This window comes from Collinsella sp. TM06-3, assembly GCF_003436395.1.
Lineage (GTDB): Bacteria > Actinomycetota > Coriobacteriia > Coriobacteriales > Coriobacteriaceae > Collinsella.
Window position 1 is genome coordinate 1 of sequence record NZ_QSPG01000014.1, and the last position, 53,475, is coordinate 53,475.

General features: G+C 60.8%; 43 protein-coding genes and 1 tRNA gene. 33 read left to right on the forward strand and 11 right to left on the reverse strand.

The window, feature by feature from the left end; all coding sequences use genetic code 11:
* Positions 1 to 228: 228 nt before the first annotated feature.
* The 3 genes from DXD56_RS06705 (at position 229) to DXD56_RS06715 (ending at position 4,082) form a co-directional block, all read left to right on the forward strand.
* Positions 229 to 2,211 (forward strand): ATP-dependent DNA helicase RecQ, encoded by a 1,983-nt coding sequence (locus tag DXD56_RS06705; RefSeq protein WP_117640657.1) that lies wholly within the window; start codon positions 229 to 231, stop codon positions 2,209 to 2,211.
* Between the two features lie 2 nt (positions 2,212 to 2,213).
* Positions 2,214 to 2,969 carry a GntR family transcriptional regulator gene (locus tag DXD56_RS06710; RefSeq protein ID WP_117640658.1) on the forward strand — a complete coding sequence of 252 codons (756 nt, stop codon included), beginning with the start codon at positions 2,214 to 2,216 and terminating at the stop codon, positions 2,967 to 2,969.
* A gap of 144 nt (positions 2,970 to 3,113) precedes the next feature.
* Positions 3,114 to 4,082: an SIS domain-containing protein gene (locus tag DXD56_RS06715; RefSeq protein WP_117640659.1), complete on the forward strand. Its 969-nt coding sequence runs from the start codon at positions 3,114 to 3,116 to the stop codon at positions 4,080 to 4,082.
* Between the two features lie 133 nt (positions 4,083 to 4,215).
* Here the strand turns inward: DXD56_RS06715 and DXD56_RS06720 are convergent, their stop codons facing one another.
* Positions 4,216 to 5,193, reverse strand: a complete 978-nt coding sequence (locus DXD56_RS06720; protein WP_117563734.1) for an L-lactate dehydrogenase — start codon at positions 5,191 to 5,193, stop codon at positions 4,216 to 4,218.
* 211 nt (positions 5,194 to 5,404) lie between these two features.
* Here DXD56_RS06720 and metA point away from each other — a divergent pair, with 211 nt between their 5' ends.
* Positions 5,405 to 6,331 (forward strand): homoserine O-succinyltransferase, encoded by a 927-nt coding sequence (metA, locus tag DXD56_RS06725; protein ID WP_117640660.1) that lies wholly within the window; start codon positions 5,405 to 5,407, stop codon positions 6,329 to 6,331.
* A 23-nt stretch (positions 6,332 to 6,354) separates the two neighbouring features.
* On the opposite strand, the gene DXD56_RS06730 is transcribed toward metA, so the two are convergent.
* From DXD56_RS06730 to DXD56_RS06745, 4 genes are all read right to left on the reverse strand, one after another.
* Complete coding sequence (locus DXD56_RS06730; RefSeq protein ID WP_117640661.1) at positions 6,355 to 6,951, reverse strand: 5-formyltetrahydrofolate cyclo-ligase; 597 nt, start codon at positions 6,949 to 6,951, stop codon at positions 6,355 to 6,357.
* 121 nt (positions 6,952 to 7,072) lie between these two features.
* Positions 7,073 to 7,402 carry a type II toxin-antitoxin system HicB family antitoxin gene (locus DXD56_RS06735; RefSeq protein WP_022094981.1) on the reverse strand — a complete coding sequence of 110 codons (330 nt, stop codon included), beginning with the start codon at positions 7,400 to 7,402 and terminating at the stop codon, positions 7,073 to 7,075.
* A complete protein-coding gene (locus DXD56_RS10310; RefSeq protein WP_084591735.1) occupies positions 7,395 to 7,658 on the reverse strand; it encodes a type II toxin-antitoxin system HicA family toxin in 264 nt (87 codons plus the stop codon). Before DXD56_RS10310 ends, DXD56_RS06735 begins: the two co-directional genes overlap by 8 nt.
* Before the next feature lie 313 nt (positions 7,659 to 7,971).
* The gene (locus tag DXD56_RS06745) at positions 7,972 to 11,010 is read right to left on the reverse strand and encodes an insulinase family protein (protein ID WP_117640662.1); all 3,039 of its coding nucleotides are present in this window, start codon (positions 11,008 to 11,010) and stop codon (positions 7,972 to 7,974) included.
* 481 nt (positions 11,011 to 11,491) lie between these two features.
* On the opposite strand from DXD56_RS06745, the gene DXD56_RS06750 reads away from it, so the two are divergent.
* From DXD56_RS06750 to DXD56_RS06785, 8 genes are all read left to right on the forward strand, one after another.
* Positions 11,492 to 12,196, forward strand: a complete 705-nt coding sequence (locus DXD56_RS06750; RefSeq protein ID WP_117563729.1) for a GntR family transcriptional regulator — start codon at positions 11,492 to 11,494, stop codon at positions 12,194 to 12,196.
* A gap of 135 nt (positions 12,197 to 12,331) precedes the next feature.
* A complete protein-coding gene (locus DXD56_RS06755; protein WP_117629024.1) occupies positions 12,332 to 12,751 on the forward strand; it encodes a PTS sugar transporter subunit IIA in 420 nt (139 codons plus the stop codon).
* A gap of 71 nt (positions 12,752 to 12,822) precedes the next feature.
* Positions 12,823 to 13,296 (forward strand): PTS sugar transporter subunit IIB, encoded by a 474-nt coding sequence (locus DXD56_RS06760; protein WP_117634363.1) that lies wholly within the window; start codon positions 12,823 to 12,825, stop codon positions 13,294 to 13,296.
* A 195-nt stretch (positions 13,297 to 13,491) separates the two neighbouring features.
* Entirely contained in the window at positions 13,492 to 14,526 is a 1,035-nt protein-coding gene (locus DXD56_RS06765) for an SIS domain-containing protein (RefSeq protein ID WP_117640663.1), read from the forward strand.
* Positions 14,527 to 14,607: 81 nt separating this feature from the next.
* The gene (locus tag DXD56_RS06770; RefSeq protein WP_117563725.1) at positions 14,608 to 15,381 is read left to right on the forward strand and encodes a PTS sugar transporter subunit IIC; all 774 of its coding nucleotides are present in this window, start codon (positions 14,608 to 14,610) and stop codon (positions 15,379 to 15,381) included.
* Positions 15,381 to 16,229, forward strand: a complete 849-nt coding sequence (locus DXD56_RS06775; protein WP_199411563.1) for a PTS system mannose/fructose/sorbose family transporter subunit IID — start codon at positions 15,381 to 15,383, stop codon at positions 16,227 to 16,229. Before DXD56_RS06770 ends, DXD56_RS06775 begins: the two co-directional genes overlap by 1 nt.
* 579 nt (positions 16,230 to 16,808) lie before the next feature.
* The gene (locus tag DXD56_RS06780) at positions 16,809 to 17,474 is read left to right on the forward strand and encodes a PilZ domain-containing protein (RefSeq protein WP_158549369.1); all 666 of its coding nucleotides are present in this window, start codon (positions 16,809 to 16,811) and stop codon (positions 17,472 to 17,474) included.
* 5 nt (positions 17,475 to 17,479) lie between these two features.
* Complete coding sequence (locus DXD56_RS06785; protein ID WP_117640665.1) at positions 17,480 to 18,607, forward strand: hypothetical protein; 1,128 nt, start codon at positions 17,480 to 17,482, stop codon at positions 18,605 to 18,607.
* 47 nt (positions 18,608 to 18,654) lie between these two features.
* Here DXD56_RS06785 and DXD56_RS06790 read toward each other — a convergent pair whose 3' ends face one another.
* Positions 18,655 to 19,167 carry a hypothetical protein gene (locus DXD56_RS06790; RefSeq protein ID WP_117640666.1) on the reverse strand — a complete coding sequence of 171 codons (513 nt, stop codon included), beginning with the start codon at positions 19,165 to 19,167 and terminating at the stop codon, positions 18,655 to 18,657.
* Positions 19,168 to 19,567: 400 nt separating this feature from the next.
* Here DXD56_RS06790 and DXD56_RS06795 point away from each other — a divergent pair, with 400 nt between their 5' ends.
* From DXD56_RS06795 to DXD56_RS06805, 3 genes are all read left to right on the forward strand, one after another.
* Entirely contained in the window at positions 19,568 to 20,350 is a 783-nt protein-coding gene (locus DXD56_RS06795) for a hypothetical protein (protein WP_117640667.1), read from the forward strand.
* Positions 20,351 to 20,434: 84 nt separating this feature from the next.
* The gene (locus tag DXD56_RS06800) at positions 20,435 to 21,379 is read left to right on the forward strand and encodes a hypothetical protein (RefSeq protein WP_147325190.1); all 945 of its coding nucleotides are present in this window, start codon (positions 20,435 to 20,437) and stop codon (positions 21,377 to 21,379) included.
* A gap of 148 nt (positions 21,380 to 21,527) precedes the next feature.
* Positions 21,528 to 22,610, forward strand: coding sequence for an HNH endonuclease (locus DXD56_RS06805; protein WP_117640669.1), 1,083 nt, complete (start codon positions 21,528 to 21,530; stop codon positions 22,608 to 22,610).
* A 664-nt stretch (positions 22,611 to 23,274) separates the two neighbouring features.
* Here DXD56_RS06805 and DXD56_RS06815 read toward each other — a convergent pair.
* Positions 23,275 to 23,973 carry a DUF5710 domain-containing protein gene (locus DXD56_RS06815; RefSeq protein WP_117640671.1) on the reverse strand — a complete coding sequence of 233 codons (699 nt, stop codon included), beginning with the start codon at positions 23,971 to 23,973 and terminating at the stop codon, positions 23,275 to 23,277.
* A gap of 492 nt (positions 23,974 to 24,465) precedes the next feature.
* Between DXD56_RS06815 and DXD56_RS06820 the strand changes: the two genes are divergently transcribed.
* On the forward strand, positions 24,466 to 25,479 hold the full coding sequence (locus DXD56_RS06820; RefSeq protein ID WP_117640672.1) for a hypothetical protein: 1,014 nt from the start codon (positions 24,466 to 24,468) through the stop codon (positions 25,477 to 25,479).
* Positions 25,480 to 25,984: 505 nt separating this feature from the next.
* On the opposite strand, the gene DXD56_RS06825 is transcribed toward DXD56_RS06820, so the two are convergent.
* A tRNA-Val gene (locus DXD56_RS06825) sits at positions 25,985 to 26,059 on the reverse strand.
* 231 nt (positions 26,060 to 26,290) lie between these two features.
* Here DXD56_RS06825 and DXD56_RS06830 point away from each other — a divergent pair.
* From DXD56_RS06830 to glmM, 11 genes are all read left to right on the forward strand, one after another.
* Positions 26,291 to 27,175, forward strand: coding sequence for a hypothetical protein (locus DXD56_RS06830; protein ID WP_117640673.1), 885 nt, complete (start codon positions 26,291 to 26,293; stop codon positions 27,173 to 27,175).
* Positions 27,176 to 27,186: 11 nt separating this feature from the next.
* A complete protein-coding gene (locus DXD56_RS06835; protein WP_117640674.1) occupies positions 27,187 to 28,023 on the forward strand; it encodes a hypothetical protein in 837 nt (278 codons plus the stop codon).
* A 14-nt stretch (positions 28,024 to 28,037) separates the two neighbouring features.
* Positions 28,038 to 29,024, forward strand: a complete 987-nt coding sequence (locus tag DXD56_RS06840) for a hypothetical protein (RefSeq protein ID WP_117640675.1) — start codon at positions 28,038 to 28,040, stop codon at positions 29,022 to 29,024.
* 2 nt (positions 29,025 to 29,026) lie between these two features.
* On the forward strand, positions 29,027 to 29,833 hold the full coding sequence (locus DXD56_RS06845) for a hypothetical protein (RefSeq protein WP_117640676.1): 807 nt from the start codon (positions 29,027 to 29,029) through the stop codon (positions 29,831 to 29,833).
* 60 nt (positions 29,834 to 29,893) lie between these two features.
* Positions 29,894 to 30,643 (forward strand): signal peptidase I, encoded by a 750-nt coding sequence (locus DXD56_RS06850; protein ID WP_117640677.1) that lies wholly within the window; start codon positions 29,894 to 29,896, stop codon positions 30,641 to 30,643.
* Positions 30,636 to 32,339, forward strand: a complete 1,704-nt coding sequence (locus DXD56_RS06855; RefSeq protein ID WP_117640678.1) for a hypothetical protein — start codon at positions 30,636 to 30,638, stop codon at positions 32,337 to 32,339. The genes DXD56_RS06850 and DXD56_RS06855 overlap by 8 nt, the downstream gene beginning before the upstream one ends.
* Positions 32,340 to 32,438: 99 nt before the next feature.
* Positions 32,439 to 34,676 (forward strand): DUF2357 domain-containing protein, encoded by a 2,238-nt coding sequence (locus DXD56_RS06860; protein ID WP_117640679.1) that lies wholly within the window; start codon positions 32,439 to 32,441, stop codon positions 34,674 to 34,676.
* On the forward strand, positions 34,676 to 35,380 hold the full coding sequence (locus DXD56_RS06865) for a signal peptidase I (RefSeq protein WP_117640680.1): 705 nt from the start codon (positions 34,676 to 34,678) through the stop codon (positions 35,378 to 35,380). The genes DXD56_RS06860 and DXD56_RS06865 overlap by 1 nt, the downstream gene beginning before the upstream one ends.
* 124 nt (positions 35,381 to 35,504) lie before the next feature.
* Positions 35,505 to 36,527 (forward strand): DMT family transporter, encoded by a 1,023-nt coding sequence (locus DXD56_RS06870; protein WP_233524956.1) that lies wholly within the window; start codon positions 35,505 to 35,507, stop codon positions 36,525 to 36,527.
* A 149-nt stretch (positions 36,528 to 36,676) separates the two neighbouring features.
* Complete coding sequence (locus DXD56_RS06875; protein WP_117640682.1) at positions 36,677 to 38,989, forward strand: DUF4012 domain-containing protein; 2,313 nt, start codon at positions 36,677 to 36,679, stop codon at positions 38,987 to 38,989.
* Positions 38,990 to 39,072: 83 nt separating this feature from the next.
* Positions 39,073 to 40,404: a phosphoglucosamine mutase gene (glmM, locus tag DXD56_RS06880; protein ID WP_117640683.1), complete on the forward strand. Its 1,332-nt coding sequence runs from the start codon at positions 39,073 to 39,075 to the stop codon at positions 40,402 to 40,404.
* A gap of 205 nt (positions 40,405 to 40,609) precedes the next feature.
* Here the strand turns inward: glmM and DXD56_RS06885 are convergent, their stop codons facing one another.
* Positions 40,610 to 42,184, reverse strand: coding sequence for a carboxypeptidase M32 (locus DXD56_RS06885; RefSeq protein ID WP_117583829.1), 1,575 nt, complete (start codon positions 42,182 to 42,184; stop codon positions 40,610 to 40,612).
* Between the two features lie 504 nt (positions 42,185 to 42,688).
* Between DXD56_RS06885 and pheS the strand changes: the two genes are divergently transcribed.
* The 6 genes from pheS (at position 42,689) to DXD56_RS06915 (ending at position 50,350) form a co-directional block, all read left to right on the forward strand.
* Positions 42,689 to 43,765, forward strand: coding sequence for a phenylalanine--tRNA ligase subunit alpha (gene pheS / locus DXD56_RS06890; RefSeq protein WP_117640684.1), 1,077 nt, complete (start codon positions 42,689 to 42,691; stop codon positions 43,763 to 43,765).
* Positions 43,766 to 43,925: 160 nt separating this feature from the next.
* Complete coding sequence (pheT, locus tag DXD56_RS06895; protein WP_117640685.1) at positions 43,926 to 46,379, forward strand: phenylalanine--tRNA ligase subunit beta; 2,454 nt, start codon at positions 43,926 to 43,928, stop codon at positions 46,377 to 46,379.
* 327 nt (positions 46,380 to 46,706) lie between these two features.
* Positions 46,707 to 47,792, forward strand: coding sequence for a cobalt transporter CbiM (cbiM, locus tag DXD56_RS06900; RefSeq protein ID WP_117640686.1), 1,086 nt, complete (start codon positions 46,707 to 46,709; stop codon positions 47,790 to 47,792).
* On the forward strand, positions 47,770 to 48,606 hold the full coding sequence (locus tag DXD56_RS06905; protein ID WP_117640687.1) for an energy-coupling factor transporter transmembrane protein EcfT: 837 nt from the start codon (positions 47,770 to 47,772) through the stop codon (positions 48,604 to 48,606). The genes cbiM and DXD56_RS06905 overlap by 23 nt, the downstream gene beginning before the upstream one ends.
* A gap of 44 nt (positions 48,607 to 48,650) precedes the next feature.
* On the forward strand, positions 48,651 to 49,421 hold the full coding sequence (locus DXD56_RS06910; RefSeq protein WP_233524957.1) for an energy-coupling factor ABC transporter ATP-binding protein: 771 nt from the start codon (positions 48,651 to 48,653) through the stop codon (positions 49,419 to 49,421).
* 80 nt (positions 49,422 to 49,501) lie between these two features.
* Positions 49,502 to 50,350, forward strand: coding sequence for a hypothetical protein (locus tag DXD56_RS06915; protein WP_055250557.1), 849 nt, complete (start codon positions 49,502 to 49,504; stop codon positions 50,348 to 50,350).
* Here the strand turns inward: DXD56_RS06915 and DXD56_RS06920 are convergent.
* Both DXD56_RS06920 and pyk read right to left on the reverse strand, forming a co-directional pair.
* Complete coding sequence (locus DXD56_RS06920) at positions 50,347 to 51,420, reverse strand: hypothetical protein (protein ID WP_147325191.1); 1,074 nt, start codon at positions 51,418 to 51,420, stop codon at positions 50,347 to 50,349. The two genes, DXD56_RS06915 and DXD56_RS06920, sit on opposite strands and share 4 nt — an antisense overlap.
* A gap of 421 nt (positions 51,421 to 51,841) precedes the next feature.
* On the reverse strand, positions 51,842 to 53,302 hold the full coding sequence (gene pyk, locus DXD56_RS06925) for a pyruvate kinase (RefSeq protein ID WP_117634311.1): 1,461 nt from the start codon (positions 53,300 to 53,302) through the stop codon (positions 51,842 to 51,844).
* Between the last annotated feature and the right edge of the window lie 173 nt (positions 53,303 to 53,475).

Consider the following 53,475-nt stretch of genomic DNA (forward strand, 5'->3'; position numbering starts at 1 on the left):
CGTGCCCCTGGATTGGGTCATAGTGTCTGTCCGTCCTCTACCTGCGGCGGAGTAGTCATTGCACTCATTGGGGACAGACTTAAATGAGTAGTCGTTAGGGATATTCTTGTTTGACTAGTCGTTTAAGAACGTCCCCAATGACTACCCATGTCGTGGTCGGCAGCCGTGCGGCACCGGTCCGCGTGGCGGCGTATAATCGGCGGCAGATGACTTGGACGTTAGGAAACCATGACCGATAGCATGCAACAGACGGCGCTCGACACGCTCGGCGCCTATTTTGGCTACACCTCGTTTCGCCCGGGACAGGACCGCATGGTCGATGCGATCCTTGCCGGTCGCGATGCGCTGGGTGTTATGCCCACGGGCGCCGGCAAGTCCATTTGCTACCAGGTACCCGCGCTCATGCTGCCCGGCATCACCTTTGTGGTGAGTCCGCTGCTGTCGCTTATGGAGGACCAGACCCGCGCGCTGCTCGCGGCGGGTGCGCGCCCCAGTTATCTCAACTCCAGCCTTACTCCGGCCCAGCAAAACACCGTGCTCAAGCGGGCGCGCGAGGGCCGCTACCAGCTTATGTACGTGGCGCCCGAGCGCTTGCTCGAGCCACGCTTTTTGGCCTTTGCGCAGGAGGCCGCGGCGGACGGCGGCATTGGCGTGCCGCTCGTGGCCATTGACGAGGCCCACTGCGTGAGCCAATGGGGCCAGGATTTCCGTCCCGCCTACCTGCAGATTCGTGAGTTCATCGATTCCCTGCCGCAGCGCCCCATCGTGGCGGCCTTTACCGCTACGGCGACTGAGCGTGTGCGCGCGGACATTCAGCAGATGCTCGGCCTGCAAAATCCCGCGACGGTGGTGACGGGCTTCGATCGCAAGAACCTCTACTTTGGCTGCGAGGAGATGGGCGACAAGGCCAAGGCCGCGTGGGTGCGCGACTATGTGATCGCACATTCGAGCGAGAGCGGCATCGTGTATTGCTCGACCCGCAAGACCGTCGATGAGCTCGCCGGCGAGCTTGCCGAGGCGCTGGGCCCCAGCGGCATTCACGTTGGTCGCTACCATGCCGGCATGGGCAACGACGCCCGTCGCCAAAGCCAGCGCGCCTTTATCGACGACGATATCCAGGTGATGGTTGCCACCAACGCCTTTGGCATGGGCATCGACAAGCCCAACGTGCGCTACGTGATTCACAACAACGTGCCCGAGAGCATCGAGGCATACTACCAAGAGGCGGGTCGAGCCGGCCGCGATGGAGACCCGGCCAGCTGCCATCTGCTGTGGAACGGTAACGATTTTCGCATGCGTCGCTTTTTGATCGACCGCGGCGATGCTGCCGATGAGGCGCTCGACGACGAGCAGCGCGCGTGGGCGCTCCAGAATCGATATCGCCTGCTCAGCCAGATGGAGGGCTACTGCAATACCACCGGCTGCCTGCGCGAATACATGCTGCGCTACTTTGGCGACGAGGCCGCGGCCGAGCATGCTGCCGCGGCTGGTGCGGGCAGCACCGCCACGGACGACGCCGAGGGCTGCGGCAACTGCAGCAACTGCCTCACGAAGTTCGAGGTCGAGGACGTCACCGATATGGCCCGCGCCGCCGTGCGCTATGTGGCCACGCGACCCATGCGCTTTGGCAAGTCGCTGATCGCTGATGTGCTCCACGGCGGCAACACCGAGCGCATTCGCCAGATGCATCTGGACGAGGACCGCGGCTACGGTGAGCTGTCGAGCGAATCGGTCGGGCGCATCAAGGACATCATCGGCCAGCTGTGCGGCCGCGGTTATTTGGCAACCTCGCAGGGGCAGTACCCGGTCGTGGGACTGGGTCCGCGTGCCGGCGAGGTCGAGGATGAGGCGTTCGCCTTTACCGTTAAGCGTCGCGCGTCCAAGCGCAAGGCCTCGGCTCGCGCCCGCCGTGCGGTGGATCTGCTGCGCGAGGAGGCTGAGCTGGATCAGCGCCCGCGCGTGGGCGACGATGCCGAGCTGTTCGAGCGCCTGCGTGCCTTGCGCAAGGAGATCTCGACCGAGCTGGAGATGGCGCCGTACATGGTCTTCTCCGACAAGGCTCTGCGCGGTCTGTGCCGCCTGCGCCCGCAGACGCGCGACGAGCTTATCCAGGTCAACGGCATTGGCGAGAAAAAGGCCGACGCCTTTGGCGAGCAGTTTATGGCGGCGATTGAAGAGTTTGAATCCGAGCATGCACGGGATGGAGCGTAACGATGGCAACCGACGATAAAACCGGCCGCGCTGGCGCGTCCGCCGTGCCGCTGTACCAGCAGGTCATGGACGACCTAAAGGGCGAGATCGCGCGCGGCGTGTACCCTGCCGGTTCGCGCATTCCTGCCGAGATGGAGCTCGCGAAGTCCTACGGCGTGGGGCGCATCACCGTGCGCCGTGCCATCGAGGAGCTGTCGCGCGCGGGGTATCTCCACCGACAGCAGGGGAGGGGCACCTTTGTGTGCGCTCCCAAGCTCAAGCGCAAGATTGTCCAGAAAGGCGACGTCCAGAGCTTTTCCGAGGGTTGCGCCGCCAACGACATGGTGGCCGGAGCGCGCCTGGTGTCGCGCACGGTGGTTGCGGCGACGCACGAGGACGCGGCATTTTTTGGCATGGAACCCGGCTGCGAGCTCATCGTGGTCGAGCGCGTGCGCACGGCGGATGGCGTGCCCGTCATGCTCGAGAACAACGCCTTTGTGCTGGCCGACCATCCCTACCTGCAGACGCTGGCCGATAAGGACCTCACCGATAACTCGATCTTTGCGCTCGTTGCCGAGCATTCGGGCCGCGCGCCGCTCAAGTCCGACCCCTGCACCGTGGAGATTGCGCTGGCGGATGCCCAGACGGCCCCGCTGCTGGGGGTGCCGGTCGGCGAGCCGCTCTTCTATATGGAGGCGTACTTTACCGATGCAGACGAGCGCCCCCTGCTGCTCGGGCGTCAAAAGATCGTGGGCTCGCGCTACGTGTTCGACATCTAGCGGTCATAAATAGAACAACATAGAACAAATTTGGTGAAATGACTTCACCGGTGACAGCTTGCGTGCTATAAATAGAACAATATAGAACGACAGCAGGTACGAGCTGCTGTCGTTCAAAGCTGCCACATAAGGAGGAGCGTCACGGTGAACGCACACGATCTGATTCAGGAAATTATCGAGCGCAAGGGCAAGATTGAGAACGTGTTTTGGATCGCCTGCGGCGGTTCGATGATCGACCTGATGCCGGCTAACGAGCTGCTCAAGCGCGAGGCCACTACGTTTGCCTCGACGGTCTACACCGCGCGCGAGTTTTGCCTGATGGCCCCCAAGAGCCTGGGGCCGAAGTCGCTCGTCGTCGCCTGCAGCCACAGCGGTAACACGCAGGAGGTCGTTGACGGCTGCGAGATGGCGTTGGCTGCCGGCGCCGAGGTCATTGCCATGACCGACTGCGAGGGCTCCAAGATCGACAACGGCAAGTGGACCACCTGGGTCTATCCGTGGGGCGAAGGCGTGTCGCAGGCCGAGGTACCGCAGGGCATCGGCGCTCTGATCGCCGCCGAACTGCTCCACCAGCAGGAGGGTTATGAGGCGCTTGCCGACATGTACGCCGGCCTTAAGCAGATGGATGCGCTGTTGCCCGCTGCCCGCGAGAAGGTCAACGCCGAGCTGGGCGATCGCTTTGCCGAGCTCTGCCAGCAGCACAAGTTCTTCTACATCCTGGGCTCCGGCCCCAACTTTAGCCAGACCTACGCCATGGCGATTTGCTCGCTCATGGAGATGCAGTGGCAGCACTGCTGCTACATCCACTCCGGCGAGTATTTCCACGGTCCTTTCGAGGCTACCGAGCCCGGCGTGTTCTACTTTGTGCAGCTCGGATCGGGCGAGTGCCGCCCCATGGAGGAGCGCGCGCTGGCGTTCCTCAACACGCACACCGATACGGTCATGGTGCTCGATGCACTCGAGTACGGCGTGGGCGAGGTGCCCGCCAGCGTGCGTTCATACCTGGAGCCGATCTTCTTCTACAACATGAGCTGCGAGCTGCGCGCCGCCCGCGGCAAGGTGTTCGACCACAGCCCCGAGGTTCGTCGCTACATGGGCATCGAGCAGTACTAAGTAACGGGAAAACCATTCACCTTCGATTCGCAAGGGCGCAGCGCGAGTCAAAAAAGCGGGCCGCGCCGGGGATTTCCGGCGCGGCCCGCTTGGTATCGCGCTTAGATTCGCGAGGTGTCGCGGCAACCGACGCTTACTTGGCGTCGTAGGCCTCGGCATCCCACCAGTCGAGCTGGGCGATGTTGTCGCGGATGTGCTGGCAGCTCTTGTGGAAGCCCTCGAGCTCGTGCTCGGAAAGGTCGAGCGTGTAGACCTCCTCGACGCCCTCGGCGCCGATCACGCACGGCAGGGAGGTGAAGATGCCCTCCTCGCCATACTGGCCGGTCATAAGCGTAGAGGCCGAAAGCACGGCGTGCTCGTTGTGCAGCACGGCGGCACAGACGCGCGCGGCGGAGTTGGCGACGGCGTACTCGGTGCACTGCTTGCCCTGGTAGGTTACGTAGCCGCCCTTGCGTGCGAGCTCCTCGACCTCCATGTGGTCGAAGGCGTACTTGTCGGGATTCTCGGCCTGAAGCTCGTTAAGGCTCTTGCCGGCGATGGTCGCGGCCTTAAAGGCGGCAAGCTGGCTAAAGCCGTGCTCGCCGATCATGTAGGCGTCGATGGACTTGGGGCTCACGCCGACCTTCTTGGAGATCTCGGTGCGCAGGCGGGCCGAATCTAGGCCGCAGCCCGAGCCGATGATCTTCTTGGGATCGTAGCCGGTCAGGTGCCACAGCTCGGTGCACACGACGTCGCAGGGGTTGGAGATGCTCACGAAGATGCCGTCGAAGCCGGCGTCGACAATGCGCTTGGCAAAGGTGCGCGCGGCGTCGGTGGTAAAGAACAGCTCGCCGTCGCGGTTACCAGCGGCCAGCGCGACCTTGCCGGCGGCGTTGACGATGACGTCGCAGCAGGCCAGCTCCTCGTAGTGGTCGTAGCAGTTGACGATCTTGGTGTTGTACGGGACAAACGAAAGGGAGTCGCGCAGGTCCTGGACCTCGGATGTCACCTTGGCCTCATTGATATCGCACAGGTACAGCTCATCGGCAATGCCCTGCATGAGCAGGCTGTTGGCGACATGTGCTCCTACGTGGCCCTGGCCGACCACACCGATCTTACGCGTCTGGTACATATATGTATCCTTTCGGCCGAGTTTTTCGCGTCGAACCATTGTAGCGTCCTGCCGCCACTTTGCTAGGCTAAAGCGCCGTAGATTTTTGGGACATGCCTTAATCTCTACTTTTGGAGTGATTTGGGCCGCTGGCGGCATCACTGGGCGATGTGCTCGCGCGGATGGGGCCGCTCGTTGTACCATAGCTGCAACTGACTCGTAAGGAGCATCCATGCCCATTCGCATCCCCGACGCCCTCCCTGCCGCCGCGCAGCTCGAGAGCGAGAACATCTTTGTCATGACCGAGTACCGCGCGCTGCACCAGGACATCCGTCCGCTGCGCGTGCTCATCCTCAACCTCATGCCCACCAAAATCGCCACCGAGACGCAGATCATGCGCAAGCTCTCCAACACGCCGCTGCAGGTGGAGGTGGACCTGCTGCGCACCAAAACGCACGAGGCCACGCACGTGAGTGCCGGCCACCTGGAGACGTTCTACCGCACGTTCGACGACATCCGCGACATCCACTACGACGGCCTGATCATTACGGGCGCGCCGGTGGAACAGATGCCGTTCGAGGAGGTCGACTACTGGCCCGAGCTCTGCCAGATCATGGACTGGTCCACCACGCACGTGCACTCCACGCTGCACATTTGTTGGGGCGCGCAGGCGGGGCTCTACCATCATTACGGCATTCAGAAGTACGATCTACCGGCCAAGGCAAGTGGCGTGTTCGAGCATTATCTGGTGAAGCCGCAAAGCCCGCTGGTCCGCGGCTTCGACGACCGCTTCTATGCCGTGCATTCGCGCAACACCGATGTGCGCCGCGAGGACGTGGAGGCTGAGCAGCAGCTTGAGGTCGTGGCCGTGTCCGACGAGGTAGGCCTGTACATCGTCAAGTCGACCGACAGCCGCCGCTTTTTTGTCTTTGGTCATCCCGAGTACGATACCGACACGCTGCGCCTGGAGTACGAGCGCGACGTGAAGCGCGGGCTCAACCCTCAGGTGCCGGCGCATTACTTCCCGGGTGACGACCCCACCGCCGAGCCGCGCAACGTCTGGCGCAGCCAAGCTCAGTTGCTCTACACCAACTGGCTCAACTATTACGTCTACCAGACCACGCCCTACGACCTGGCCCGCGCCGGCGAAGAGCACTAGGCCGTCGGGAGGTGTGCCAGCCGTTAGGCGCTGATGATGTGGGGTAGCGGCTGGTCGTGGGTATCGGTGGGAACGTGGTCGACACGCTGTTCGTCAAAGGCGATGCCGATGATTTGACATGCGGGCGAGAGCATGGGCAGGTAGCGGTCGTAGCAGCCGCCGCCGTAGCCCAGGCGCGCGCCGGCGCGGTCGAAGGCTACGAGTGGCACGATGGCCATGTCGAGGGCCTCTGCAGACACGATAGGGAAGTGGTCGCTGTCGATGTCCATGGCCGCGAAGGCCCGCGTGGGGTGGGCGATAAACGGAGCCGAGGACGCATCGTCGACAGCAACTGCCCGCATGCACATGCGCTGGCCACAAGCTGCGGCATCAATTGCCGAGAGCATGCACGGATAGGCCACGCGCCAGCCGCGTTTGACGGCCGCAGCGGCAAACGCGGCTGGGTCGACCTCGGAACCCATCGCGGCATAGATGGCAACGGTGTGCGGCGCCGCGGCATCCAGGCGGCCCAGCAGCTCAATCAGCCGCGCACAGATAGCGGCAGACTTCGCCGCGCGCAAGTCCAAATCAAGAGCATCGCGCCGAGCAATCACCGCCCGTCGCAACTCAGCCTTATCCATCCCAGCTCCCTCTCCCAAACCTACCAAAAAGGGACAGGTTTATTTTGGCAGGTTTTATCTGGGCAAACGTCGAAGCCGCCGCAAAGGCGCCCTTTGTGGCGGCTTCGACTCGACGTTGGCTTCACAGCGCCGCAGCGATCGCTTCAGTCACAAACTTATTGAGTGACTCACCCTTCTTTGCCGCCGCCAACGCTGCTTGCTTGTGGAGCTCAGAGCCCGTTCTTACGTTGAACGAGCCCTTAAAAGCCCGCTCGGGTTCCTTGCCCTTCTCGGCGCAAAACTCAAGGTAATCGTCGACGGCGTCGTGGAAGCATTGCTCCACTTCTTCAGCCGTGGAGCCTTCAAATACGATTGCGTCCCTAATGCCGGCGACCATACCTGTTAGCACATGCTGTTCGGCATCGAACTCGACCGGGGCGAAATAACCCTTGTATGCTAAAACGTTACTCATGACTACCTCCGACATCTTGCAGAAAGCGAACGATGTTTCGAATGGTCCCCGCTGTCAATTCGTCAGATGGATGAGGCGCGTGCATTACGAACATCCTGCCATCTGATGGCCTGTAGAAGCGAACGCGCGATCCGGATGTCTTGCCTTTGCTGTCCATTTCAAAGCCATATGAAGCCATAACTTTAAGAAAGTCAGCGAATCTATACGTTGAAGGACAGCTAAGCAGCTGGGCGATGAGTTTATCGGATCGAGTCATCCCGCCTCACATTCTGCAACTATATTCTAGTTGCAATTTCAGTTTGATGCAAGCACCTCTACTATAGAACATGTGTTCGTATAGAACAAGTGTTCAAATCACAACTGAGGAAGGAGACAGGCACCTTTGTGGTGGTCTGTGCTGTGGAGTGGGCGTCTGCAGCGGTTTGTCTCAATCTGTAACAGTAACTCGGCAAAATTGGACCTAGATGTTACAGATTGAGACAAACCGCCGCGGTGGGCTGCGCCGCCCCGTCCAAGCCGCAGAAAAAAGGTAGATTTTTAGGCATGTCCTAAAAATCTACCTTTGTGCGTTAAGCGAACAGGTCGACTATGTTGAAGTTGGCGTTGCTCTTGGCGATGACGTCACGGCCGCCAAAGACGCAGGTCGGCGACTCGGCTGCGATACGCGTCACGTCGGCGCCGAGCGAGCGCAGCTCACCGGGCGTGGCGGCGAGCATCTGGGCGCGGCGCTTTTCGCGCGCGTTGGGATCGAGTCCGGCCAGGTAGGTCGTGTTGCGGCGCTTGGTGAGCGCGTAGGGCTTCACCGGCGCGTCCATGCCGCTCACGCAGCTCACGATAAATCCCTCAAAGGCGGCCTCGTCGGGCTCAAAGCTGCCAAGCCATGCACCCGCGCGCTCCACGCGCTCAATCGAGGGGTCGATTGCCGGGTCGCGGTAGGTGTAGAACGCCGTTTGACGCTCGCCAGCCGCGCGGAATCCGCAACCGTATGCGCCGCCCTTCACACGGATCTCGTTCCACAGGTAGTCGTAGGAGAGCGCGTTGGCGGCAACCGCCCAGGCGCCCGTCACGTCGAGTCCCAAGCGACGCGGGTCGCACGCGCTTGCCGCAAAGCAAATGTCGCTGGGGATGACGAAAGCCTCGTGACGGTCGCGCGGCGTCGGCACCACGAGCGCGTTGCGGCCGGCATCGGCGCCGTCGCCTGCGCCAAGCCCCAGGTCGCCCGCGGCATCCCAGTACGCGTCAAAGTCCTCATCGCTGCCGGTAAAGCTCGCCATGCAGCCGTCGGCCACAAAGATGCGGTCTGCCAGCTCGGCAAGCTTGGCACGCAGGCCGTCCAGGCGCTCGTCAAAGTGCTCGAGCAAATCGCGCAGGAACAGGTAGAAGTCCACGCCCGAAAGCTGCTCGCGCACCACGGCCGAAGGCGAGGTGTAGCTCATCGCGCGGCCGAGTGCCGCCGAGTGTCCGTTGTTGATAAAGCCCTGCTCAAGCCCAATGCGAATCTGCGTGAGCACGTCGCGCACGCGGTCGGCGTCAGCATCGAGCAACAGCGTGCTCGACCACACCTCGCGCGGCAGGCTCGCCAGCGCGTCGATCTTTTCGGACAGGGCGCCGGCGCTCACCAGCAGGTAGGGGCGCACGCCGTCCACGTCGGGCTGCGTCATGACCTCGGTCGTAAAGCTCAAAAAGCCCAGCTTGCCGGCGAGCAGATTGTCGAGTTCCTCGGCCGAGTGCTCGCTCGTGGGCAGCTGTTTGAGCAGGCGGCAGAGTAGCGTCACATAGGGCAGGTCCTCAAATGCGACGCAGCTCAGGTCGAAATACTGCATGGCGTAGGCCAGGCGGTTGGTGGGGATGCCGTGGCGCAGGCAGGGGATGGGCGCGGTCGTGTCTACGACCAGCGGCGGCTCGGGGCGCGCCTCGCCAATGTCGGACACGCGCAGGCGCGGCAGCGTGGCCTTGTCCTCGGGCGTGTCCTCGGCCTCCTGCGCGGCACGCAGCGCAGCCGTGCGCTCGACCACGTCGGCCAGCTCGGCATCGGTCATGGCGCCGCGCTTGGCTGCCAGCTCGGCAGCTTCGGCGCCCTCCGAACCCTCAGCGGCGTCCACCGGAACCAGCTCGACCAGCGCCATGTGGTCGTTCTCCAGCACGAGCTCGCGCAGAAGGTCCTCAAAGTAGCTGCCTTCCAGCTCGCCGCGCAGCTCCTCGTACACCGGGCCATACTTGAGCGCCAGCGTCGCGGCGTCGTCATCGTAGAGCCAGGTGCTCAGCGCGTCGCACGCAATGGCCACGCCGTCGGCGATACCGTAGTCGCGCTGGCGCAGGTCGTATTCGTTGCTGCTGATGATGGCCTCCAGGCGCTCGCGCGGAACGCCGTGCTCGCACAGGTCGCGGCAGGCGTCCTGGAACACGCGGCGCAGCTCGCGCGCCACGCCGGGCTGCGCGTTTTGCAGCATGATGAGCTCGTAGGGCTGCAGGCTTTCGGCCGCGGTGTAGCTCACCACGTTGCCGCCCAGGCCGGCGGCCAGAATGGCCTTCTTAACCGGCGCTTCGTTGGAGCCCAGCAGCGCCTCGAACAGGATGTCCGCGGCGATCGTGCGCTTGCGGTCGAGTGCGCTGCCCAGCACAAGGCCCAGGCCCACCAGGGCGTTTTCGGGCGTGGTGGCCATCTCGACGCGCTTATACTCGCAGGTCACGGGTGTCTGCACGACCAGCGGATTGGGCGCCAGCGCAGACGGGTCCTCGCCGGCGGCGACGGCTGCGTCCATGCGGCGGCTCGCGGCGCTCGACTGCGACAGATAGCGCTCGTCCAAAAAGGCCAGCGCGCGGTCCACGTCCAGGTCGCCGTAGAGCGTGATGTAGGAGTTGGAGGGGTTGTAATGGCGCGCGTGCGTGTCCAGGAACTGCTCGTAGGTGAGCGCGGGAATCGCGCGCGGATCGCCGCCGCTCTCGTGCGCATAGGCCGTGTCGGGGTAGAGCGCGGCGTTGACGGCGTCGTCCAGCACGCTCATGGGGTCGGACAGCGCGCCCTTCATCTCGTTGAACACTACACCGTTATAGCGCAGCGTGCCCTCGCGCAGGCTGGCGGCGCTGCCGTCGCCGCCAGCGCCCTCCGGCAGGTCCAGCTCGTAGTGCCAGCCCTCCTGCTCAAAAATGGTGGGCTTGGTATAGATGGCCGGGTTGAACACCGCGTCCAGGTACACGTCCATCAGGTTGTACAGGTCCTGCTCGTTGGTGGTGGCAACGGGGTAGATAGTCTTGTCGGGGTAGGTCATGGCGTTGAGGAACGTCTGCATGGAGCTCTTGATCAGGTCCACGAACGGCTCCTTGACGGGGAACTTGGCCGATCCGCACAGCACCGAGTGCTCAAGAATATGGAACACGCCAGTGGAATCGGCCGGCGGCGTCTTAAAGCCAATGGCAAAGGCCTTGTTTTCGTCGTTGCACGCCAGGTGCAGCAGGCGAGCGCCCGAGGTGGTATGGCGCAGCACGTAAGCGTCCGAGTCGAGCTCGGGCACGGTCTCACAGCGCTCGACGGCAAAACCATGGCAGGTGGTACCGGGCACCAGCAGCGCGGCGGCAGCGGCGCGCGGGTCGGTTGAGGTAGTGGGCATATGCAGTCTCCTTTGGCGCCCCAACGGGGGCGAATCGAGTCGAATCCCCGAGAGTATACCCATATGGGGCCTTCGACCAATCTGCCGGATGAGCGTGGATTATCTGGCACACGAGCGTGGAAATTCGGACGTCTGCCGCATGAGCGTGGATTTTCGGACGAAATCGGCCGCCAAAAGCCCAAAAACCGTCCAAATATCCACGCTCGCGCGTCAAGTACGTATCTCTCACCTCACATTCATCTCTACGATGAGGGATGAATGTGAGACAGGTAGAAGATAAAAATCAATCGGCTTATCGGATGCATATACCGCCATCAGATTGAAGCTGTATGCGGAAATGGATGGACTCTACACCGCTTACGCAAAATAACCCCTCGTTTGCTAAAACATTATAGGAAATGGCGTGGAATGCTAAAAAGTTCTAATACAATATAAGTCATTTATCTATAGGCTGCTGATTCCTTGTAAAGGTATGGTTGATATGGTTGAGGCAAATAGCGTTATCCCCCTGTACAAACAGATTGTTCGTGCGCTTTCTGATTCAATCGCCAACGGCACGTACCGCCCGGGAGATAAGCTTCCGACCGAGGCGGAGCTTATCGAGCAATTTGGCGTGAGCCGAATAACGGTTCGCTCCGCAATTAAAGAAATGGAAGATGCTGGGCTTGTTGAGAGGGCCCGCGGCAAGGGCACGTTCGTTTCGTCGGACACGCAGATGTATGCCGCGGACGACCGTGAGAGCTTTACCCATTCGTGCCAGCTTGCGGGCAAACAGGCGTCTACCAGGGTTCTCGAAATGGGCTGGGACTTCCCAAGTCTGCGAGACGCGAAGTTCCTGGGCGTAGACGATACCCAAAAGGTATTGCGTAGCCGTCGTCTGCGCCTTGTGGATGGCAAGCCCACGATGCTGGAAACCAATAGCTATTCCGCTGCGCTTTCTTTTTTGGAGCATGAGTCCCTCGATGATTCGCTGATGGCGGTACTCGATCGCCAGGGGATCAAGATGGGTCCCAACACGCGTACGCTCGAGGTCTGCTATGCGAGCGAGCTCGAGGCGGCATACCTTAACGTGGAGCTGGACTCTTCGCTGCTTCTGTTTGTCGATAGACGTTATGCCCCAAGTGGCGAGCCGCTTTTCATCTCCCGTCAGGTGTACTGCACCGAGCGACTGAAGTTCTATTTGTAAATTAGCGATAGATTGGTCGATTTACCGACCAATTGTTACCGTTCGCGGATTTGGAAAATAGACACACCACGTAGGGTAGATTGCTAATATACTTTGTTATGACAATATAGTACGTCCTATTGGTATTGGAGAACTATGAATAAGATATTGCTAGCGAGTCATGGTTATCTCGCCCAAGGCATGAAAAGCTCTCTGGAGATTCTGATGGGCACCAACGACCGAATCGAGTGCCTGTGCGCCTATGTCGATGACGATTCAAGGGACGTCGCGGCGTTGATTGATGCATGGATGGAGACGAGGGACCCTGCCGACTCTTGGTTTGTCGTGACTGACATCTTTGGCGGCTCTGTAAACAACGAATTCATTCAGAGGCAGACCGACGGATCGTTTACGTTAATCGCTGGAATGAACTTGCCGCTGCTGGTGGAAATGGTTACACAGCTGGACTCCCTGGATGCGGACAAGGCCAAAGCCGCGGTCGAGGGATCGCGTTCGTTTATTCAGCTTTGCGAGGCGGCGGACATGCTTGCCGGCGCCGAGGAAGAAGAGTTCTAGTTAGTTCTGGTTCGAGCCCTAGCTAGGGGCCACACCTGTCATTCCCTTTATCACGTGCGGAGATGATAACGATGATTAAGCTTACGAGAGTTGATTACCGACTGATTCACGGCCAAGTTGCCATGTCCTGGACTCACGCTTTGGATGTAGATTGCATCTTGCTTGCCAGCGATGCTGTGGCAAAAGACGACATGAGGAAGGCGGCCTTGAGGCTCGCCCGCCCCAACGGCGTTAAACTCGTCATCAAGGATGTTGACGCTGCTATCGAGGCGCTCAACAGCGGCGTTACCGACAAGTATTCGCTGTTTATCATCACTGAGACGATTGAAGATGTCTATCGTCTCGCTAAGGGTTGCAAAGACATCAAAGAGATCAATCTGGGCGGAACCCGAAAGACCCCTGAGACCACGCTTCATCCGACCCCTGCGATCTTTGCGACCGAGAAAGATGCCGAGCATATCCAAGAGCTCCTGGGCGATGGCGTGGCCATCGAAATCCGTCAGGTTCCCAATGACGCTAAGGTGTTTGCCAAGGACGTTTTCTAGCCGGAAACACGTTGATGCTCGGCATTTATTGAACCAATGCTCTATGCCTATGCCCGTCGATCATTTGATCGGCGGGCTTTTTATTAAAGAAAAATCAAAAAAAATCTGAAATAGTTCTTGCATAGTTAGTTATATAAAGTATTATAACGTCATGGGATGAATGAAGGGTTCATCCAAGTGAGTTAGGAGTAAGGGATGTTCAATTTCGATGAGCCTCGTTACGAGAAGGTTGTGAGCGATGCCCTCGCTCTCCGTCCTCAGATTGAGGCTGCCGTGGACGAGGTCTGCGAGCAGGGTTATTCCAACATCTTCTTCATCGGCTGCGGCGGCACCTGGGCCCACACGCTCCCGATGAAGTATTGGGTCGAGACCACCACGGCCGACGTCGATGTCCACTGCGAGATCGCCGCAGAGTTCCTCGCCTGCCCGCCCAAGACCTTCAACAAGGATTCTGTCTGCGTCTTCTCCACCCGTACCGGCACCACCCCCGAGATCATTGAGGCTGCCAAGTTCTGCCAGGAGCAGGGCGCCCGCACGCTGATGTATGTCTCCAACGACAACACCCCGGCCACCGAGTACGCCGATTACAAGTTCTTCAGCTTCGCCGAGGACGACGTTCTGTGCGAGGCCATCTACACCTACCAGATCACGCTGGTCGCCCGCTTCCTCAAGAACGCCGGCGCCTTCCCCAAGTACGACACCTTCATGGAAGAGTTCGGCAACATCGCTCCGTACCTCATCAAGGCCAAGGACGCTCAGGACGAGCGCTGCGCCGCCATGGCCGAGGACTTCAAGGACACCGATTACCACATGGTGATTGGCTCCGGCATGCTCTGGGGTGAGGCCTACGACTACGCCATGTGCATCCTCGAGGAGATGCAGTGGATCAAGACCAAGTCCATCCACGCCGCCGAGTTCTTCCACGGCACCATCGAGCTGTGCGAGGAAGGCACGAGCCTCATCATGCTCTACGGCGAGGACGACACCCGTAAGCTCATGGACCGCGTGGACAACTTCACTCACATGCTCGCCGACGAGAAGGGCGTCAACGTCCGCGTGAACAAGTTTGACACCGCCGAGGTCGAGCTGCCGTTCAGCGACCCCGAGTTCCGCAAGATCGTCTCCCCGATGGTCACCTACACCATCACCGAGCGTCTGAGCTGCCATCTCGAGCACGTCCGTAACCACCCGCTCACCACGCGTCGTTACTATCACCAGATGAACTACTAATCCTCTCAAATTGCTGCGGTTGTCTGCAGGCGAGCTGCGCAGAATGCCTCGCCTGCAGACCTGTTTCTGGGGTTGATCGAAATGGTTGTCCAGTATCTTCTAGTTGCACTGGTCGCATTTATTGCGTCCATGGACGAGCAATTATTTGGCATTACGATGCTTGGTCGTCCGCTGTTTACGAGCCTGTTTGTCGGCTTGATCCTTGGCGATGTCCAGCAGGGCGTTATCGTCGGCGCTGCTTTGGAGTCCATGTTCATGGGCGCCATCATGGTCGGCGCGGCGGTTCCTCCCGAGGTCTATGCCTCCGGCGTGCTTGGCTGCGCGTTTGCCGTCATTACGGGTACGGGCACGGCAACTGCCGTCGCGCTCGCCCTTCCCGTCTCCGTCTTCCTTCAGGTGTGGCGCAACTTCTGCTACGCCGTTCCGGGTGCCTTTGCCTGCAAGAAGATTGAGACCGCTCTGGCAAATCGCGATCTTGCCAAGGCGAATCTGTACCATCTGACCATCGTGCCGCTGTCGATTGGCATTCCGTCTGCACTGCTGGTGTTTGGCTCGCTGTTCTTTGGTGCCGACCTTATCAACAATGCGCTCAACGCGATTCCGCAGTTTGTGATGGACGGCCTCAACGTTGCGTCCGGCGTCATGGTCTGCATCGGCTTCGCTCTTCTTATCAGGACCATGGGCGATAACAAGCTCCTTCCCTGGCTGTTCCTGGGCTTCATTATGGTCATCTACCTCAAGATGGACGTGGTCGGCGTCGCCGCAGCTGCCATTTGCGTCGCGCTGCTCCTGGCCTTCCGCGAGGGCTCGTCCGGTCCGCAGACGGTTGCTGCAGATGAAGAGGAGGACTTCTAATGGCTATCCAGAACACCGACCTCAAAGAGGCCAAGAAGGACGCGATTATGACTCCCGATATGTATCGGAGCATGTTCCTTCGCCAGTTTACGAGCCAGTGCTCGCAGTCGTACGACAAGATGATGGCAATGGGCTTCATGTACACCATTCAGAAGCCCCTGCGAAAGATCTATCCCAACGACGACGATTACTATGCGGCGCTCGATCGCCATGCCGAGTTCTTTAACATCACGCCTCATGTGCTTCCGTTTGTAGCCGGCCTAACGGTTTCGATGGAAGAGCAGGCGGCTGCCGATAAGAACTTCGACACGTCCTCGATTAACGCCATGAAGGTCGGCCTTATGGGACCGCTTTCCGGCATCGGCGATTCGTTCTACTGGGGTACGTTCCGCGTGGTTGCCGCCGGCATTGGTATTGGCATCGCTTCGACGGGCAACCCGCTCGGCCCCATCGTGTACGCGCTCATCTACTCCGTGATTAACTTTGCAACGCGTATCGTCGCCGCCCATCTGGGTTACGACTTGGGAACCAAGTTTTTGCAGCAGTCCGAAGAGAGCAACCTTATGTCTCGCATGACGCATGCTGCCGGTGTTCTCGGAATGACCGTTATCGGCGCCATGATTGCGGCACAGGTCTCGCTGTCCACGGCTTTGACCTTTGACGTGGGTGGTTCGGAGATTGTCCTGCAGGATCTGTTCGATTCGATCTTCCCCGGTCTGCTGCCCTTGCTGGCAACGTTCGCTTGCGTTGCCCTCTATAAAAAGGGCGTCAAGACCATTTGGATCATCTTGGGCATCTTCGCAATCTGCATCATCGGAACGGGCTTGGGAGTGTTCGCGGCGGCGTAATGTTGACTGCTATGCTCGCGCGTTGGATAACTAACTGACCGTTTGAAAACGGGGCTCGGCGTAAGGCCGGCCCCGTTTTTTATTTGAGGGATTTTCCGACCGTCCAAAAAATCACACTCGTCCATCACTCACGCATCTCTCGTCTCTCATTCGTCACTAACACGAGAGATAGCTGAAAGATGAGAGATAAATATGAGAGATAGCAATGCTGCAAGATGGCTGAGGGATCGAGGCAAAGTTCCCGTATACATGTGTTTACCTGTACGAACGTGATTTGATTGAACCGATAACGGTAATTTTGTCTCTCATCTCTCACTCATCTCTAAGCTGAGAGATAAATGAGAGACGAGAGATAATTACGAGAGATAGCTGAGAGATAGACAGACAGACAGACGGTCTGTCGGGAACATGCATCGCCGCCAGATTAATGCCGCGCGCGGAGCAGCTGCGCGTTCACCCGCGCCTCACATCCCGCCATTTCACGTGCCGCACATCGAAACCTGCAGCAAAGCAGGTACAATAGCCCAATGTGCATCGCGCACGACGATGATATCGGCGCCCGCGACTGGGGGAGAATACATGGCAGAGCAACAGATAACGCCGGGGACTAAGCTTCAGGTGGCATTCGACGTGCCCATGGGCCAAAAAACCGACTTCAACATGCTCGCCACGTACAAAGAGAACCTGGACGACGCGTACTTTCTTATGAGCGCGCCCATGCTCGCCGGCAAGCCGCTCATCATGGACGAAAACCAAAAGCTGCTGCTGCAATACAAAGTGGGCGAGGAGACGTTCGTGCTCGCCGGCTACCCCGAGTCGGTCGAGAAAAAAGGTATCCGCACCTACTGGAAAATGCGCAAAGTCGCCGAGCAGCGCAGCTTTGTCAAGCGCCGCGACGAGCGTTTTAAGGTCGCCATGCGCCTGACCTACCAGCGCGACAACGCGCCGACCCCCGAGCCGGAGGATGCCATGACCATTGACGTCTCGGCCGGCGGCCTGGCCATCTACCTCAACGATTACCCCGACGTGGGCGAGGCCCTGGCCGTGCAAATGCCCACGATTCGCCTGCAGGGCGAGCGCCACGAGCTGCCCGAGCAGCTGGGCATCGTGTGCTGGGTGCGCCGCGCGCCCAAGGGCAGCCTGTACCGCAACGTCTGCGGCCTGCAGTTCCGCTACGCCGACGACATGGAGCGCGAGCTCGTCAAAGAATACGTCGGCTACATTCGCACCAAATATAAGATCTGATCGCCATGGCACTGTTCAAGCGTAACGACAACAAAGATCAAGCTGCCGAAGTTTTGGCCGAGAATCACGTCGAGGGCATGGCTGAGGATTTGGCCGAAGGTCAGGCCGAGGGTCAGCCCGAGGACACCCCCAGCACCGATCCCGACCCGCGCAAGCGCTTCGGCAAGCCCAAACGCAAGCCCAAGCGCGACCTGCGCGGCGTGGTGCGCATCGAGGAGCTGGAGCAGGCGCTGGCCAACCAGGGCCTCGACGACATCGACCCCGACGCGGTCGTGTCCATGTACATGCCCAAGCGCCGCATGGAGCGCATCGGCACGGCGTTGCTGCGCATGGACAAGCTGCAAAAGGCCCTCGTGGTGCTGGCGCTTGCCTTTGGCGTGTTGTTCGCCCTGTCGTTTATGCAGGAAAACATGGGTAACTTCACCATCAACCTCAACCGCCTGGAGCTGTTCCGCCGCGGCGTGGCCATTGCCGACAACGGCGACTTTAACAACGCCACCGCACGCTTGGCGGCTGACGCCGTGGATAACGGCACCAATATCGCTGCCGAGGATCTGCCCGACAACCTGGACGACATCGACGGTAGCCACAACGGCAAGAACTACGTGGCGTACACCTTCTATATCCGCAACGCCGGCAAGACCGACCTGGGCTACAGCGCCAAGCTCAAGGTGGTCAGCGCCAGCAAGGGCGTGGATAAGGCCGCGCGCGTGCGGGTGTATCGCAATGGCGAGCCCACCACCTATGCGGCGGCTGCGGCCGATGGCAGCCCCGAGCCCAACACCGAGCCGTTTGCGTCCAAAGACGTGGTGACGACCATCAGCCACAAGAACTTCCGCGTGGGCGATGTGGACAAGTACACCGTGGTCATTTGGCTGGACGGCGACGACCCGGAGTGCGTGGACAAGATCATCGGCGGCGCGGTGGAGTTCGGTTTTGATTTTGATTCGTCCGAGACCGACGACTCGAGCCTGTTCATTAAGTTCGTGCAGGATATTGCCGACACCCTGACCGGCAACGACCCCATTAGCGCGAGCGGCAACGAGGCGCCCGATTACTACAAGGAGCACAACGTGACGTGGAGCAACCGTCGCAACCAAAAGAACTCGCCCGCAGGGGACGGGGACAAGTAGAACGAACAAGCGCCGGGCCGGGATTGTTTCCCGGCCCGGCGCTTTTGTTATGCCGAGGCGTTGTCTTTGGAGGCGGCGCCGTTGCCCGCAGCGGCATCTAGCAGGAACAGTCGCAGCGCGAGCTTGATCGCGTAGCCCGGTTTGACCTGTGCCGCGTCTCCCATGCGTTCGTCCAGATCGCTACAGTAGGCGTAAACCTCGCGAATGAGGTCCGCGCCCGAGAGGGTGAACATGTAGCCCGAGTCCGAAAGCGCGTTGGGTGCTGCGGGCAGCCCCGCGGCCGCACAAAAGCTCGCGAGGTCGGGGCCCATGACGGCCTCGTAGTCAATCGCACGTCCACCGTCCTGGGCGGCTTGCTCCTGCTCGCGGGTGTGCGACAGCGCCGCCGCCAGTACAAAACTGGGCGTGGGCGCGTTGACGTCGTCGGTGGTGGCGACGAGCTTGCCGGCCGCCTGCGTGACCAACCAGGCGACTTCGCGCTGGCAGCGAACGGCTTTGCGCGTCACCGGCTTGATCGATCCGGCAGAAACGCTTCCCTTGGGTTGATTGGCCATGGCCATGGGGCCCTCCCAACAAATAGCCCGCTAAGCAGGCAAAATTTCACGTTCTGCACCAGTATAGCGAGTGGGGAAGGGCTAAGGGCGAAGCTCGGTGGGGGGTGTAGGTATGTGCTGGCATGGCACTGCGGCCGCAAACCTTAAGAGAAGCTTATGGCTTTGCGGAAGCGCGTGGCCAAATAAGGTGAACAGCGTTTGCTCAGTTCCATACCTAGCCCAAGGTAGGCCCATGAATCTGCCGGAATGTAAGGCCTCGAAAACTCATAAGGAAATCGTAAGAATTATGGTATCCTCAATTCCAAATTTTAAGGATGGGCAAGCAACATCCAACACGAAAGCACGGGCTCCCCTTCCGGGCTTCTCGGGGGTCATCTGGGACGAATGGGGAAAGAAAGGGGTCCGTATGGATACCAAGGCATTAAAGAAGCAGATGGGCGCCGCCATCGCCATGGTGCTGGTAGCAGCCGTAGCGCTGGGCTCTGCCACGTTCGCATGGTTTGTGACGAACAACAAGGTTGACGCCACCACGAGCACGATTTCCGCTCAGTCGAACGCGGCGTTCATGACCATTGCGAATGGCCCGACGGGCGCAAAAGACGTCGATGCCACATCGGTCACTACTGGGGTCGGCACCAAGTCACTCTTCCCCGCGACCTATGGCGAGGAAACTGGGGCGGAAAAAGGTGTTTGGATGTCCGGTTACGGTACGGAACTCGATAATGGCGCCCTTAAGGACGGTTTGTTCAAGTGCAAGGGCGGAGATGCGGACGAGGGTTCAACTGATGCCGCTATCAAGGGCGGCTATGCTCTCGAGCAGGTTTACAACGTCAGCTCAAAGGGCCAGAACCTTTCTAAAATTCTTGTCGAAAAGATCGAGGGTATTACCGACACTACTCAAAACCCGAGCCTGAAGAAGGCCCTGCGCGTTCTTGTTACTAGTGCCGATGGAAGCAAATGGGAGGTGTACGGTCTGAACGCAGCGGGCGATAAATTTGAGAAGAAGCTCGCCTCCGATAACTTTGATTCCTATGGTAACGTTACCGCCAATGAAGATACGGCGTTGAAGGTTTACCTCTACTACGAGGGTAAGGATGCCAACGTAACCACCGAGAATCTGCAGAACCAAAGTCTTACTGCTACTAACGCCGTGACCATTACGTTCACCGCAACTGCGGACAATAAGTAATCGCAGCTACGATTTATGGCTTGCGAAGGGCAGGTTCCCGGCCCGGGATCCTGCCCTTTTCCGTAACGAAGGGAGGCGACGGGTATGCGCGATTCAGTAAAGAGACTTAAGGTTCAGCTTGTTGGAGCGGCGTTGACCGTCGTCGTCTCAGCGGTGGCGCTTTCTGCAACTACCTACGCATGGTTTGTCTCCAATAATAGAGTCCATGCAACTACGAGCACTATTTCCGCTCAAGCGAATGGTATGGTGCTGCAAATTGCTCAGGGCAAAAATATTAACCATGACGGTTCGGATAAGCAGACCACTGCCAGCTCGGCTGGCCATGAAATCAGCCCTTCATCGACCAACGATGCTCAGTCTTGGTTCGTTCCCAAGTCCTGGCAGGGAACTAATGTCTCCGGTTACCAGAAGGCCAGCACAGATGTTGGAGGCAAGTACACGCTGACGAGCGGCACCGATTCCTATTACGCCTATGTCGCCGCTGACTACACCCTCTACACCGTGACGAATACCGGCATCGCGGATGTTTATCTCGACGGCACGAATCCCGTCACCGTCAAGCCTTCCGGCAACGTAACGAATGAATGGTTTAACAAAATCAAGGGTAGCCTGCGCGTTGGCATTGTTATTAACGACGAGCTTAAGGTCGTTTATGCTCCCGTTGAACCTTCGACTACTGAGCATGGCAACGATGCCTCCTCAACGATTGGTTGGAGTTGCGTCGCATCCGAAGGAACGACGACCCAAGCGCCGTCGTACGCGCATATTACCGGCACGACCCTAACTGACCAGAGCGGCGGCGATTGGGCCGCTACCGGATCGGGCGGCTCTTATTCCAAACCTGCTGGAGCAAATCCGCGAGCCATCGCGAAGAACGTTGGCTACAACGGCACGAATATGAAGATCGTCATCTGGATGGAAGGCACCGATTCCGACTGTCAAAACTGGTCCGAGCAGGGCAAGAACACCACTGCTCCGACCTTTGACGTAACGGTCAGCTTGGTCGGTATCGTTCCTGATTCCAAGTAGGGCTAAGCCATTAGCTAGATTTGTCTGATAGGGGCCGCTTCAACCGAAGCGGCCCCTTTCTTGTGCGGTGGCTTTGCGCAAAACGGTTGCTCATGAGCCCGCGTAGATCGGCGATAATGTGGGGAACTGTTCTTCCTGGAGGTTCCTTATGGACGGCATCGCTTCTAGTATTCCGCTGATTGCTCGGCCGAGTTTCGACAACGCTTGCAGCTTTGTGCCGTCCGAATATGTCCAGGCCTGGGAGTGGTTCTTGCGTGAGGAGCAGCGTGGCGGCCTGTGGGACAAGCTCCCGCATCGCACCAATGCCGATAGCCCTCAATATCCCTTTCGCCTGACGATTGATTCCGAGCTCTTTCCGGTGTCGCGCGATTCGGGCATCTTCTGGCCTGGTCGCGAGCGCGTTAAACATCCGCGTGAGAAAACCTTCGCCCTTTCGGTGCACAATTCCAAGCGCGGTGCCTATCCCGATGTTCCGCCGCTCTATCTTGAGGACGGCACGTGGGTGCTCAAGTACTCGTCGCAAAGTGCTTCGGTCGAAAACTGGCGCGACCAGGACTACAACCAAAAGATGATCAACTGCATGGAGTGTGGCGTTCCCGTTGGCGTGTTCTTTGCAACGAGCGCTGGCTACAAGGTGCTGGGCCTAGCGTTCGTCGAGCGTTACGAGCCTGAGAACAGCTGGTTTGTACTGCATGGTCCTGTCCATAAAGGTGGACCCGACGCGCGCTTTTTCCCCGATATGAGCTACATGAAGGATGCTCCGGTTGCGGCGGAGTTTTCCGGCGCTCCGGCGAGCGACGATGAAAAGGCTCGCTATGCGCTGCGCCGCGAGCGAATCGGCCAGCAGCGCTTTCGCACGCAGCTCTTTGAGGCCTATACCGGTCGATGCGCCGTCTCGGGTTGCAATGTTAACGAAGCGCTCGAAGCTGCGCATATTGAGAACTACTCGGGTCCTAAGTCGCAGGTTGTCAGCAACGGCATTCTGCTGCGCCGCGACCTGCACTCGCTGTTCGACGCCCATCTGATTTCGTTTGAGTTGGTGCGCGGCGACTATCAACTATGCGGATCGTACCTTCTGCGGCATACGGATTATGCGACGTTTGCGGGCTCGGTGTTGCGCGAGCCGGACGAACATTGCTTGCGTCCCAACGCTCGATTCCTCGAGGCTCATCGCGCCGAGTTCGATTTCTCGGAATCGCGGCGTCGGGCGGAGGGCGTTGCTCCGTATTAGTCGGCTGTTGCCCGTCGCAACCCAATCATGTCGATTGACCGGATCGCGCCGCGCCACAGCAAGAGCCGTCCGATCCTGCCATCCTCTCCTCAGCAGGCAAAACAGGAAAGGGGAGGCCATGGGGTGGCGAAGCGATATCGCGCGCGGCGCATACGGAAACTTACCGCGCACTCTGATGGATCGGAGCTTATTTCCGCTCGTCGAGGCTAACTGCAGCCAAATCTGTCTGCCCTGCCCTCGCTGCGGTGCAGGCCTCCCATGCCTAGACATCAACTTCATCGACGCCCGCGACAAGCGCGCCGCCGACCCGCGTGCTCGAACGGGTCTGCGTTTTCCGGTCTATCCTCAACAATGCCCAGCCTGCGGATGTGCCATTACCTATGACGATGCCGATGCCTAATCCCCTGCTAGCGAGCGAGGATTTTTGGACGTTTGAAAACTGAGGGTGGATAATCTCCCGTTTTTGGGCTGAAAAGCTGTCGAAAATGGGAGATTATCCACCCTCGAGCAAAGCTGCCGGGTACTTCTGCCTCTGGGCGGTAGCTTGCTGCCAGAAGTGCTCACCGGTCCCCAAGCTTGGGGTTATAGCTTACGGACAGGCAACTCATCTACCTGCGTATACTCGATTTTCGAGGAAATCTGGACTCGATTTTCGAGCTTTGCCCTACAGGTAAATCCCCTCGCATAGGGTCTTGTGGAACTGGGTGTGGTGGTCGCGTGCCCAGGTAAAGAGCGCCTGGTCAAAGTTGTCCTGAGCGGCGGGGATGCCAAAGACGCCGGCGACTTCCACGCGCACAAACTCCAGCGCGGGCAGTTTGTTGATGGCCGTGAGCGCAAACGGCGACGTGGGCTCCTCGAACAGGTAATGGCTGCCTTGCAGCGCGCCGCAGGCGGTGCAGGTGCTGGCGAGCGATACGGTCTTGGTGGTGCGCGACGTTACGGGCTTGTAGCCGCAGCGCTCGCGCAGGTAGTCGCGGATCTCGGCCGGCACGCAGCCCAGTGCGGGGACGATGGCTATGGCGTTGGCGCGGGCGGTGTCGATCGCAATGTGGCCCGCATCGACCATGGCGGGCGCAGTGCTGGGCGCAGCCTTGCTGCCCGAGTCCTCGGCCACCCGATACGGAATGCCAAAGGCCGCGACCGTCGTCTGCTCGTGGCACTTCCAACATTCGCGCTTGCCCAGCACCAGGTAGATGTAGGGCGTGCTGGGGTCGGAGCGATCCACGCCGGGCAGCCACGCGGCAAAGGGCTCGGGGTTGACGCCATCGGGCACGTACCAGATCTTCTTGACCCGGTCCCACTTGGCGCCCAGGGCCTTGGCCTCGTCTTTGTACGAAAAGGGAACATCGAGCTCGGTGCGCATGGCGGCTCCTTTGTGCGGCTTGCGGTGCATTGGTTTCAAGGATACCCCAGCGGTGGATAGTCGATGCGCGCGGATTGGCCTGGCGGGATTTAAGCTGGTGGTCGGCGCTGTTTGCTGTAGTGGCGGGGCGGCTGAGACGCGGCGCGTGGCCTCCGGGCGAGCGCCTCGACCACCCGAGAAGTCGCGGACCGTTTTGGCGAGGACGCGCCGTCAAGCAAACGGGCAAGTAAATGGTCAGCTTTTGGTCAGTTGAGCGGCAAGCTTGCCAAAAGCTTGACGGATTTACATTTAGACGTCGGCGAATGAGCACTTTGAATGCGTCGCGGCAGACTATTGCCGGTCGTTTGACGAAAACTTGTCGGGGCTGCTGCTTGCCGCCGATGCACATGCTATCTTCGCGCCATGAGCTACTTTATCGTTTCACATAACGCTGCGTTGGCGCTTTTGGCGCACCTGCCGAACCCTCGATTTGGGGATTCGGAACCAGAGGTCGTGTCGATTGCGGGCGCCTGCGCGCTGTCGGACCAAGAGGCGCAGGACTTTATCGATCGCTATGACCTGGGGATCCAAGCGCTGGATCTGCTGGTGCCGTCGCGCGCCGACCGTCGGCGGAGCAAGCACGTTAAGACGCACCTGTGCACCAACGAGCTCCCGGCGGGCTCGTTTATCTCGCTGGGCCACTGGATGGGCGGCCTGGATGCGTATGTGTGCTCCCCCGAGCTGGCGTTTGTGCAGGCTGCGCACGACAGCTCTGCGGCCGAGGCCATCTATGCCGGCTATGCCATGACATCGAACTACCGGTTGGATAACCTTGCGCCCGGTGGGGTGACAAGCAGGGATGGGGGCATGCGCGATAGCAGGCTCACGACCAAGGAGCTCATTGCGGCGTACCTTGACCGGGCGTCAAAGGTGAGAGGTGTCGCCAAGGCGAAGGCGTTGCTTCCGTACGTGGAAGAGGGCTCGCGGTCTCCAAGGGAGTCGGGGCTTTGCATGTTTATGTCGCTGCCTGCGCATTACGGCGGGCTTGCGCTGGGCAAGGCCGAGCTGAACAAGAAGTACTTCATTCGTGACGGTTACAACGATGGGCGTAACCACAAACTGCGCGTGTTGGAGCGCACGCCCGACATAACGCTTACGGCGAAAGCAGAGGTGGGCCTGGATAAAGTAAGGGCTGGCTTGCTGCCCGAGGTGCTTACCGCGCTGGTCGATTACGACAGCGACGCTATCCATGATGGAAGCGAAAAAATCCACAAGGATGCCGAGCGCCGCAACGAACTGCAGATGCTCAATGGGGTCGCGTACTTTACGGTGACGACTGACCAGGCGAGCGACTACGAAAAGCTCGTTCGCCTGTGCGAACGCATTCGGCGCAAGCTGCATCGGAATAAGCGACCTATCTTTAACAGGCCCATGACGGAGGAGCAGCGATATCTTGCCCTTGCGCGCGTCGAAACGAAGCGGTTTAAGCTTTGGCAAACCGTCATCGACGCGCATCGGCATTGGTAGAGGCGGTTGTTGGTCGTGGGGGCTAACGGCCTTATTTCCAGGTCTAATACTTTTCCGCGAAGTGAACGAGTCAAAACGGGCCCCCGAAGCATCGACACTTTTGGTGACTCGTTTCCTGCAGTTTTGCCATTGGGATCCTGCGGTTTTTGGCTTCGAAAAGTGTGCATGCTTCGGGGGTCCAAATAAGCTCGTTCACTTCGCGGAAAAGTATTAGACCTGACTATAGGAAGGTTGTCCGGATGTGGCATCGAGGCCCATCCAGGCCCGGTTGAGGCGGTCGCCAAGACTGTTTGGGCGACTGTGGTCTTGGTTGGGGTGGCCCCCGGTGTTGTCGAGATCACTTTTGGCTCGGTTGGTGTGGTTGTCGACGGCGCGGAAGCGGCTTTGGGCTTGGTTGGGGTGGTTGCTGGCGTTGTTGAGGCGGCTTTGGGTGCCGCGCCGTCCTCTTGGCTTGGCGGCGTAAAACAAAACAGCTCAGAGGCGAAGCCTCTGAGCTGCGAACATTTGGTGGGCGTTAGAAGATTTGAACTTCTGACCTCTTCCGTGTCAGGGAAGCGCTCTCCCCCTGAGCTAAACGCCCGATCAAGGGTGCGCGAGTGCGCAGGGAATAATATAACGGAGCTCCCACCCGGTGGCAAGAACTATTTTAAAAAACTGGTGAATTGTGGCCCCATCGGAGCCTGTCGCAGCGCGAACAGCACACGAAAAGTCGCGTTTGTACCCCCGATGAACTGCACGTTCGCGTAAAATAATGCCCATTATGGGCAAATGATGTCCAGGTAGTTTGCAACATGGCATCTGGGGGAGGGGCATGTCGGACGCGCGCTCGCTGCGAAAACAGTTCAATCGCATGCTCGCCACGCTGCTGGTGGCCCTTGCCGCTGCCGGAGCCGTAACGTATGCTTGGTACATCTACAACGCCAACCGCCACATCACCGATGTCAAGATGGCCGCCGGCACGGGCGTTACCTTCCTTATCTCCAACGAGTACGACGGCGAATACAAAACCAACGCCGGTCTGAGCTTTTCGGGCCTGCTCGATCCCGTCTCGACCGACAATGTGCTCAACGGCTTCCAAAAGGTAACGGGCTTTACCGGCGGAACCACCCAGGACTCGCTCTTTGCCAGCATGTTTGGCGCCGCCGAGCATTCCGACTACTACAAGACCTCCCTGTACCTGGCCACCAACTCGGCCGCGACCGATGTGTACCTGTCGGGCATCGACTTTACCGAGCAGGACCCGGCAAGCCCCATCTCCACCGCCCTGCGCGTGGGCCTGGTTACCTATGCTCCGGGGCAGGGCGACACCGTTACGGGGCAGTACATCTTTGAGGTCTCGGGCGAGCACAATCCTCAGACGCGCTACAACACACTCGACGGCAAGGATGCCGGCGAGAACGAGCAGAATCACCTGGTGCTCGACAGCACCCGCTCCGATGGAACAACAGTTCATTTTGACCAGCTGACCAGCGCAAATTTCTGCGACTACAACGAAGACACCGGCATCGTGAGCCTCAAGGAGGCCACGACCAAGATCTGCAGCCTGCCCGCCGCTGCCAAGGGCACCAACCGCAGCACGCCCGTGCGTGTGGATGTGTACGTGTGGTTGGAAGGCTGCGACCCCGACTGCACCAACAACCTGGCCGCCACCAGCCTGCAATCGCTGGCGCTGCGCTTTGCCGGCAAGCGTTCGTAAGGGGGCCGGATATGAGTGCATCGAACATCAAAGACATCCTAAGCTCGCGCCGTCGCATGGTTGCCGCGGCCGCATGGATGCTGGTGCTGGTGGCCGCCCTGAGCGTCGCCACCTACGCCTGGTTTAGCAACTCGCGCTACACCAACGTGACGCCCGTGGCGCACACGGTAAGCGACGAGAGCTCCGACCTGCAGATTGGCCTTTCGGCCAAAGGACCCTGGGACACGACGGCAACGCTTGCCGCCGCCGACAAGACACTCTATCCCATCTCGACGGCAGACCTTTCCCGCTTTTGGCGCGGCACGTTCCAAAACGCCGCCGGCATCACGACCGACTACGCCGACTGCACCGCGCAGCTGGACGACTACGCCCTTTCGGGCACGCTGTACCTTAAGGGTAGCGATAGCGCGCTCAACGTGTATCTGTATCAGGGCCAGATGAGCGTGACGAGCGATCCGCAGCTGCTGGCCGCGCTGCGCCTGGGTCTGGTCATTACGACCCAGTCGGGCACGCAGACGCATATCTTTACCTGCGATGACCTGGGCAACACCGCAGGCGCCACCAGTAGGCGCACCACCGCGCAAGACGGCGTGGTTGCGGCAGCCGGCGCCTCGGGCTGGATCTACACCGCCGATCCCGCACGCGCCATAAGCGCCTACAGCATGGACGGCACCGGCGACACGCCCACGGCGCGCGCAGGCGTCACGCCCATCTGCACGCTGGCCGCCAACGAGGTGGCAAGCGTTCGCTACGTTGTGTACATGGAAGGCTGCGACGCCAATTGCATCGACGAGGCCCAGGCCCGCGATGTGGTGCTGCAGCTTGCTTTTGCCGCGGCCAAGGCATAAGGGGGCGAATCGTCATGGAAGATAAGCAGCACATGCCAGCAGATAGCCGCGAGACCAAAACCGAGGGCACGAGCCCCGCGGTCCCCTCCAGCGCGGTCGCCGAGCGCACACGCCCTGAGGGCGCCGCCGCCCGCCGTCACGCCCGTCGCGCGCGTGCCTACATCGCGCTCGTTATGGTGGCGCTCGCCGCCACTTTGGGCGCCGCGACCTACGCCTGGTTTACCAGCAACATGAAGGTCAACACCAACTCGGTGAGCGTGCACAGCGACACGTCCAAGCTGGTGCTGGAGTTGGGCGATGCCGATCGCGGCAACTGGTCGCAGCAGGGCGATGCGTCTCTGGCCTCCACCGCGAGCGGGGCCGTGACGCTCTACCCGGTCTCGACCTTTGACCTCAACGGCTTTGCTGCCTGCGCGCAAAACAACTCAGCCGGCGATGCCACGGTGTTTGAGCAGGCAAAAGACAACGGCTCCACGTTTTATCACGGCTGGATCGACCTGCGCCCCATCATTACCGGAACGGGCGCCGGCAAAGTAAAGGGCAGGGTCAGCTTGTATCTGGCCGAATCGCTGGTTCCGCAGGGGGCCGATGCCGAGCTGCTGCGCGCAGCTCGCGTGGGCATTAAGATCTCGAGCGGCAATCAGGTGCTTGCCGCCAACATCTTTGAGCTCGACAGCTCCGACGGCGGCCATCGCGGCGAGCATCCCACGACCGCCCCAGCTGGCCTTGCCGGCTACGCCGATGGCATGCTGCTGGGCTGGCAAAACGGCCAGCTCGCTTGCGGTGTCAACGTGACACAGGACCCGGCCGCCTTTACGCTGGACACGAGCGAGACGGCCACGCGCCCGCAAAACGCGCTCGCCACGCTGGGGCTTGGCCAGACCTATCGTCTGGACATCTATTACTACATCGAGGGCACCGACCCCGATAGCGCCGACTACCTGCATCAAGACCCGGGCACCCTGCACCTGGCGCTCTTTGCGACCCTGGACGGTGAGTAGCCATGACGCGTAAGCAACCCGCCGCCAGCTGCACGCCCGCCACCGGCAAGCCCGCCGGCGCCGCCGCGCCCGCCGACACCGACCTGCGCCGCAAGCTCACCACCACTGTGGTTCTGGTGCTGTTTGCGCTGGTGGCGATAGCCATGGCAACGTTCGCCTGGTTCTCAATCGCCGATAGTGCCAAGACCCGCATGCTCATGATCGACGCCAACGCCGACGGCTCGCTGCGCTTTGACCTGGACGAGCACGCCACCTTCGACGAATACGTGCACAGTCTGGGCTTTGACCGGATCTCGGCACGTATCGCCAGCGAAAAGGGCGTGGACATCGATGCATCCAGGCTCAAGCCCGTCACCACGAGCGACTACCAGACTTTTACCTTCGAGGACGGCTCCACCGCCGATCCCGCGACCGGCGCCTACCTGGAGTTCACGCTGCACTTTATGAGCAGTACGGACCTGCGCGTTCGCCTGACCGGGCAGGACGGCGACGGTGGCGCGTCCGGCACGCGATTTAGCTCCGACACGCAGGGCATGGCCAGCGCCATGCGCATGAGCTTTACCGCCGACGGTCACACCTGGGTCTACAACCCCAACGGAGGCGGGGGCTCGTCTGGTGCGGCCACCGTCTTTGGGCTTGACTCGGGAGTAGCGAACGCGGCCAGCGACATGTTCGACCTAATAAAAGATACGGACAAGCCGGTAACCGTTCGCATATGGCTCGAGGGAACGGACCCAAATTGCACTAATATGCTAAAGGGAGCTAACTATTCGGTTTCGATGCGCTTTGAGGGCATCGAGGAACAGTAGATATGCACGGCGGCCATCGGGCCGCGCACGACCTAGTCAGACACGGTAGTAAGGGACATCATGCAATCTGTTAAAAAGGCCGCATCCATCGCACTGAGCGTCGTCATGTGGATCATCATCCTGGTGGCGGCCCTGTACGCGTTTACCACGCTCGCCACGCGCGAGGACGGCAGCGTCTCGGACATCGCCGGCTTCACCCCGCTCGCCGTACAGTCCGACTCCATGGCGCCCACGTTTAACAAGGGCGACCTCATCGTCATCAAAAAGTGCGACATCTCCAAGCTCGAGGTGGGCGACATCGTGACGTTCCACACCATTATCGACAACGAGTACGCGCTCAACACGCACCGCATCGCCGCCATCGACGAGGTCAACGGCATGCGCAGCTTTACCACCAAGGGCGATAACAACGACGTGGCCGATTCGCACATCATCAGCGACGGCGACATCGTGGGCAAGTACGTGTTCGCGCTGCCGCAGATGGGCAAGGTCATGGACTTCCTGTCCAGCTCCATGGGTTTCCTCATCGTAATCGTGCTGCCCATGCTGCTGTTCTTTATCTACCAGGTGTATCACCTCATCGTGGTCGGCATGAACCTCAAGCGCGCCATGGCCGAGGAGGACCGCCTGGCCGCCGCGGCTGCCATCGTGGATGCCGAGGGCAAGGGCGCTGACGCCACCATCACCGCCGATAACGCCGCCGAGCAGCTCGCCCAGGCCGAGGCCAAGCTCGAGGAGGCCCGTCGTCTGAAGGCCGAGGCCGAGGCGGCGATGAACGCGACCAAGCAGGAGGATACCGACGGTGAGTGAGTTTCTGGGATTTGCCTGGGAGCTGCTGGCAAAGGTCGTCTACAACGTCGTTGCCGTTGTGAGCTCCATCCTTAACCTGCTGGTGTTTGGCTGGGTTGAGTACTTCAACATCTTTATGACCTACTTCACCACGTTTGACCTGGTGGGCAAGATCGGCGCGATCATTCTGTTTGCCATGCTCATCGCGGTCCCCGTGCTGATCGTGGCCATTCTGGTCCACCGCTACCGCATCAACCGCCGTCTGCATCGCGACGATACGTCCAACAAGGCGCTCTATCGCGAGATCGGCCGCCTGAACAAGCAGGTACTCGACCTCATGGACGAGAAGAACAAGCTGCTGGCGCTCAAGGTCAATGCCATGGGCGGTACCAAGCAGATTCCGTACGTGGGCGCCTCGGCCCTGGCCGACGACCACCTGCCCACGGTGGGCAACGTGGTGGGCGCCGCTGCAGGTGCCGGCACGGGTGCCGGCGCGGGCGAGGGCGCCACGGCCGCCGTGGTGTCGGGCAACGCGTCGCTCGCGCTTGATGGCGAGGGCGTCAAGGACGCCGCGGCCGCCATGGCCAAGGCCACCGTTGAGGCCAAGACCCTTGCCGAGGAAAAAGAAATCGCCCAGGCCAACCGCTTCCCCAAGCTGTCCCTGGTGGACCTTAAGTACCGCGACTGGGAGTCGCCGGTCTACGACGATGCCATCTCGCTGGAGGACTTTGTCGACAGCTTCCGCGCGTTTGCGTGCAGCCAGATGAAGCTCTACTACACGCCCGAGATCATCCGCCGCTTTGTGGCCGGCATGGCCGCCTCCAAGCTGCTGATCCTGGAGGGCATCTCGGGTACCGGTAAGACGTCGCTGCCCTACAGCTTTAGCCGTTACCTGGACAACCCCGCGACCATCGTGTCTGTGCAGCCGAGCTTTCGCGATCGCACCGAGGTGCTGGGCTACTTTAACGAGTTTTCCAAGCGCTTTAACGAGACCGAGTTCCTCCGCGCCGTGTACGAGGCGGGCCTTCGCCAGGACCCGTCTATGATCGTGCTCGACGAGATGAACCTCGCCCGCGTGGAGTACTACTTTGCCGAGATCCTGTCGGTGCTCGAGATGCCCAGCCACGACGAGTGGGTACTCGATCTGGTCCCCACCCGGTGGGCCGCCGACCCCAAGGCTCTGCACGACGGCAAGCTCACCATCCCCGACAGCCTGTGGTTCATTGGCACGGCCAACAACGACGACTCCACCTTTACCATCACGGACAAGGTGTACGACCGTGCGATTCCCATCGAGCTCAACGAGCGTGCCGACGCGTTTGAGTGCGAGCCGCACGAGCGCGTGCACGTGACGGCCGAGCATCTGCAGTATCTGTTCCAAAAGGCCAAGGTCGAGTACGTGATCGACGAGGAGCTGCTCCAGAAGATGCATAAGCTGGACCAGTACCTGCAGACCCGCTTTAAGCTGGCGTTTGGCAACCGTATCATCAAGCAGATGTACGACTTTATCCCCGTGTACGTGGCGTGCGGCGGCACCGAGCTGGGCGGCATGGACTACATCATCGCCCGCAAGGTGCTCAAGAAGTTTGAGTCCATGAACGTGAGCTTTGTGCGCGACGAGATGAAGGGCCTGATCGAGTACATCGAGAAGACCTTTGGCGAGGGCGGCTTGCCCGATTCCGTCATGTATCTGCAGCGGATCCAGAACTTCTACTAATGCCGTAAGCGCGGGGCGTGGGACAAGACAATCAGTAGCGTTTGCCCTGTGTGGTGTCGCCACGCCCCTTACCGATCGATCCAACCTATGGAGTAACCCATGTCCGAGACCATTCAGGACCTCTATACCAGCTTCTCCGAGCAGATGGAGCCCATCCAGGAGGACAGCCGCTACTTCCGCTATCTGTTTGAGATGGCGCAGGCCTCGGGCACCACGATCGAGCAGCAGCGCGAGGAGCTCGTCAAGGTGGTGGACGAGGAATGGATTAGCATGATCGAGGACTCGCTCGACGCCATCAACACCATTATCGAAAAGCCGCGCCGCTTCATCACCACCGAGGAAGAGGTGGTGCCGGTCTCGCTTGCCAAAAAGATCAGCGCCGACAGCGTCCGTCATCTGAGCCAGAACACGCAGTTCCTGGCGCCGAGCGACGATGGCGGCGTCCATCCCACGCGCATCCTCAACGTCAATACCGTCGAGACGTACGACCTGTACGAGAACCGCTTTATCTACCATCTGATTCAGCGTCTGCTGACGTTTGTAGATAAGCGCACCGACGTGATCTTTTGGTCTACGGGCAACGAGATCCGCAACCGCTTTAAGATGCACAGTAAGATCGACGACGCGTACGAGGAGATCGAGTACAACGTCGAGATGACGGTCAAAAACCGCCAGAGCTTTGCCGAGAACGACGCCGACAACATGGACGTCTTTATGCGCATCGACCGCGTGCGCCGTCTGGTCATGGCGCTGCGCGGCGCGTCATTCTGCCAGATCATGAACGGCTGCAGCGCGGTCCGCAGCCCCATTCAGCGCACCAACCTCATCATGAAAGACCCCAACTACCGCAAGTGCTACCAGCTGTGGCAGTTTATGGAGCGCTACGACAAGGTGGGCTACAACATCGACGTGCAGCAGCAGGCGCTGGCGTTCGATGACGAGTACATGGTGCAGATGTACACCAACCTCATCAACAACTACACCGTCTTTAAGAGCCTGACCGACGACGAGCGCAACCTGCAGGAGCTCGAGAGCGTGCAACACGCGCCGGTGGCGCCCAAGTTTATTAAAGAGATCAAGGAAGAGCAGGTCGATAGCCCCGACCTGCCCGACGTCGAGGTCCGGCGCGTGTTTGTGGAGGAGGTCACGCAGGCCCAGCTCGATGCCGAGCAGGCGCTGGCCGAGGCGCGCGAGCAGATCGAGGAGCTGCAGGGGCAGGTCAAGTCTTGGAAGGTTCAGGCCCATGCGCTGACCGACGAGCGCGACGACCTGGCCGACGAGCTGGACGAGGCAAAGACGCGCGAGCTGGCGTTGACGCAGCGCGCGCAGATTGCCGAGGCTGATGTAGAGGAACTACGCGCTTCGCTGGAGGATGTCGAGGCCGGCAAGAAGGCTGCCGAGAATGCTGCCGTTGAGGCGCGCTCGACCGCGGCGGCCCAGCTTGAGCAGATGCGTGCCGAGGCCGATGCCGAGGTCTCAGTCGCCCGCGCCGACGCAGATGCTAGGGTCGCGGCTGCCGAGCAGACTGCTGCCGAGCAAGTCGCGCGGGTCAAGAGTGAGTCTGCCGCAGCCTTGGCTGCCAAGACAGCTGCCGACGCTGCCGAGCTGCAGGCCGCCAAGGACGCCGCCGCAGCCGAGCTTGCCGGCGTGCGCGAGGCGTCTGCCAAGGAGCTCGCCGAGGTGCATGCCAAGCTGGACGCCGCCAAGCTGCAGATCGAGGAAGTGCGGCTGGCGGCCGAGCGCGATGCCCGTGCCGCGCAGGAGACTGCCGACGTCGCCGCGGCCGAGGCGGAGCAGAAGCTCGCCGACACCGTTGCCGCGGCCGAGGAGAAGGTTGCCGCCGCCCAGCAGGCCGCCGATGCTGCGATCGACGCCGCCCGTGCTGCCGCCGATTCTGCCGTTGAGCAGGCTACGGTGGATGCCAGCGAGAAGGTCGCCGCTGCCGCTGCCGAGCGCGATGCCGCCGCGCGTGCCGCCGAGGAGGCTCGTGCCGACGCCGACGCGCGTATCGCTGCAGCTGAGCTCGAGGCGGGGGAGCGTATTGAGCAGGAACTCGCCGCCGCCAAGGCCGCGCACGAGCGCGAGCTCGAGGCCGCCCGCGCGGAGATGCAGCAACGCTTGGACTTGTTGGCACAGGAGCTGGAGCAGTCCGAGCGCGATCGCGCCCGCGCCGAGCGCCGTGCCGAGGGCAACAGCCTGTCGCGCTATCTGCTGGCTCGCTTGCGCGGAGAGGCCGCCGAGGGCGATGTCGCCACGACCGTTGAGGGAGATGAGACCGACGTTTCGGCATCTGACGCCACTGACGTCGAGCCTTCCGCAAAGGACGCCGACAAGTGATGAAGCATGTGCTCCGCGCGATCAACGTGCTGGCGACCGTGGTGATTCTCGTCGCCTTTGTGGTGCTGCTGCGCACGGTGTTCACGCCCGCTGGTGAGATCCCCACCATCATGGGCTATGGCTTTATGCGTACGCTGACCGGCTCGATGGAGCCGGCGATTCCCGTGCATTCGTTTATCGTCGTCGATACCGACAACAGCCAGGCCTACCAGGTCGGCGACATCATTACCTTCCATTCGTCCGATGACGCGCTGGAGGGTTCGCTCAACACGCATCGCATCGTTGCCGTGGAGGATGCGGCCGACGGCACGCCGGTCTACCACACCAAGGGCGATGCCAATCCGGTCGAGGATGCTGCGCCCGTGCCCGCCGCCGACGTGGTGGGGCGCGTGGTCTTTGTCTCGGCGGGGCTGGGCGTGGTGGTCTCGTTGCTCACCAATCCGCTGCTGTTCTTTCCGCTTATCGTGGTGCCGCTGATCGTGCTGCTGGTGCTCGAGATTCGCCATATGGTCAAGACAACGCAAGAGGTGGCACGCGCCGAGGACGAGGCCGCCCTGCGCGCAGCCGTGGAGCAGATTCGCGAAAAACGTCGCCGCGAGCAGGAAGGCCGGGACAGTGCCAAGGACCCAGGCGATGACGATCGTGCCCAGGGGCGTGCGGAAGCCGACCCCGACGCCCTCGACGATTCCAACCACTCGGCATAGCACGTCTGTGCCTTTCGTCCCTGCAAATTGGACGCCCGTAGATGTTCCGAATCGTCTGCTTTTCCATACCAATATTCGTGCTACAGTTTGAGCGCTTTGTTGCCAATTGATTTCGGGGAGTGGAATGGAACAGGAGCGCTCAGCTCAGCGTACACGCGAAAAGGCTTCGGTACCGATGACGGCGGCGTCCGATTTTGTCGTGCCCGAGGGCACCGATGAGCTCAGCCGCAGCACCCGCCGTGCATGGCGCGATCGCCTCAACGATGCCCAGACGCGCAAGATGATCGTGGGCATGTTGGCTACGCTCGTGGGCGGTTCGTTTTGGGGTTTCTCGGGTACCAGCGCGAGTTTTTTGTTCGATACCTACCATGTCGATACGCTGTGGCTTATGAGCATACGGCAGATTCTCGCCGGCCTGCTCTTTATGGCTGTGGTCGTCACGCGCGACCGTGTGCGCCTGGTCAAGCTTTGGAGGACGCCGGCCGACCGCAAGCAGCTGCTGCTCTTTACCGCCTTTGGCTTGCTGTTCAACCAGTTTTGCTATCTTTCGGCCGTGCGCCTGACGAACGCCGGCACCGCGACGGTGCTCCAGTGCCTGCAGCTCGTTATCATCATGGGCTACATCTGCGTGACCGATCGCCGCATGCCGCGTACTCGCGAAGTCATCGGCATTGGCCTGGCTCTGGGTGGAACCTTTTTAATCGCCACCGGCGGCGACCCCACCAGCCTGAATATCTCGCCGCTTGGCCTGGCAGCAGGTCTTATGTGTGCGGTCAGCGCCACGTGTATGGTGGTGATTCCCGCCAAGATCCTGCCCGAATACGGCAGCTCCATCGTCACGGGCTCGGCAATGCTCACGGCGGGCGTGGTCTCGTGTGTCTTCGTGCAGCCCTGGACGCATATGCCGGCGCTCGACGCTGCCGGCGTCGAGGCGCTCGCGGTGTTCGTGGTTATCGGCTCGTTTTTTGCTTACATGCTCTATATGCAGGGCGTTAAGGACATCGGCTCGGTGCGTGCGAGCCTCATCGGAACTGTGGAGCCGGTTTCGGCGACCATCACCAGCGCCGTGATGCTGGGCACAGTGTTTTTGCCGACCGACCTTATCGGCTTTGCCATGATCATCGTGATGATGTTTCTCACGGTGTAGCTGGTGCCGCCGCCAAGACAGAAAAGGTGTTGTGCCGCATTTTCGCCAATTGATGTCCGTGTCTGGAGTTTAGCTGTCGATGCTCAAAATGCCATAAACTAGTAACGTTATGGACTTTTTCATTGCGACTCAATTGCGAGGATTTCTTTATGGCTGGTAATCACTTTAAGGGCAGCGATAACGGCCGTCCTGCAGTTCCGCCGCGTCCGAACGGGGCTGGTAAGGCCGGCACGCCGGGCGGCGCTGGACAGGGCGGTTCCAGTAAGCGCGTGTCCCCGGGCGAGACGGCGATGTTTACCGCTCTGTACGAGCAGTCTCAAAAGGCGAAAAAGACCGGCCGTGCAAGAGGGAATGTCTTTGCGGGCGGTGCAACCTCCGCGTCGCAGCCGAGCGGGGCTCCTTCGGTACCTGCGAACAACGCAGGTGCTGCCAACGCCGCAAATGCCGCCGGCAACGTTAATGCCGGCAAGGCCGCCAACAATACTCCCTCTGCCGGTGGCGCGGGGCTTACGGGTAACCTTGGCACGATTTACACCGGCGCCTCCGAGACTGGCACGTTCGCCCGCCTGGATGATAGCGGTGCCGAGTTTGCGGGCTCGGGTTCCAAGGAAGATTATTACGATTTTGGCTTGAACTACGGTAGCGACGCTTCGTCGAGTTCGACCTCTGACGGTCTGGTCCGTCATCGCCATCGCAAGGGCGAACGCAAAAAGCGTCACACCGGCGCCATTATTGCCGCTGTAGTCGCGGTGCTTCTCGTTGCGCTTGGCGCAAGCGGCTTTATGCTGCTTAACTCGGCAAAGACCGTAAAGAGTGAAGCGAAGGAGGCCGTCGAGATTGTCGGTGGCCTTAAGGACAAGGTCACGTCGGGCGATTTTTCGACGCTGCCTGACGACGCGAAGAAGATTGATGAGCTTTGCGACAGCATGAAGGCGGAGACCTCGAGCCCGCTGTGGACGGCGGCTTCGTTTATCCCGGTGTATGGCAGCGACATCAATGCGGCCCGCACCATGATCGACGCCCTGTCCGATGTCTCGAGCAATGCGCTGGTTCCCATGGCCGATAACCTTTCGCAGGCCACGCCCGGCAAGCTGTTTCAGGACGGCATGATTAACGTGTCCGCGCTGCAGGCGGTCGCCGATTCGCTTTCCAGCAGCTCGAAGGTGTTCAAGAGCGCCAACGAGAAGATCCAGGGCATTGGCGATACTCATATTTCCCAGGTGACCGAGCTGGTCGATAAGGCCAAGGACGGCTTTGCCACCCTCAACGGCGCGGTTGACGCGGCGGAGAAGGTCGCCCCCGTCCTTCCGCAGATGCTCGGCGCCAACGGCCAGACGCGCAACTACCTTGTGTACGCCATGAACAACGTCGAGATTCGTGCCTGCGGCGGCTTTGGCGGTTCGCAGGGCCTGATTTCGGTCACCGACGGCCAGATGTCGATTGGCGAGTTTGTTCCCCGCATTGGACTCAGCGAGGATGAGGCAGTCGAGAGCGTCGACGAAGAGGATGAGGCGCTGTTCGGCAACCACAGTAACCTGTACAACTCGGGCAATACCTATTCGCCTGATTGGCCCCGCAACTCGCAGCGTGTCGCAGCCCTGTGGAAATCTCAATATGGCCAGGACGTTGACGGCGTCGTGGGTATCGACCCGGTGTTCCTGCAGTATCTGCTGGGCCTGGTCGGTAACGTGTCGCTGCCCGACGGAACGGTTGTCGACGGCACCAACGCCGCAAAGGTCCTCATGCACGATGTGTACTGGAACTATCCGGTCGAGGAGTCGGACGGCATCTTTGCATCCGTCGCCAGCGCTGCCTTCGACAAGATCCTTGGCGGTATCGGCGATGTCGATGTTACGAAGCTTGTCAGCGCCGTTGAGCGCGGTGCCGAAGAGGGCCGCCTGATCGCGTGGATGAAAAACGATGACGAGCAGAACGCTATCAAGGAGATGAACATCGACGCCTCGCTGCCCGATCCGGATGACCCGAGTGAAGATCCCGTTGCCGGCGTTTACTTTAACAACCTGAGCTTCTCCAAGCTCGACTGGTACCTGAATGCCGATACGCAGATTGGCCAGGGCATCAAGAACGGTGACGGCACATGCTCGTATCGCATCACCGTTACCCTGACGAACATCATGACGCAGGAGGAGGCCGGCAAGCTGCCCGACTACGTCGCGGCGAGCGCGCCCGATGCCGCGCGCGACGACGAGCGTCTGAATGTCTCGTTGTTTGCCCCGACGGGCGGCAACATTACTGATCTGACCGTCGAGGGCACCCAGTTTGGTCTTGGCGCCGCTACGTGGCATGGAATCCCCTTCTATTCGGGCACCGTTGACCTGCATGCTGGCGAGACGACGACGATCACATATACGCTGACCACGTCAGCCGAGGCGGGGGACAAGCCGCTTACGCTGCGTCAGGCTCCTACATGCCAGGCGGCTCGCGACAGCGCGTCGGCGTAGGGTTTTTCTGGTAGCGCAGATAATCGAGTACCATTTTGGGGCGGACAGGCAATCTGTTCGCCCCTATTTTGTAAGGAGAGCGCATGAAGTACTTTGGCACCGACGGCTTTCGCGGTGAGGCTAACGTTGGGCTGACGGTAGAGCACGCTTATAAGATTGGCCGTTTTGTGGGCTGGTATTACGGCGCCAACCGCGAGCGCAAGGCGCGCGTCATCGTGGGTAAGGACACGCGTCGCTCGAGTTATATGTTCGAGGCGGCGCTGGTGAGTGGCCTGGTCGCGAGCGGTGCGGACGCCTATATGCTGCACGTGATCCCCACACCGGGTGTAGCGCATCAGACCGTGGAAGGCTGCTTCGATTGCGGCATCATGATCAGCGCGAGCCACAACCCGTTTTGCGATAACGGCATTAAGCTCGTCAATAGCGACGGTTTTAAGATGGACGAGGACGTACTGGAGCTCATCGAGGACTACGTCGATGGCAAGAGCGAGGTGCCGCTGGCCACGGGCAACCACATCGGCGCCACGGTGGACTACATGCAGGGCCGCAACCGCTACATTGCCTCGCTCATCGCCAGCGCGAACTTTTCGCTGCAGGGCGTCAAGATCGGCATCGACTGCGCCAACGGCTCGGCGTCCTCGGTGGCCAAGCCGGTGTTCGACGCGCTGGGCGCCGACGTGCGCGTGATCAATGCCGCGCCTGATGGTTTTAACATCAACGTCGACTGCGGCTCCACGCATATGGAGCGTCTGCAGCGCCACGTGGTGGAGCAGGGCTTGGACGTGGGCTTTGCCTATGACGGCGATGCCGACCGCTGCCTGGCCGTGGACGAGCGCGGCCGCGTGGTCGATGGCGACCAGATCCTGTACGTGTGCGGCGTGTACCTGAACAAGCACGGTCGCCTTTCGGGCGGTACCGTGGTTCCGACGATTGCCAGCAACTTTGGCCTGATCAAGTCGTTGGAGCTTGCCGGCCTAAGTGCCGTGACCAGCGGTGTGGGCGACCGCCACGTGTATGCCAAGATGCGCGAGGGCGGTTACAGCCTGGGCGGCGAGCAGACGGGCCATACGATCTTTGGCGATATCGAGCGCACGGGCGACGGCATTATGACCTCGCTGCGCGTGATGGAAGTGATCCGCGCCGAGCGCGAGACGCTCTCGCAGCTCACGGCTCCGTGCAAGCTGCTACCGCAGGCGCAGGTGGCCGTGCGCGTGGCGGACAAGGACGCCGCGCTCGAGAACATGGGCGTGCAGAACGCCATCGCCGAGGCCGAGGCTGCGCTGGCAGGCGAGGGCCGCGTGCTCGTACGCAAGAGCGGAACCGAGTCGGTTATCCGCGTGCTGGCCGAGGCGTCCGACCAAGCATCCGCCGATGCCGCCATGAAGCGCATCGCCAACGCACTCGAGGCTCTGTAGTTACGCGGTTTTACCAAACCGCGTAACTGCTCGACGCTGCAAACGCCCCTAAGCGGCAATCTGACGTTCAATTTCAAGGGCGCGACCAGAAGGTTAGCGCCCTTTCATTTCACGTCACCTTGCTCGCTTAGGGTCGTTTTCGCTGACGTTGCCAAGACATTGGCGTCAACATAGTTGGCGTTGGCGATGGCGTGCTGGTCAATCCTTACAGCTCGTACAGTGTGGTGAACTTGTCCTGCAGGTAGCTGCAGTAGTAGCGGGCGTCAAAGGCCATGCCGCAGGCGCCCTTGATGAGTTCCGGCGCGTCTTTGGCGCGGCCCCACTGCCAAATGTGCTCGCCCAGCCAGGCGCGGACGGGCGCCAGATCGCCGCTCGCGCAGGCACCGGTAAGGTCGACGCCGTCGCGGCACATGGCCGGCACAAACATGGCATCGTAGGCGCTACCCAGCGCATACGTGGGGAAGTAGCCAAACGAACCGCCGCTCCAATGCGTATCCTGCAGGCAGCCGTGCGTGTCGTCGGGAACGGGAATGCCCAGGTACTCGTCCATAAAGCGGTTCCAAAGCGCGGGGATGTCCTTGGCCGCAGCCTCGCCGGCAAACAGCATACGCTCAATCTGGTAGCGCACCATAATATGCAGCGGATAGGTGAGCTCGTCGGCCTCGGTGCGGATCAACGACGGCTGCGCGATGTTCACGGCGCGGTAGAGCGTGTCTTCGTCGACGTCGCCGTAGACCTCGGGCGCGTGACGACGCAGCACCTCGAGCAGCGGGCCCATAAAGGCGCGGCTGCGACCCACGGTGTTCTCGAAAAAGCGGCTCTGGCTCTCGTGGATGCCCATGGAGGTGCCGCCCTCCAGGCAGGTGCGCGCGTAGGCGGGATTGACGCCCAGCTCGTACATGGTGTGCCCCGCCTCGTGGATGATGCTGTAGACGTTGGAGATGCAGTCGTCCTCGTAGATGTGCGTCGCGATGCGCGCATCACCCACGGCAAAGCCCTCGCTAAACGGATGCTCGGTAAAGGCAAGCGTGGTGTCGTCCAGGTCCAGGCCGACAAGCTTCATAAGGTCGAAGCTCATGGCGCGCTGGGCAGCCTCGGGCACGTGGGCGTGCAAAAAGTCGGCAGCCGGCTGCTGGCCGCGCTCGCCGATGGCGTGCACGAGCGGCACGACCGTGGCCTTGACCTCGTCGCAAAACGCGTCGAAGCTCTTGGCGGAAAGGCCGCGCTCGTACTGGTCGAGCCAAACGTCGTATGGATCGCGCTTGGGGTCCATGAGCTCGGCCTGATGCTTAAGTTGGGCGACGATTCTATCCACATAGGTCTCAAAGCTCGCCCAGTCGTTGGCTGCCTTGGCCTTGCGCCACACGGCGTCCGCCTCGCAGGTGAGCCTGGTCCAGGCCTCGGCTTCTTCGGTGGGGATGGCACTGGCCTCACGTTGATCGCGGCCGAGCACACGGATCTCGTCGAGCAGCTGAGGGTCGTCGATTTTGCCGCCGGCGACGGTCTCGCGCGCTAACGAGCGTACGAGCTCAACGGACTTCTCGCTGGTCAGCAGCTTGTGATGCTCGCCGGCAAGCGTGCCCATGGCGTCGGCACGCGCTGCTGCGCCGTTGGCGGGGGCAATGGTCGCGCCGTCAAACTCGGCAATCTTGAGCAGGTACTCACGAGTCCACAGCTTGCCTTCGAGCTTGCGGAATTTTTTGACGGCCTTATCGACCTTCATGCCTTTGGATGTCTTGCCCGCTGCAGGCTCGGCCTTCTTATCGAGTTTCTTTCCCATACCATATCCTTGATCTCGTGAGCCGAGCGCTTCGGGTGGGCGCGCGGCCAGTTTGCACAGCTACCTGCCTTGTACCCAGTGCGAACAAAACGGAACGCGGCGATGCACACGCAGAATGTGTTATCCTATAGCCCAATGCGTTGACGGAGAGGGTTTTGCCCGCCGCGTCGCCGGCAAGAGAGGGAAGGTCATGGGCTGCGAGCCTTCCTGCGGTGACAAGGGCCAAGCGTTCACTCCCGAGCAGCGACCTCAACGGGCACGCGGCCAGCGGCGGCGAAGCCCCAGTAGGGAAGCCGTGAGCCTCGCGACAAGGGGCACAGAGTGGGCGCGGCGGGCCAGACATCCGCCGGGTCAAACAAGGTGGTACCGCGGAATTCAACCGTCCTTGGGCAATGCACATGCCCGAGGGCGGTTTTTTTGTTACCGAACCGGGCCGCACATCCGCAGCTCCGGGTGGCTCCAGCCGCCGCGGCAAGTGGATGCGCGAGAGACGAAAGGGAAGACATGAGTCTGATTGATGATCTGGTCAAACTCGAGGAAGAGGCCAAGGAGCTCGTCGCAGGCGCCGATGACGCCGCCAAGCTCGAGGCTGCGCGTGTTGAGCTGCTCGGTCGCAAGGGTCGTATCACCGGCTTGATGCGCATGATGGGCAAGCTCGCCCCCGAGGATCGTCCCGTGATGGGCAAGCGCGCCAACGAGATGCGCCAGCTGATCGAGGGCATGCTTGACGAGCGCACCACCGAGATGAAGGCCGCCGCTCTCAAGCATGCACTCGAGCACGAGGCCGTCGACATCACGCTGCCGGGCATCCGTCCGCAAATCGGTCACCAGCACCTGATCAAGCAGATCATCGAGGAGGCCGAGGACATCTTCTGCGGCATCGGCTACACCGTCGAGTCCGGCCCCATGGTCGACACCTCCTACTACAACTTCACCGCGCTCAACGCGCCCATGGATCACCCGAGCCGCTCGGCCCGCGACACGTTCTACGTGATCGACAACAACCCCGGCAGCGTCGCGCACCCCGAGGCTCACGCCCACGGTGAGTCCGACGTGCTGCTGCGCACCCAGACCTCGGGCGTGCAGATCCACACCATGGAGTCGCAGAAGCCGCCCATCTACATGATCTGCCCGGGCACCGTCTACCGTCCCGACACGGCCGACGCCTGCCACCTGCCGCAGTTCAACCAAATCGAGGGCCTGGTCGTCGACGAGGGCATCACCTTTGGCGATCTTAAGGGCACGCTCGACTACTTTGTTAAGTGCATGTTTGGCGAGGACCGCAAGACGCGCTACCGCCCGCACTTCTTCCCCTTCACCGAGCCCAGCTGCGAGGTGGACGTGAGCTGCCACGTGTGCGGCGGCAAGGGCTGCAACTTCTGCAAGCACAGCGGCTGGATCGAGATCCTGGGCTGCGGCATGGTCGACCCCAACGTCCTGATCAACTGCGGCATCGACCCCGAGAAGTACACCGGCTTCGCCTTTGGCATTGGCGCCGAGCGCGTCGCGGCCCTGCGCTACGACCTGCCCGACCTGCGAACGCTGATGACGGGCGATATGCGCTTCTTAAATCAGTTCTAGTCCCGGCGGCTTTCCCAAGCACCGCACCTTGCCTTTCAATCGTCGGTTGCGTACCTAAGTACGCGGCCCTCCTCTTTCAAGGCAATCTGCGGCACTTGGAAAACCCGTCTCCGTTGCAGTTTTTGGCTCAAAGCCGCATTTATGAAAGGAGACCAGTTAGATGCGCGTTTCTTACGACTGGCTCAAGACCATGATCGATATTCCGGAGGATCCCAAGACTCTTTCGGACGAATATATCCGTACCGGCACCGAGGTCGAGGCGATTGACACCGTGGGAGAATCCTTCGACCACGTGGTGACCGCCCAGGTGCTCACCAAGACCCCGCACCCCGATAGCGACCACATGTATGTGTGCTCGGTCGACGTGGGCGACAAGAACCTCGACGCTGACGGCAACCCCGCTCCGCTGCAGATTGTCTGCGGAGCGCAGAACTTTGAGGCCGGCGACCACATCGTCACGGCCATGATCGGCGCCGAGCTGCCCGGCGACATCAAGATCAAGAAGAGCAAGCTTCGCGGCGTCGTGTCCATGGGCATGAACTGCTCCGCGCGCGAGCTCGGCCTGGGCGGCGACCACTCCGGCATCATGATCCTGCCCGAGGACACGCCCTGCGGCATGCCGTTTGCCGAGTATGTGGGCTCGAGCGATACCGTGCTCGACTGCGAGATCACGCCCAACCGCCCCGACTGCCTGTCCATGATCGGCATGGCCCGCGAGACCGGTGCCATCTTCGACCGCGATTTCCACGTTGAGCTGCCCGCCATCCAGGCCGAGACCGGCCGCACGACGGACGACGAGCTTTCGGTCGAGATTGCCGACGAGGGCCTGTGCGACCGCTATGTCGCTCGCATCGTGCGCAACGTGAAGGTCGGCCCGTCGCCCGACTGGATGGTCAAGCGCCTCAACGCCCTGGGCGTGCGTCCGCACAACAACATCGTCGACATCACCAACTATGTGATGATGCTCACCGGTCAGCCGCTGCACGCCTTTGACCTGTCCAGCTTTGCCGAGCGCGAGGGCCGTCGCCGCGTGGTGGTTCGCGCCGCCCAGCAGGATGAGAAGTTCACGACCCTCGACGGCGAGGAGCGCACGCTCGACGCCGGCATGGGCCTCATCACCGATGGCGAGCGTCCCGTGGCGCTGGCCGGCGTTATGGGCGGCATGGATTCCGAGATCGAGGACGACACCGTCGACGTGATGGTCGAGAGCGCTTGCTTCAACGCCGGTCGCACCTCGCACACCAGCCGTGACCTGTCGCTGATCTCCGACGCCTCCATCCGCTTTGAGCGCCAGGTTGACGAGACCGGCTGCGTGGATGTGGCCAATGTCGCGTGCGCGCTTATCGAGGAGATTGCCGGCGGCGAGGTTGCTCCCGGCTATGTCGATGTTTTCCCCGCGCCCAAGACCATCGACAGCATCAAGCTGCGCTTGGCCCGCGTGCACGCCATCTGCGGCGCCGACATCGAGCCCGACTTTATCGAGCGCTCGCTCACCCGCTTGGGTTGCACCGTCGAGCGCGACGGCGAGGACTTCATGGTCACGCCGCCGAGCTTCCGTCCCGACCTGCCGCGTGAGATCGACCTGATCGAGGAGGTCCTGCGCCTGTGGGGCATGGGCCGCGTGACGGCGACCATCCCGGCTGCCAAGAACCACATCGGCGGCCTGACCCGCGAGCAGAAGCTCACCCGCAAGGTCGGCGAGATCCTGCGCGCCTGTGGCCTCAACGAGACCACGACCTTTGGCTTTGCCGCCCCGGGCGACCTGGAGAAGATCGGTATGTCCACCGAGGGCCGCGGCTGCCCCGTGGTTCTCATGAACCCGCTGGTGGCCGAGCAGACCGAGATGCGCCGCTCGCTGCTGCCGGGTCTGCTGCAGTCTGTGGCCTACAACGAGGCCCACGGCACGCCTAACGTGCATCTGTACGAGGTCGGCAGCCTGTTCCACGGTCGCGAGAACGCCAGCCTGCCCAAGGAGACCAAGTCCGTGGCGGGTGTGCTCTCGGGTCAGTGGAGCGAGCGGTCTTGGAACATGAAGTACCGCAAGCTGCGTTTCTTCTTTGGCAAGGGCATTGTCGAGGAGCTGCTCGCCCAGCTGCGCATCGAGAAGGTCCGCTTCCGTCCCGTCGAGGGCGAGGGCTATGCCTTTTTGCAGCCGGGCCGTGCGGCTGAGGTTCTGTCCGGCGGCACCGTGCTGGGCTGGGTCGGCGAGATTCACCCCGAGGCGCGCGAGGCTATGGGCATTGACGAGGTTGTCGTTGCCTTTGAGCTCGATCTGGACAAGCTGATCAAGGGCGCCCGCAATCAGGAGAACTACCGTGAGTTCTCGCAGTACCCGGCCGTTGAGCACGACCTTGCTATCGTGGTCGACAACACTGTGACCTGCGAGGATCTTGAGCGTCGTATTACGAGTGCCGGCGGCAAGCTGCTCGAGGGCGTGCGCCTGTTCGATGTCTACCGCGATCCGGTCCGCATCGGCAAGGGCAAGAAGTCCATGGCCTTCGCACTTACGTATCGCTCTGATGACCACACGCTCACCAGCGAAGAGGTCGAGAAGGCGCACCAGAAGATCGTCACCAAGGTGTGCAAGGGCGTAAACGGCGAGGTTCGCTCGTAATCTTTGCCGTTCGGAACCCGCCCCCTGCGGGGTTTTCACGGCAACGACCTCGCCGCTTTGCGGCTGCGGGATGTTGCCTTAGAAAACCCCTCTCGGGGGGCGGGTTCCTGCGTTAACCTTGTTGCGAGCGGACTGCACCTTCTTCCGGGTGACCGGAAAGTTGGGAGTGCATGGGCCCTTTATTGGGCGGTGCGTGGACCTGGGTTAATAACGTACGTATTGCAAGGACGTGCTGCGTTGTGGGCGGTGCGCCTTTTTGTTAGTATGCTGAGTCGGTGTTACGGATTGTTGGAAACGTAACACGCAACGTTCTGATTGAGAGGGCTCATGCATATTCCCGATAACTATCTGTCCCCGCAGACCGATGCCGTCATGGCGGTGGCGATGGTGCCCGTTTGGGTCCATTGCATCAAAAAGGTACGCGCCACGCTCGATCGCGAGCATATGGCGTTCCTGGGCATCTGCGCCGCATTTTCCTTCTTGCTCATGATGTTCAACGTGCCGCTCCCCGGTGGCACCACTGGTCACGCCGTTGGTGGCGCGCTCATCGCGCTGCTGCTGGGTCCCGAGGCCGGTGCCATCGCGGTTTCGGTCGCGCTGGCGCTGCAGGCGCTGCTGTTTGGCGACGGCGGCGTTCTGTCCTTTGGCGCAAACTGCTTTAACATGGCCTTTGTGCTGCCGTTTACCGCTGCTATCGTGTTCCGTGCGCTCAACAGCCGTCTGCACGACAAGAGCTGGGGCACCTCGGTTTCTGCCATCGTGAGCGGTTGGGTCGGCCTGTGCCTGGCGGCCATGTGCGCGGCGATCGAGTTCGGTATTCAGCCGATGCTCTTCACCAACGCTTCGGGCGCTCCACTGTACTGCCCCTTCCCGCTGTCCGTTGCCATTCCGGCCATGATGATTCCGCATATGTTGGTTGCTGGCGTGGTCGAGGGCGTGGCGACGGCCGCCATCTACGGTTTCATTAAGAAGACGGCGCCGAGCGTTATCGTCGGGCCCGAGGCCGTCGATGGCCAGTTTGCTGCCGAGGGCGCTGCCGCCAAGAAGACCTCGCTGGTCCCCACGCTCATCCTGGTCGCCGTGCTTGTCGTGGCCACGCCGCTGGGCCTGTTGGCCACAGGTGACGCATGGGGCGAGTGGGACGCCGAGGGCGCCGCGACCGTCGTTCAGGAGACTGGTGACGACAGTCTGCAGGCTTCGGTCGGCCTCGATACCCCGACCTTTGCCGACGCTCTGCCTACGGGCGATTATCTGCAGGCCTATTCCGAGGAGCAGGGCCTTGGCTTTGCCGGCCAGGCCGCGATGTATATTCTTTCGGGCGTGATTGGCGTGGCGGTGTTCACCATCGCATTCCGCCTGGTCTCGCTGACGGTCAAGGAAAGCGGAGCCCATGGCGACGGTCGAGCTGCCTAGCTGGCTTGCGGTCGAGCAGCGTTACGAGCCCGCGGGGGCTCGGCATCGTGTAATGCAAAAGAATGTCCTGCACCTGGCGAGCCTGCTTGAGCGGGTTCGCCTGGGTGGAGGCGCGAACGAGGGCGGGTCGATGGTCGACCGCGCCCTTTCTTGCGTTTCGGCTCCGGTGCGCCTGGTGGGGATGTTCGTCTGCGTTCTGTGCGTGTGCCTGACGCAGAGCCCGCTGTACCTCATGTTGATGGCGGCTATCGCGTTGGTGCTGGTCGCGGTGCGCCCTGTACGCGGGCTGTGCGCTACCTTTGTGCCGGCGTTGGCTGCCGCGGGGTTTGCCGTGGTTTTGGCGCTGCCTGCCCTGCTGCTGGGTGCTTCCGCCACGGGCGCCATGCTCAAGATTGCACTCAAGACGTTCATTAACGTGTCGCTGGTGCTGGGCGTTTCGTGGACGCTCACCTGGAGTCGCATGTCGGCGGCGCTTAAGATGCTGCGCCTGCCCGACGAGGTCATCTTTACCTTTGATATGGCACTCAAGCATATTGAGGTGCTGGGATGCACGGCGCACGATCTGTGCGAATCGGTCATGTTGCGCAGCGTTGGCCGTGCGCCTGAGGGATTTTCGCGTACCGATTCGATCGCGGGTATCATGGGCATGACCTTTATCAAGGCGATGGAGTGCAGCCACGCGATGGACGAGGCTATGCTCTGCCGCGGCTTTGCCGGTGCGTACCCGGCGCCCGGGCGGAGCGGCTTTGGCTGGCGCGATGCGGTTTATGCGGCCGTCGTGGTGCTGCTCGCCGCGTTGTGCGCGGTGCTGTAGCGCGGGCGGCCGAGCCGTCGATGTGGATAGGGAAGGGCGACGTTTTGGCAAACGATACGAATGGCGTGATGGGCGCGAGCGGTGCTACTGGCGCCAAGAGCGTGCCGCTCATCGAGTTTCGCGACGTGGTGTTCTCCTATGCGGGGCATACGGTTGTCGATGGTGTGTCGCTGCAGGTCGATCGTGGTGAACTCGTTGCCCTACTCGGTCCCAACGGCTGCGGTAAGACGACGATTATGCGCCTTATCAACGGTCTTGAACTAGCGGACGCGGGTGCGTACCTGTTTGACGGGCACGTGATCGATGCGGCATATCTCAAGGATTCCGCGGCCGCTCAGCGTTTTCATCAGCGCGTAGGTTTTGTGTTTCAAAATGCCGACGCCCAGCTGTTCTGCGCTACGGTGGGCGAGGAAGTTGCTTTTGGTCCCGCGCAGATGGGGCTGCCGGCAGACGAGCTCGAGCGCCGCGTCCGCGATGCCATGGAGCTGTTCCAGGTTGCCGATCTGGTCGATGCCTCGCCCTATCAGCTTTCGGGCGGGCAAAAGAAGCGCGTTGCGCTGGCGGCAGTCGTATCGATGAACCCCGATATCCTAGTGCTCGATGAGCCCACCAACGGGCTCGATGAGGACTCGTGCGACATCGTAGTCAACTTTTTGCTGGCCTACGTTGCTGCCGGTAAGACGGTTTTGATGAGTACGCACCATCAAGATTTGGTGCGCCGCTTGGGGGCCCGTGCCATCTATATCGATCGATATCACCATGTGGTCGAGGCGCCTTCGCCGTCGTATGGAACCGAGAGCGGTGCTGCGGAATAGTTGCTGCGTAGAGGATGCGTAGCCGCCCGCGCGGCTTTGCCGTGATGGTATAGTTATCCAGGTTTTTTATGGGGGTTGCTATGCCAAGCTGGAACATTCATATCGCTCAAACGGAGCGCTTGCTGACACGTGCTAGCGTGCTTGCCGATAGCGTGCGCGACCGCAATGCCTTTTTGTTTGGCTGCGTGGTTCCGGACATCTTTGTGGGCTACATGGTTCCCGGCATTGCCGATCCCATCCCGTACCGCATCACGCACTTTGCTAAGCCCGAGCCTATCCCCAAACCACGCGAGCACGAGTTCTGGGATACCTATGTGACGCCGCTGCTTAAAGGCGCACCCGCGGGCGAACCTGCTGAGGCTACCTCGATTGTCGAGGAGCGCGAGCGACTGAACCGCGTGCACTATCCTCAGCGCTACAGGGATGCCGAGCCGGTTGTCGGTCCCGGCGCCTGTGAGTTCTCGCTTGCGTCCGAAGATGTGGCGCAGTCGCTGCTCGATTTAACGCTGGGCGTCTGGTCGCATCTGGTGGCCGACACGGTATGGAACACGCGTGTGAACCAGTATCTGGAAGCACACGGCGGCAAGCCGTGCGAGGAATTCCGCATTAAAAAGCAGGGCGATTTTGACTGGTTTGGCAAGACGCTGGGCATCGTTTCCATTCCGCGTGCGACCGATCGCCTCTATACCGCTGCGACGCGTTTTGGGCAGTATCCCATCCATAAAGAATATGTGCTCAAGACTATCGGCGTCATGCACGAGATTGTACGCGAAAACCCCGGCGAGCCCGATCATCCGCCGTATCGCCTGCTAACCGAGGAGTTTTTCGATGCAACGTTTACCGAGGTCATCGAGCTGACCGAGGCGGGATTTGCGGCTCGCGTTGCTGCTTCTGACGTTCCCGCAGTCCCCCTGATCGCTAGCTGCTAGCCGGCCGGCTTGACGGCGAACAGCTCATCCCAATCGACCAATAGCTCCCGCCGCAGGGCATCTTCGGTGGTGCGTTTCTGATCGGTCTTTGGGATGTAGGGGAGCCCTGCCTTTTTATGGATGAGTTCGGCGATGTTGTTAAAGCTCTTCGTGTCTTTGATTTGCTCATAGGTTATCTGGATAACGTCATAGCCCATGCTTGTGAGGGCGGTGGTGCGCTCGGCATCGGAGAGACTTGCGGCTTCGCCATCGTGGGCGGAGCGGCCTTGGCATTCCAAGATGACGCCCATGCTGTCGGTGTTGCTCTCTATGAGGATATCGGCGTAGCAGCAGGTTTTGTCATACAGTGAGCGCGCGGCGTCGCTGAGTGGGATGCGCACGTTGTTTGCGATGTTGATGCCCATGCCGCCCTCGTTGCGGGGGAGCGAGACAAGCATAGAGGCCTGTACTTCGAAGGGCGAGGCGGTCTGCCCCGTCATGTGCTCGGCCGCCCAGCGCAGTTGTTTAACGCCGCGCAGGCCTGCAGCCTGCTTGGCGAACGCGGCGATATCCGCCGCGCTGAGGAGCGGCGGGCGCTTCCACAAATTGGTGTCATTGCCCTTGGTGTCGACAACACGCTCCCAGCAGCAGTTGGGTGGAATGAGCTTAAGCGAAATAGCTTCATCAAGATGTTGTTGCGTTCGCTCGCAGGGCTTAAACACTGCAAAGGAGCCGCACATCTCGTAGCAAGCCATGAGTAGCTGGTTGCGTGAGACCTGCGTAGCAAGGCTGAGCAGCGTAAACTCGGGCGACGTGACATCAAATCCATGTTCAGTTTGCCTAAACGACCCGGGAGGCGGCTCTTGGGTCAGGAGGTGCGATTTAAACAGGCTTCGCGACCCGGATTGTGCTCGAGTGAATACAAACCTGTGAAGCGGTGCGTGAAGTAGGTCTTTTACAACTGCATGACTTCCGAGGCCGCAACATCTGCGATCCATATTGCCAAGGCTAATGGCGGGGTAAAGCCCTAATACCTGCGGCGGGATACAGTGATAGTAAAAAGCGGATTGACCGCATAGCGTCAGGTCCATGATATCCTCCTGGTCGAAATGTGCTTTTGGACCGTGCGATGCCAGCGTCAATTCGGAAGTATGCGGCAAAATCTGAACCCTGTGAGCAGACCTGGCTTTTGAGGCCAGTTTATCAGGCATTTTGTTGCGAAAAAACGGGGTGTGCTCGGAGGTCTCAGAATTTGCCGCATACTTCCGAAAACGCGGTCGATCTGGCTCTTGCTAAAACGATTTAGCAGCGTCGGGTAAGGTGTGGTTTCGCCATCGGGCGAACACTTTTAGCGCTTGGGACTTTATTTTTGGGCCTCGAAAGGTGGATTTCGCGCTTTTGGTAAAGAAATGGGTGCGTGTTTTGCCGTGTGCCGGCATTGACACAGAAAAAGGGCCCGGAAGGCGAAGCCTTCCGGGCCCTTTGCAATGCAAACATGCTTGCAAGTACGACTTAACGCACCTGAGCGACGTAAGCGACGTTGGTCGAGGAGACCTTGTCCTCGAGCTGGACGCTCATGCGGGGATCGCCGGCGGTAGCGACGGTCAAATCGCCAGCCTCGACGTAGCCGAGCTCCTTAGCGGTCTCGATCGCCTTGACGATCGTGCCGTTGACGGTGCCCTGGGTAATCTCGGCCTGGTGCGGGATAACGCCCCAGTACATGATCATCTGCTGGACGGCCCACTCGTGGCGGGAGAACGCGCAGATCGGCATGTTGGGGCGGAAGTGCGAGATCAGGCGAGCGGTACGACCGGTGGTCGTCGGCACGGTGATGCACTTGGCGCCAACGGTGGTGGCCATGTTCACAGCGGACATACCCACAACGTTGTTGACGACGCGGGTGCCGTGAGCATCGGCCGGAACCTCGAGCGGAGCGTGGGCCGGGAGGTACTTCTCGGTCTCGAGAGCAATGCTGGCCTGCATCTTAACGGCCTCGACCGGGTACTTACCGGCAGCGGACTCGCCGGACAGCATGACGGCGTCGGTGCCGTCATAAATGGCGTTAGCAACGTCGGCAACCTCGGCGCGCGTCGGGCGCGGGTTCTGCTGCATGGAGTCGAGCATCTGCGTAGCGGTGATGACGGGCTTGTAGGCCGCGTTGCACTTGGCGATGATCTCCTTCTGGATGTGCGGAACGAGCTCGGGCTTGATCTCGATGCCCAGGTCGCCACGGGCGACCATGATGCCGTCGGAGGCCTCGAGAATCTCGTCGAAGTTCTCGACGCCCAAGGCGCACTCGATCTTCGGGAAGATCGTCACGTGCTCGCCGCCGTTCTCGCGGCAAAGCTCGCGGATGCCGCGGACGGACTCGCCGTCACGGATGAAGGAAGCGGCGATGTAGTCGATGTTCTCGGTCAGGCCAAAGAGGATGTCCTGACGATCGCGCTCGGTGATGGCGGGCAGCGAGATGTTGACGTTGGGCATGTTGACGCCCTTGCGCTCGCCGATCAGGCCGTCGTTCTTAACGACGCAGGTCATGTCCTGGCCACTGACGGACTCGACCTCGAGGGCAACCAGGCCGTCATCGATCAGGATGAGGGAGCCCTTCTCGACCTCGGAGGGCAGAGCCAGGTAGTCGAGGGAGATGTGCTCAGCGGTGCCGTGGAAATCCTCGGACGTGGGCTGAGCGGTGACGACGATCTTATCGCCGGTCTTGACGGCAACCTTCTTGCCGTCGACCAGAAGGCCGGTGCGGACCTCGGGGCCCTTGGTGTCGAGCAGGATGCCGACAGGCAGACCGAGCTCCTTGGAAATACGGCGGACGCGCTCGATGCGACCGTGGTGCTCGTCGTAGGAGCCGTGCGAGAAGTTAAAACGGGCGACGTTCATGCCCGCCTTGATCATCTCGCGGATGGTCTCGTCGCTATCGCAGGCGGGACCCATGGTGCATACAATCTTAGTGCGCTTGTACATTCAGACCTCCATCTGACATCGTCTTGCGCTGATAGATAAACCATAAGAAATAAAACCGAGATGATTATAACGAAATGCCGACCGAATACCCCAAAAAATCGACCGTATGCCGAAATGGAAGTTCATTTTTTGCGGGCCTTGATTATCGACTTTATCCGAACACCTCCCACATT

Excerpts from the sequence above, each read along its gene's own strand:
- DXD56_RS06735 (WP_022094981.1), bottom strand. The coding sequence starts at position 7,402 with ATGAGTAACGTTTTAGCATACAAGGGTTATTTCGCCCCGGTCGAGTTC.
- DXD56_RS06850 (WP_117640677.1), top strand. The coding sequence starts at position 29,894 with ATGCAATCTGTTAAAAAGGCCGCATCCATCGCACTGAGCGTCGTCATG.
- DXD56_RS06780 (WP_158549369.1), top strand. The coding sequence starts at position 16,809 with ATGGCAGAGCAACAGATAACGCCGGGGACTAAGCTTCAGGTGGCATTC.
- DXD56_RS06750 (WP_117563729.1), top strand. The coding sequence starts at position 11,492 with ATGGTTGAGGCAAATAGCGTTATCCCCCTGTACAAACAGATTGTTCGT.
- pheS (WP_117640684.1), top strand. The coding sequence starts at position 42,689 with ATGAGTCTGATTGATGATCTGGTCAAACTCGAGGAAGAGGCCAAGGAG.
- cbiM (WP_117640686.1), top strand. The coding sequence starts at position 46,707 with ATGCATATTCCCGATAACTATCTGTCCCCGCAGACCGATGCCGTCATG.
- DXD56_RS06755 (WP_117629024.1), top strand. The coding sequence starts at position 12,332 with ATGAATAAGATATTGCTAGCGAGTCATGGTTATCTCGCCCAAGGCATG.
- DXD56_RS06785 (WP_117640665.1), top strand. The coding sequence starts at position 17,480 with ATGGCACTGTTCAAGCGTAACGACAACAAAGATCAAGCTGCCGAAGTT.
- DXD56_RS06705 (WP_117640657.1), top strand. The coding sequence starts at position 229 with ATGACCGATAGCATGCAACAGACGGCGCTCGACACGCTCGGCGCCTAT.
- DXD56_RS06845 (WP_117640676.1), top strand. The coding sequence starts at position 29,027 with ATGACGCGTAAGCAACCCGCCGCCAGCTGCACGCCCGCCACCGGCAAG.
- DXD56_RS06775 (WP_199411563.1), top strand. The coding sequence starts at position 15,381 with ATGGCTATCCAGAACACCGACCTCAAAGAGGCCAAGAAGGACGCGATT.
- DXD56_RS06885 (WP_117583829.1), bottom strand. The coding sequence starts at position 42,184 with ATGGGAAAGAAACTCGATAAGAAGGCCGAGCCTGCAGCGGGCAAGACA.
- DXD56_RS06760 (WP_117634363.1), top strand. The coding sequence starts at position 12,823 with ATGATTAAGCTTACGAGAGTTGATTACCGACTGATTCACGGCCAAGTT.
- DXD56_RS06745 (WP_117640662.1), bottom strand. The coding sequence starts at position 11,010 with ATGCCCACTACCTCAACCGACCCGCGCGCCGCTGCCGCCGCGCTGCTG.
- DXD56_RS06865 (WP_117640680.1), top strand. The coding sequence starts at position 34,676 with ATGAAGCATGTGCTCCGCGCGATCAACGTGCTGGCGACCGTGGTGATT.
- pheT (WP_117640685.1), top strand. The coding sequence starts at position 43,926 with ATGCGCGTTTCTTACGACTGGCTCAAGACCATGATCGATATTCCGGAG.
- DXD56_RS06795 (WP_117640667.1), top strand. The coding sequence starts at position 19,568 with ATGGATACCAAGGCATTAAAGAAGCAGATGGGCGCCGCCATCGCCATG.
- DXD56_RS06860 (WP_117640679.1), top strand. The coding sequence starts at position 32,439 with ATGTCCGAGACCATTCAGGACCTCTATACCAGCTTCTCCGAGCAGATG.
- DXD56_RS06835 (WP_117640674.1), top strand. The coding sequence starts at position 27,187 with ATGAGTGCATCGAACATCAAAGACATCCTAAGCTCGCGCCGTCGCATG.
- DXD56_RS06815 (WP_117640671.1), bottom strand. The coding sequence starts at position 23,973 with ATGCGCACCGAGCTCGATGTTCCCTTTTCGTACAAAGACGAGGCCAAG.
- DXD56_RS10310 (WP_084591735.1), bottom strand. The coding sequence starts at position 7,658 with ATGACTCGATCCGATAAACTCATCGCCCAGCTGCTTAGCTGTCCTTCA.
- DXD56_RS06875 (WP_117640682.1), top strand. The coding sequence starts at position 36,677 with ATGGCTGGTAATCACTTTAAGGGCAGCGATAACGGCCGTCCTGCAGTT.
- glmM (WP_117640683.1), top strand. The coding sequence starts at position 39,073 with ATGAAGTACTTTGGCACCGACGGCTTTCGCGGTGAGGCTAACGTTGGG.
- DXD56_RS06805 (WP_117640669.1), top strand. The coding sequence starts at position 21,528 with ATGGACGGCATCGCTTCTAGTATTCCGCTGATTGCTCGGCCGAGTTTC.
- DXD56_RS06730 (WP_117640661.1), bottom strand. The coding sequence starts at position 6,951 with ATGGATAAGGCTGAGTTGCGACGGGCGGTGATTGCTCGGCGCGATGCT.
- DXD56_RS06710 (WP_117640658.1), top strand. The coding sequence starts at position 2,214 with ATGGCAACCGACGATAAAACCGGCCGCGCTGGCGCGTCCGCCGTGCCG.
- pyk (WP_117634311.1), bottom strand. The coding sequence starts at position 53,302 with ATGTACAAGCGCACTAAGATTGTATGCACCATGGGTCCCGCCTGCGAT.
- DXD56_RS06765 (WP_117640663.1), top strand. The coding sequence starts at position 13,492 with ATGTTCAATTTCGATGAGCCTCGTTACGAGAAGGTTGTGAGCGATGCC.
- DXD56_RS06870 (WP_233524956.1), top strand. The coding sequence starts at position 35,505 with ATGGAACAGGAGCGCTCAGCTCAGCGTACACGCGAAAAGGCTTCGGTA.
- DXD56_RS06905 (WP_117640687.1), top strand. The coding sequence starts at position 47,770 with ATGGCGACGGTCGAGCTGCCTAGCTGGCTTGCGGTCGAGCAGCGTTAC.
- DXD56_RS06770 (WP_117563725.1), top strand. The coding sequence starts at position 14,608 with ATGGTTGTCCAGTATCTTCTAGTTGCACTGGTCGCATTTATTGCGTCC.
- metA (WP_117640660.1), top strand. The coding sequence starts at position 5,405 with ATGCCCATTCGCATCCCCGACGCCCTCCCTGCCGCCGCGCAGCTCGAG.
- DXD56_RS06830 (WP_117640673.1), top strand. The coding sequence starts at position 26,291 with ATGTCGGACGCGCGCTCGCTGCGAAAACAGTTCAATCGCATGCTCGCC.
- DXD56_RS06920 (WP_147325191.1), bottom strand. The coding sequence starts at position 51,420 with ATGGACCTGACGCTATGCGGTCAATCCGCTTTTTACTATCACTGTATC.
- DXD56_RS06790 (WP_117640666.1), bottom strand. The coding sequence starts at position 19,167 with ATGGCCATGGCCAATCAACCCAAGGGAAGCGTTTCTGCCGGATCGATC.
- DXD56_RS06915 (WP_055250557.1), top strand. The coding sequence starts at position 49,502 with ATGCCAAGCTGGAACATTCATATCGCTCAAACGGAGCGCTTGCTGACA.
- DXD56_RS06840 (WP_117640675.1), top strand. The coding sequence starts at position 28,038 with ATGGAAGATAAGCAGCACATGCCAGCAGATAGCCGCGAGACCAAAACC.
- DXD56_RS06720 (WP_117563734.1), bottom strand. The coding sequence starts at position 5,193 with ATGTACCAGACGCGTAAGATCGGTGTGGTCGGCCAGGGCCACGTAGGA.
- DXD56_RS06800 (WP_147325190.1), top strand. The coding sequence starts at position 20,435 with ATGCGCGATTCAGTAAAGAGACTTAAGGTTCAGCTTGTTGGAGCGGCG.